The organism is Paracidovorax sp. (assembly GCF_057642795.1).
The window spans coordinates 55,828-106,421 of sequence record NZ_JBXYZY010000011.1 but is presented as its reverse complement, the minus strand read 5'-3'; the positions used below and the strand labels follow the sequence as shown (position 1 = coordinate 106,421).

At 67.4% G+C, this 50,594-nt stretch carries 57 protein-coding genes, 4 tRNA genes and 1 pseudogene (1 of these 62 running past the window's edge); 16 read left to right on the top strand and 46 right to left on the bottom strand.

All coding sequences use genetic code 11. The features are described 5' to 3' along the window. From AC3A84_RS06020 to AC3A84_RS06005, 4 genes and pseudogenes are all read right to left on the bottom strand, one after another. A pseudogene (locus AC3A84_RS06020) lies at positions 1-77 on the bottom strand (GTP-binding protein); the annotation flags it as partial. A 72-nt stretch (positions 78-149) separates the two neighbouring features. Beyond that, positions 150-224: transfer RNA gene (locus AC3A84_RS06015), tRNA-Thr, on the bottom strand. Positions 225-264: 40 nt separating this feature from the next. After that, positions 265-338, bottom strand: a tRNA-Gly gene (locus tag AC3A84_RS06010). A 47-nt stretch (positions 339-385) separates the two neighbouring features. Next, a tRNA-Tyr gene (locus tag AC3A84_RS06005) sits at positions 386-471 on the bottom strand. Positions 472-1,108: 637 nt separating this feature from the next. Here AC3A84_RS06005 and ltaE point away from each other — a divergent pair. Next, complete coding sequence (ltaE, locus tag AC3A84_RS06000; RefSeq protein WP_487968724.1) at positions 1,109-2,173, top strand: low-specificity L-threonine aldolase; 1,065 nt, start codon at positions 1,109-1,111, stop codon at positions 2,171-2,173. A 90-nt stretch (positions 2,174-2,263) separates the two neighbouring features. Here ltaE and AC3A84_RS05995 read toward each other — a convergent pair whose 3' ends face one another. Continuing rightward, positions 2,264-2,986 (bottom strand): YggS family pyridoxal phosphate-dependent enzyme, encoded by a 723-nt coding sequence (locus tag AC3A84_RS05995; RefSeq protein ID WP_487968723.1) that lies wholly within the window; start codon positions 2,984-2,986, stop codon positions 2,264-2,266. Between the two features lie 65 nt (positions 2,987-3,051). Between AC3A84_RS05995 and AC3A84_RS05990 the strand changes: the two genes are divergently transcribed. From AC3A84_RS05990 to AC3A84_RS05975, 4 genes are all read left to right on the top strand, one after another. Then, positions 3,052-4,095, top strand: coding sequence for a type IV pilus twitching motility protein PilT (locus AC3A84_RS05990; RefSeq protein ID WP_487968722.1), 1,044 nt, complete (start codon positions 3,052-3,054; stop codon positions 4,093-4,095). A 70-nt stretch (positions 4,096-4,165) separates the two neighbouring features. Beyond that, entirely contained in the window at positions 4,166-4,825 is a 660-nt protein-coding gene (locus AC3A84_RS05985) for a cyclic nucleotide-binding domain-containing protein (protein ID WP_487968721.1), read from the top strand. Positions 4,826-4,898: 73 nt separating this feature from the next. Continuing rightward, entirely contained in the window at positions 4,899-6,035 is a 1,137-nt protein-coding gene (locus tag AC3A84_RS05980; protein ID WP_487968720.1) for a PilT/PilU family type 4a pilus ATPase, read from the top strand. Between the two features lie 100 nt (positions 6,036-6,135). Continuing rightward, the gene (locus AC3A84_RS05975; protein ID WP_487968719.1) at positions 6,136-7,077 is read left to right on the top strand and encodes an NAD(P)-dependent oxidoreductase; all 942 of its coding nucleotides are present in this window, start codon (positions 6,136-6,138) and stop codon (positions 7,075-7,077) included. Positions 7,078-7,141: 64 nt separating this feature from the next. Here the strand turns inward: AC3A84_RS05975 and AC3A84_RS05970 are convergent, their stop codons facing one another. The 3 genes from AC3A84_RS05970 to AC3A84_RS05960 form a co-directional block, all read right to left on the bottom strand. Continuing rightward, on the bottom strand, positions 7,142-7,930 hold the full coding sequence (locus AC3A84_RS05970; RefSeq protein ID WP_487968718.1) for a BON domain-containing protein: 789 nt from the start codon (positions 7,928-7,930) through the stop codon (positions 7,142-7,144). After that, the gene (locus AC3A84_RS05965; RefSeq protein ID WP_487968717.1) at positions 7,927-8,532 is read right to left on the bottom strand and encodes an SIS domain-containing protein; all 606 of its coding nucleotides are present in this window, start codon (positions 8,530-8,532) and stop codon (positions 7,927-7,929) included. Before AC3A84_RS05965 ends, AC3A84_RS05970 begins: the two co-directional genes overlap by 4 nt. A gap of 93 nt (positions 8,533-8,625) precedes the next feature. Beyond that, positions 8,626-9,084, bottom strand: coding sequence for a YraN family protein (locus tag AC3A84_RS05960; protein ID WP_487968716.1), 459 nt, complete (start codon positions 9,082-9,084; stop codon positions 8,626-8,628). Between AC3A84_RS05960 and rsmI the strand changes: the two genes are divergently transcribed. Further along, a complete protein-coding gene (rsmI, locus tag AC3A84_RS05955; protein ID WP_487968714.1) occupies positions 9,084-10,070 on the top strand; it encodes a 16S rRNA (cytidine(1402)-2'-O)-methyltransferase in 987 nt (328 codons plus the stop codon). The genes AC3A84_RS05960 and rsmI overlap by 1 nt on opposite strands. A gap of 128 nt (positions 10,071-10,198) precedes the next feature. Here rsmI and AC3A84_RS05950 read toward each other — a convergent pair whose 3' ends face one another. The 26 genes from AC3A84_RS05950 to AC3A84_RS05825 form a co-directional block, all read right to left on the bottom strand. Continuing rightward, positions 10,199-11,464, bottom strand: a complete 1,266-nt coding sequence (locus AC3A84_RS05950) for an Hsp70 family protein (protein ID WP_487968713.1) — start codon at positions 11,462-11,464, stop codon at positions 10,199-10,201. A 320-nt stretch (positions 11,465-11,784) separates the two neighbouring features. Continuing rightward, a tRNA-Met gene (locus AC3A84_RS05945) sits at positions 11,785-11,861 on the bottom strand. An 18-nt stretch (positions 11,862-11,879) separates the two neighbouring features. Then, positions 11,880-12,278: a 50S ribosomal protein L17 gene (gene rplQ / locus AC3A84_RS05940; protein WP_487968712.1), complete on the bottom strand. Its 399-nt coding sequence runs from the start codon at positions 12,276-12,278 to the stop codon at positions 11,880-11,882. 93 nt (positions 12,279-12,371) lie between these two features. Beyond that, positions 12,372-13,364, bottom strand: a complete 993-nt coding sequence (locus tag AC3A84_RS05935) for a DNA-directed RNA polymerase subunit alpha (RefSeq protein WP_092941674.1) — start codon at positions 13,362-13,364, stop codon at positions 12,372-12,374. Between the two features lie 114 nt (positions 13,365-13,478). Beyond that, on the bottom strand, positions 13,479-14,102 hold the full coding sequence (gene rpsD / locus AC3A84_RS05930; protein WP_092941676.1) for a 30S ribosomal protein S4: 624 nt from the start codon (positions 14,100-14,102) through the stop codon (positions 13,479-13,481). 88 nt (positions 14,103-14,190) lie between these two features. Continuing rightward, the gene (gene rpsK / locus AC3A84_RS05925; RefSeq protein WP_011793799.1) at positions 14,191-14,595 is read right to left on the bottom strand and encodes a 30S ribosomal protein S11; all 405 of its coding nucleotides are present in this window, start codon (positions 14,593-14,595) and stop codon (positions 14,191-14,193) included. Between the two features lie 16 nt (positions 14,596-14,611). Continuing rightward, positions 14,612-14,977 (bottom strand): 30S ribosomal protein S13, encoded by a 366-nt coding sequence (gene rpsM / locus AC3A84_RS05920; protein ID WP_091457140.1) that lies wholly within the window; start codon positions 14,975-14,977, stop codon positions 14,612-14,614. 23 nt (positions 14,978-15,000) lie between these two features. Further along, positions 15,001-15,114 carry a 50S ribosomal protein L36 gene (rpmJ, locus tag AC3A84_RS05915; RefSeq protein ID WP_005793651.1) on the bottom strand — a complete coding sequence of 38 codons (114 nt, stop codon included), beginning with the start codon at positions 15,112-15,114 and terminating at the stop codon, positions 15,001-15,003. A gap of 143 nt (positions 15,115-15,257) precedes the next feature. Then, positions 15,258-16,577, bottom strand: a complete 1,320-nt coding sequence (gene secY, locus AC3A84_RS05910) for a preprotein translocase subunit SecY (RefSeq protein WP_343590856.1) — start codon at positions 16,575-16,577, stop codon at positions 15,258-15,260. A 23-nt stretch (positions 16,578-16,600) separates the two neighbouring features. Beyond that, positions 16,601-17,032 carry a 50S ribosomal protein L15 gene (gene rplO / locus AC3A84_RS05905; RefSeq protein ID WP_092941745.1) on the bottom strand — a complete coding sequence of 144 codons (432 nt, stop codon included), beginning with the start codon at positions 17,030-17,032 and terminating at the stop codon, positions 16,601-16,603. A gap of 10 nt (positions 17,033-17,042) precedes the next feature. Next, on the bottom strand, positions 17,043-17,225 hold the full coding sequence (gene rpmD / locus AC3A84_RS05900; RefSeq protein ID WP_013593076.1) for a 50S ribosomal protein L30: 183 nt from the start codon (positions 17,223-17,225) through the stop codon (positions 17,043-17,045). A 14-nt stretch (positions 17,226-17,239) separates the two neighbouring features. Continuing rightward, positions 17,240-17,758 carry a 30S ribosomal protein S5 gene (gene rpsE, locus AC3A84_RS05895; protein WP_343590860.1) on the bottom strand — a complete coding sequence of 173 codons (519 nt, stop codon included), beginning with the start codon at positions 17,756-17,758 and terminating at the stop codon, positions 17,240-17,242. A gap of 17 nt (positions 17,759-17,775) precedes the next feature. Continuing rightward, entirely contained in the window at positions 17,776-18,141 is a 366-nt protein-coding gene (rplR, locus tag AC3A84_RS05890) for a 50S ribosomal protein L18 (RefSeq protein ID WP_092941682.1), read from the bottom strand. Positions 18,142-18,152: 11 nt separating this feature from the next. Further along, positions 18,153-18,686 (bottom strand): 50S ribosomal protein L6, encoded by a 534-nt coding sequence (gene rplF, locus AC3A84_RS05885; protein WP_487968711.1) that lies wholly within the window; start codon positions 18,684-18,686, stop codon positions 18,153-18,155. Positions 18,687-18,710: 24 nt separating this feature from the next. Then, positions 18,711-19,106 (bottom strand): 30S ribosomal protein S8, encoded by a 396-nt coding sequence (gene rpsH, locus AC3A84_RS05880; RefSeq protein ID WP_005793636.1) that lies wholly within the window; start codon positions 19,104-19,106, stop codon positions 18,711-18,713. A 20-nt stretch (positions 19,107-19,126) separates the two neighbouring features. Beyond that, complete coding sequence (rpsN, locus tag AC3A84_RS05875) at positions 19,127-19,432, bottom strand: 30S ribosomal protein S14 (protein WP_005793633.1); 306 nt, start codon at positions 19,430-19,432, stop codon at positions 19,127-19,129. Between the two features lie 8 nt (positions 19,433-19,440). Next, positions 19,441-19,980, bottom strand: a complete 540-nt coding sequence (gene rplE, locus AC3A84_RS05870; RefSeq protein ID WP_092941685.1) for a 50S ribosomal protein L5 — start codon at positions 19,978-19,980, stop codon at positions 19,441-19,443. A gap of 9 nt (positions 19,981-19,989) precedes the next feature. Next, complete coding sequence (rplX, locus tag AC3A84_RS05865; RefSeq protein WP_092941687.1) at positions 19,990-20,310, bottom strand: 50S ribosomal protein L24; 321 nt, start codon at positions 20,308-20,310, stop codon at positions 19,990-19,992. A gap of 9 nt (positions 20,311-20,319) precedes the next feature. Continuing rightward, complete coding sequence (gene rplN / locus AC3A84_RS05860) at positions 20,320-20,688, bottom strand: 50S ribosomal protein L14 (protein WP_092941747.1); 369 nt, start codon at positions 20,686-20,688, stop codon at positions 20,320-20,322. Positions 20,689-20,884: 196 nt separating this feature from the next. Then, a complete protein-coding gene (locus tag AC3A84_RS05855) occupies positions 20,885-22,477 on the bottom strand; it encodes a glycerol-3-phosphate dehydrogenase/oxidase (RefSeq protein WP_487968710.1) in 1,593 nt (530 codons plus the stop codon). A 153-nt stretch (positions 22,478-22,630) separates the two neighbouring features. Beyond that, the gene (locus AC3A84_RS05850) at positions 22,631-24,364 is read right to left on the bottom strand and encodes an ABC transporter substrate-binding protein (RefSeq protein WP_487968709.1); all 1,734 of its coding nucleotides are present in this window, start codon (positions 24,362-24,364) and stop codon (positions 22,631-22,633) included. Between the two features lie 96 nt (positions 24,365-24,460). After that, positions 24,461-24,769 (bottom strand): DUF2160 domain-containing protein, encoded by a 309-nt coding sequence (locus AC3A84_RS05845; protein ID WP_487968708.1) that lies wholly within the window; start codon positions 24,767-24,769, stop codon positions 24,461-24,463. A gap of 12 nt (positions 24,770-24,781) precedes the next feature. Beyond that, on the bottom strand, positions 24,782-25,594 hold the full coding sequence (locus tag AC3A84_RS05840) for a carbohydrate ABC transporter permease (RefSeq protein WP_487968707.1): 813 nt from the start codon (positions 25,592-25,594) through the stop codon (positions 24,782-24,784). A gap of 73 nt (positions 25,595-25,667) precedes the next feature. Further along, complete coding sequence (locus AC3A84_RS05835) at positions 25,668-26,558, bottom strand: carbohydrate ABC transporter permease (protein WP_487968706.1); 891 nt, start codon at positions 26,556-26,558, stop codon at positions 25,668-25,670. Between the two features lie 61 nt (positions 26,559-26,619). Beyond that, positions 26,620-27,693 (bottom strand): ABC transporter ATP-binding protein, encoded by a 1,074-nt coding sequence (locus AC3A84_RS05830; RefSeq protein WP_487968705.1) that lies wholly within the window; start codon positions 27,691-27,693, stop codon positions 26,620-26,622. Positions 27,694-27,698: 5 nt separating this feature from the next. Next, positions 27,699-28,775, bottom strand: a complete 1,077-nt coding sequence (locus AC3A84_RS05825; RefSeq protein WP_487968703.1) for an ABC transporter ATP-binding protein — start codon at positions 28,773-28,775, stop codon at positions 27,699-27,701. Between the two features lie 237 nt (positions 28,776-29,012). Here AC3A84_RS05825 and AC3A84_RS05820 point away from each other — a divergent pair, with 237 nt between their 5' ends. From AC3A84_RS05820 to proC, 3 genes are all read left to right on the top strand, one after another. Then, complete coding sequence (locus AC3A84_RS05820) at positions 29,013-29,777, top strand: DeoR/GlpR family DNA-binding transcription regulator (RefSeq protein ID WP_487968702.1); 765 nt, start codon at positions 29,013-29,015, stop codon at positions 29,775-29,777. Positions 29,778-29,966: 189 nt separating this feature from the next. Then, positions 29,967-31,460, top strand: coding sequence for a glycerol kinase GlpK (gene glpK / locus AC3A84_RS05815; RefSeq protein WP_487968701.1), 1,494 nt, complete (start codon positions 29,967-29,969; stop codon positions 31,458-31,460). A gap of 81 nt (positions 31,461-31,541) precedes the next feature. Further along, complete coding sequence (proC, locus tag AC3A84_RS05810) at positions 31,542-32,390, top strand: pyrroline-5-carboxylate reductase (RefSeq protein ID WP_487968700.1); 849 nt, start codon at positions 31,542-31,544, stop codon at positions 32,388-32,390. 29 nt (positions 32,391-32,419) lie between these two features. Here the strand turns inward: proC and AC3A84_RS05805 are convergent, their stop codons facing one another. Together AC3A84_RS05805 and AC3A84_RS05800 are read right to left on the bottom strand one after the other, a co-directional pair. Then, complete coding sequence (locus tag AC3A84_RS05805; protein WP_487968699.1) at positions 32,420-32,920, bottom strand: CinA family protein; 501 nt, start codon at positions 32,918-32,920, stop codon at positions 32,420-32,422. A gap of 35 nt (positions 32,921-32,955) precedes the next feature. Continuing rightward, a complete protein-coding gene (locus AC3A84_RS05800; protein WP_487968698.1) occupies positions 32,956-33,498 on the bottom strand; it encodes a phosphatidylglycerophosphatase A family protein in 543 nt (180 codons plus the stop codon). 115 nt (positions 33,499-33,613) lie between these two features. On the opposite strand from AC3A84_RS05800, the gene AC3A84_RS05795 reads away from it, so the two are divergent. Next, the gene (locus AC3A84_RS05795; RefSeq protein WP_487968697.1) at positions 33,614-35,695 is read left to right on the top strand and encodes an esterase/lipase family protein; all 2,082 of its coding nucleotides are present in this window, start codon (positions 33,614-33,616) and stop codon (positions 35,693-35,695) included. Between the two features lie 10 nt (positions 35,696-35,705). On the opposite strand, the gene AC3A84_RS05790 is transcribed toward AC3A84_RS05795, so the two are convergent. From AC3A84_RS05790 to apaG, 8 genes are all read right to left on the bottom strand, one after another. Then, positions 35,706-36,509, bottom strand: a complete 804-nt coding sequence (locus AC3A84_RS05790; RefSeq protein WP_487968696.1) for an ABC transporter permease — start codon at positions 36,507-36,509, stop codon at positions 35,706-35,708. A gap of 2 nt (positions 36,510-36,511) precedes the next feature. After that, positions 36,512-37,372 carry an ABC transporter permease gene (locus AC3A84_RS05785; RefSeq protein WP_487968695.1) on the bottom strand — a complete coding sequence of 287 codons (861 nt, stop codon included), beginning with the start codon at positions 37,370-37,372 and terminating at the stop codon, positions 36,512-36,514. After that, entirely contained in the window at positions 37,369-38,367 is a 999-nt protein-coding gene (locus AC3A84_RS05780; protein WP_487968694.1) for an ABC transporter ATP-binding protein, read from the bottom strand. The genes AC3A84_RS05785 and AC3A84_RS05780 overlap by 4 nt, the downstream gene beginning before the upstream one ends. Before the next feature lie 56 nt (positions 38,368-38,423). After that, a complete protein-coding gene (thiL, locus tag AC3A84_RS05775; RefSeq protein ID WP_487968693.1) occupies positions 38,424-39,401 on the bottom strand; it encodes a thiamine-phosphate kinase in 978 nt (325 codons plus the stop codon). A gap of 212 nt (positions 39,402-39,613) precedes the next feature. Next, complete coding sequence (locus AC3A84_RS05770) at positions 39,614-40,738, bottom strand: YbdK family carboxylate-amine ligase (RefSeq protein ID WP_487968692.1); 1,125 nt, start codon at positions 40,736-40,738, stop codon at positions 39,614-39,616. Further along, positions 40,728-42,005 (bottom strand): cation:proton antiporter, encoded by a 1,278-nt coding sequence (locus AC3A84_RS05765; RefSeq protein ID WP_487968691.1) that lies wholly within the window; start codon positions 42,003-42,005, stop codon positions 40,728-40,730. The genes AC3A84_RS05770 and AC3A84_RS05765 overlap by 11 nt, the downstream gene beginning before the upstream one ends. A gap of 192 nt (positions 42,006-42,197) precedes the next feature. After that, entirely contained in the window at positions 42,198-44,225 is a 2,028-nt protein-coding gene (locus AC3A84_RS05760) for a site-specific recombinase (RefSeq protein ID WP_487968690.1), read from the bottom strand. Next, the gene (gene apaG, locus AC3A84_RS05755) at positions 44,222-44,629 is read right to left on the bottom strand and encodes a Co2+/Mg2+ efflux protein ApaG (protein WP_487968689.1); all 408 of its coding nucleotides are present in this window, start codon (positions 44,627-44,629) and stop codon (positions 44,222-44,224) included. Before apaG ends, AC3A84_RS05760 begins: the two co-directional genes overlap by 4 nt. Positions 44,630-44,726: 97 nt before the next feature. Between apaG and rpe the strand changes: the two genes are divergently transcribed. Continuing rightward, a complete protein-coding gene (gene rpe / locus AC3A84_RS05750; RefSeq protein ID WP_487968688.1) occupies positions 44,727-45,410 on the top strand; it encodes a ribulose-phosphate 3-epimerase in 684 nt (227 codons plus the stop codon). An 89-nt stretch (positions 45,411-45,499) separates the two neighbouring features. Here rpe and AC3A84_RS05745 read toward each other — a convergent pair whose 3' ends face one another. Next, the gene (locus AC3A84_RS05745; protein ID WP_487968687.1) at positions 45,500-46,036 is read right to left on the bottom strand and encodes a hypothetical protein; all 537 of its coding nucleotides are present in this window, start codon (positions 46,034-46,036) and stop codon (positions 45,500-45,502) included. Between the two features lie 257 nt (positions 46,037-46,293). Between AC3A84_RS05745 and gph the strand changes: the two genes are divergently transcribed. Then, positions 46,294-46,989, top strand: a complete 696-nt coding sequence (gene gph, locus AC3A84_RS05740) for a phosphoglycolate phosphatase (protein ID WP_487968686.1) — start codon at positions 46,294-46,296, stop codon at positions 46,987-46,989. A gap of 15 nt (positions 46,990-47,004) precedes the next feature. Here gph and AC3A84_RS05735 read toward each other — a convergent pair whose 3' ends face one another. Further along, on the bottom strand, positions 47,005-47,610 hold the full coding sequence (locus AC3A84_RS05735) for a chalcone isomerase family protein (RefSeq protein WP_487968685.1): 606 nt from the start codon (positions 47,608-47,610) through the stop codon (positions 47,005-47,007). A gap of 348 nt (positions 47,611-47,958) precedes the next feature. Here AC3A84_RS05735 and trpE point away from each other — a divergent pair, with 348 nt between their 5' ends. The 4 genes in view from trpE to AC3A84_RS05715 are tightly spaced (at most 14 nt apart) and all read left to right on the top strand, a layout consistent with a single transcriptional unit that may run on beyond the window. Further along, positions 47,959-49,458 (top strand): anthranilate synthase component I, encoded by a 1,500-nt coding sequence (gene trpE, locus AC3A84_RS05730; RefSeq protein ID WP_487968684.1) that lies wholly within the window; start codon positions 47,959-47,961, stop codon positions 49,456-49,458. 14 nt (positions 49,459-49,472) lie between these two features. Beyond that, positions 49,473-49,826: a chorismate mutase gene (locus AC3A84_RS05725; protein WP_487968726.1), complete on the top strand. Its 354-nt coding sequence runs from the start codon at positions 49,473-49,475 to the stop codon at positions 49,824-49,826. Then, complete coding sequence (locus tag AC3A84_RS05720) at positions 49,823-50,431, top strand: anthranilate synthase component II (RefSeq protein ID WP_487968683.1); 609 nt, start codon at positions 49,823-49,825, stop codon at positions 50,429-50,431. Before AC3A84_RS05725 ends, AC3A84_RS05720 begins: the two co-directional genes overlap by 4 nt. Further along, positions 50,428-50,594, top strand: partial view of a LysE family translocator gene (locus tag AC3A84_RS05715; RefSeq protein WP_487968682.1) — the 5' end (the start) only. It continues 511 nt past the right edge of the window; the window shows 167 of its 678 coding nt (coding positions 1-167); the start codon lies at positions 50,428-50,430; the stop codon falls past the right edge of the window. The genes AC3A84_RS05720 and AC3A84_RS05715 overlap by 4 nt, the downstream gene beginning before the upstream one ends.

Here is a 50,594-nt window from a genome sequence, read left to right as displayed (position 1 = left end):
GTCTTGCCATGGTCCACGTGGCCGATCGTGCCCACGTTGACGTGGGGCTTGGTACGTTCGAACTTACCTTTTGCCATCTTTCGACTCCGAAAAAACTATACCAACACACTGGATATTGGCGCAATCTCAACCGGACGCACCACAAAATTTGGTGCCCATGGCGGGAATCGGACCCGCGACCTCTCCCTTACCAAGGGAGTGCTCTACCACTGAGCCACATGGGCATTTGCCGGCACTAGGCCACAACTTCTCTCTTTTCCAGATTGGAGCGGGAGACGGGAATCGAACCCGCGTCATTAGCTTGGAAGGCTAGGGTTCTACCATTGAACTACTCCCGCGCAAGCCTTTCGACCAACCACAGCAGCGCTCAGCGCAACCTCAAATCTGGTGGAGGGGACTGGATTCGAACCAGTGTAGGCGTAAGCCAACAGATTTACAGTCTGCCCCCTTTAGCCACTCGGGCACCCCTCCAGAGAGTCTCAGATTGTAGCACCATAATTTTGACCGAGCGACAAGCTTCCAAAAATTTCTCTCTCCAGCGGGCAGCAGCCGCGGTCAGCGTCCTCCGCACCCTTTTTCGATGCCAAGGCCAGCGCGCCAGCCAGGACTATCTGTCGGCGAAGCGCCGCGCCAACGGACTAAGGACTCATCCATCACAGCACGGGCATATGCCGGGCCGCACCGTTCCTAGATACATCGTCAAGCCATCTCCGTTCGTGGCGCAGCGCGAGCGCCCGGGCCTGATCTTGCCTCCCTATCCCTGCCCCGCCCACTCGCTATCAAGCGGCCGCCAGCCCCTGCGACCTACTGCCGCCTGAACGACCGAGTCGGAAACGCGGTCATGCCGCAGGCTGCCGGCACCGCCTCCCAGGAGCCGATCCGGCGCTTGGGCCTCTAGACCGTTCCGGCTCGACGGGCAATGACTTCACGCCCGCCGCAGTCCTTCATGACCGCAAGCGACCGAACGGAGCCCGTGAATCAGAGCCCATCGCTAAAGATCATCCTCTGGCGCTTCTGGACCGCACACCGCCCGCCCCCTGTCCAACGCGGCACAGCCTTGCGCTCGTCTTAGGATGTGCTCCTTGCATCCCCCCCTTCCATCGCCCCCATGCCTGACTTCCGCAGCGACACAGTCACCCAGCCTACCGCGGCCATGCGCGCCGCCATGCTTGCCGCCCCGCTGGGCGACGACGTATTCGGAGACGACCCCTCCGTGAACGCGCTGCAAGCCCATGCCGCGCACCTGCTGGGCTTCGAGGCCGCCCTGTTCGCGCCTACGGGCACGCAGACCAACCTGATCGCGCTGATGGGCCACTGCCAGCGCGGCGACGAGGCCATCGTCGGCCAGAGCTGGCACACCTACCGCTGGGAAGGCGGCGGCATGGCGGTGCTGGGCTCGATCCAGCCGCAGCCCGTGGAACACCAGCCCGACGGCACGCTCGCACTGGAGGACATTGCCGCCGCCATCAAGCCGGACGACCCGCACTTCGCCCGCACCCGTCTGGTGGTGCTGGAAAACACCACCGGCGGCCGCGTGCTGCCCACGCCCTACGTCGCCCAGGTGGCACAGCTGGCGCGCTCGCGCGGCCTGGGCATGCACCTGGACGGCGCCCGCCTCTTCAACGCCGCGATGGCGAACGCCGAGGCCAACGGCACCCGCGTGTACGACGAGGCGCGCGCTCTCTGCGGTCATTTCGACACCGTCTCGCTCTGCCTCAGCAAGGGCCTGGGCGCGCCCGTGGGCTCACTGCTGCTCGGCTCGCACGACTTCATCGCCCGCGCCCGCCGCACCCGCAAGATGCTGGGCGGCGGCATGCGCCAGGCCGGCATGCTGGCTGCCGCGGGCCAGCACGCGCTGGAACACCACGTCGAACGGCTGGCGGAAGACCACACGCTGCTGCGCCGCCTGGCCGAAGGCCTGGCGCAAGCCGGCCGGAGCCACCCTGTGCTGAGCGGCCGGCTGACGGTGGCCTCGGCCCATACCAACATCCTTTTTGCCGACGTGCAGGCCGAGGTCGCGCCCGCCTTCACCGCCTGGCTGGCCGCACACGGCGTGCGCGTGACCAGCGGACTCTACGCCGGCCAGACGCGCCTGCGCTGGGTGACGCACCTGGACGTGTCGGCGGCCGACGTGGAGGCGGCGCTGGACTGCGTGCAGCGCTTCGCCGGCTGATCCATCGCTCCGCTTTTGATAGCTTCAAGCGCTTGATCGACAAGCGCTGCAGCCACAAAAGGCTGTAAAGAGGGCGCTGAAGCAAGCGCCTCAGGCCGCGGGGTAGTGCCGCCCGCCGAAGATGCCGCTGCCCACGCGGACCATGGTGCTGCCGGCGCGCACGGCGGCGTCCAGATCGGCCGTCATGCCCAATGACAGGGTATCGACGCCGCCGACGCCGTTGTCGGCCAGCGCGTCGCGCACGGCCACCCACACCGCATGGGCGCGCGCATGCACGGCGCACTGCGCGTCGAAGCCTTCCACGGCGTCGGGAATGCTCATCACCCCGCGCAGCGCCAGGCGGGGCAGCCGCGCCACTGCGCGGGCCAGCGCCACGGCATCCTCCGGCGCCACGCCGGCCTTGGTGACGCCACCGTCCACGTTGACCTGGATACAGACCTGCAGTGGCGGCAGGCCTTCGGGCCGCTGGTCCGACAGGCGCTCGGCGATCTTCAGCCGGTCCACCGTGTGCACCCAGTCGAAATGCGTGGCCACCAGCCGCGTCTTGTTGCTCTGCAGCGGGCCGATGCAGTGCCACTCCAGCGCGTGCGGCAGCTGCATGGCGGCTACCAGGGCCATCTTCTCGACGGCCTCCTGCACGTAGTTCTCGCCGAAGCTGCGCTGGCCGGCCAGGGCTGCCTCGCGCACCGCCTCGGGCCCGAAGGTCTTGGAAACGGCGAGCAGCGACACGCTGCCCGCATCGCGCCCGGCCGCCGCGCACGCCGCATCGAGGCGGGTGCGCACTTGTTGGAGGTTGTTACCGATCGTCGTCATAATGTTTGTTCGAGCGTATCAAACGCACTGCGGCACCGTCATCCTCAACGACCGAGAGACCTTTCGTGGACATCACCCAGCTGCTCGCCTTCAGTGTGAAGAACAAGGCATCCGACCTGCATCTCTCGGCCGGCCTGCCGCCCATGATCCGCGTGCACGGCGACGTGCGGCGCATCAACGTCGAGCCGCTGGACCACAAGACGGTCCACGCCATGGTGTACGACATCATGAGCGACGCCCAACGCAAGGTGTATGAAGAGTTCCTCGAAATCGACTTCTCGTTCGAGATCGAGGGCCTGGCGCGCTTCCGGGTGAACGCCTTCAACCAGAACCGGGGCGCAGCCGCCGTGTTCCGCACGATCCCCAGCAAGATCCTCACCCTGGAACAGCTCAACGCGCCCAAAATCTTCGCCGACCTGGCCATGAAGCCGCGCGGCCTGGTGCTGGTGACCGGCCCCACGGGTTCGGGCAAGTCCACCACCCTGGCCGCCATGGTCAACCATCTGAACGAAAACGAGTACGGCCACATCCTGACGGTGGAAGACCCGATCGAATTCGTCCACGAATCCAAGAAGTGCCTCATCAACCAGCGCGAGGTGGGGCCGATGACGCTCTCCTTCGCGGCCGCGCTGAAGTCCGCGCTGCGCGAGGACCCGGACGCGATCCTGGTGGGCGAAATGCGCGACCTCGAAACCATCCGCCTGGCGATGACGGCGGCCGAGACGGGCCACCTGGTCTTCGGCACACTGCACACCTCCAGCGCAGCCAAGACCATCGACCGGATCATCGACGTGTTCCCGGCAGAAGAAAAGGAAATGGTGCGCGCCATGCTGTCCGAATCGCTGCAGGCCGTGATCTCGCAGACCCTGTGCAAGACCAAGGACGGCTCGGGCCGCGTGGCGGCGCACGAGATCATGCTCGGCACCAGCGCCATCCGCAACCTGATCCGCGAGGCCAAGGTGGCGCAGATGTACTCAACCATCCAGACCAGCAGCGGCGTGGGCATGCAGACGCTGGACCAGAACCTCACCGACCTGGTCCGCCGCAACGTGATCAGCCCGGCCGAGGCGCGCGGCAAGGCCAAGATGCCCGAGAACTTCCCGGGATGAGCCGGCCAGGGCGCGCCTGCGCGGCCCGCAGCACAACGGATCGCGCGCCGCGCATACTGCCCTCCGCCCCATGAAAGGCATCCTCGGACTTCTGAAGCCCCGCCCGCACACCGACCCGGCAGGCTCCGCTGGCGCGCCGCAGAACGCAGAGGCCGCGCCGCCTTCCACGCTGTTCACCACCGCCTTCGCCGGCCAGGGCGTGGACAGCGCCATGCTCGTGCCCTGGGAAGCCCGCGCCGTCGAGATCGGTGCCCGGCGCCTGCCAGCGCACCGGGGTGGGCGGCAACTGCAGGCCCTCTGGGCGCAGGACCGGTACATGGCGCTGCTGGGCCCGCAGGCCCTTGAGCGCATGGAGCGTTTCTTCGACTTCGCCGCCGTGCCCGCCCGCCGAGACGTGGTCCGCCAGGACGAATACGGCAACTTCATGGTCGTGCTGCTCTCGGGCGTAATCGCTGTGGACCGCGCGCAGCCCTGGGGCGCGCAGTTGCGCCTGGCCGAAGCGCGGCCTGGCGACATCCTGGGCGAGATGTCGCTGCTCGACGGGGGCAGCCGCTTTTCGGCCTGCACCACGCTCACCGACTGCCAGGTGGCCGTACTGGGCGCCGAGGCGCTGGATGAAATGATGACCGAAGACCCGCCGCTCGCCGCCAGCCTGGTCGCCCTGCTGGCACGCAAACTGTCGCTAAGGCTGCGCCTGGTGAGCGCACGCCTGAGCGAGGGTCCAAAATGAGGGGCCACGCACGCGCACCATCGCACATGCCCGCCCCGACCACCCCGCCAACCCAACCTGTGGAGACCGTTTGATGGAACGCGATCAGGCCAGTAAATTCATCAACGACCTGCTCAAGCTCATGGTGAGCCGTGGCGGGAGCGATCTGTTCATCACGGCGGACTTCCCCCCGGCCATCAAGGTGGACGGCAAGGTCACCAAGGTGTCGCCCCAGCCGCTGACGCCTGCGCACACCATGACTCTGGCGCGCTCGGTGATGAGCGACAAGCAGGTGGCGGACTTCGAGCGCACCAAGGAGTCGAACTTCGCCATCTCACCCGCGGGCATCGGCCGCTTCCGGGTCAACGCCTTCCTGCAGCAGGGCCGCGTGGGCATGGTCTTGCGCACCATCCCCCTGCAGGTGCCCACCATCGACGGACTGAACATGCCGCAGGTGCTCAAGGAAGTCGTCATGACCAAGCGCGGCCTGTGCATCCTGGTGGGGGCCACCGGCTCAGGCAAGTCCACCACGCTGGCGGCCATGGTGGATTGGCGCAACGAGAACTCCTACGGGCACATCGTCACGGTCGAAGACCCGATCGAATTCGTCCATCCGCACAAGAACTGCGTGGTCACGCAGCGCGAGGTGGGCCTGGACACCGACAGCTGGGAGGCCGCGCTCAAGAACACGCTGCGCCAGGCCCCCGACGTGATCCTGATGGGCGAGATCCGCGACCGCGAGACCATGGAGCACGCCATCGCGTTCTCCGAAACCGGCCACTTGTGCCTGGCCACGCTGCACGCCAACAGCGCCAACCAGGCGCTCGACCGCATCGTCAACTTCTTCCCCGAAGACCGGCGCGCCCAGGTGCTGATGGATCTGTCGCTCAACCTGCGGGGCATGGTCTCGCAACGCCTCATCCCCAAGCAGGACGGCAAGGGCCGCGCGGCGGCGGCCGAGATTTTGCTGAACACACCGCTCATCTCCGATCTGATCTTCAAGGGCGAAGTCGCCGAGATCAAGGAGATCATGAAGAAGAGCCGCAACCTGGGCATGCAGACCTTCGACCAGTCCCTGTTCGATTTGTTCGAGGCCAATCAGATCACCTACGAAGACGCATTGCGCAATGCCGACTCGCTCAACGACCTGCGGCTGCAGATCAAGCTGGGCAGCCAGCGTGCGCGCTCGAGCGACCTGGCCTCGGGCACCGAGCACTTCGCCATCGTCTGAGCCCGCGCGCCCCCGCCTCTCCTCCTTTCCCGCCGCCGGCCCACTTTTGCAAGCGCCGGCCTGCCTTGTCCCTGGATTTTCCCTAAAGCATCCACCCGCCATGCCGAGCACGAACCCCCGCAGCTACGAAACCACCTCTCCCGCCAAGGTCGCCTTCCTGGGCCTGGGCGTCATGGGCTACCCCATGGCCGGCCACTTGGCGCTGGCCGGCAACGCTGTCACCGTCTACAACCGCACTGCAGCCAAGTCCATCGCATGGACCGAAGAATTCGCGGCTGCTGGCGCTGGCGCGGTGAAGCACGCCGCCACGCCACGCGAGGCGGCACAAGGAGCCGACATCGTCTTCTGCTGCGTGGGCAACGACGACGACCTGCGTTCGGTGGTGCTGGGTGCGGACGGCGCCTTCGCCGGCATGCAGCCGGGCGCCATCTTCGTGGACCACACCACGGCCTCGGCCGAGGTGGCGCGCGAGCTGTACAAGGCAGCGCGCACGCTGGGCCTGCAGTTCATCGACGCGCCCGTGTCGGGCGGCCAGGCCGGCGCCCAGAACGGCCAGCTCACGGTGATGTGCGGCGGCGATACGGCTGCCTTCGACGCCGTGCGGCCCACGGCCATGGCTTACTCGCGGGCCTGCACCCTCATCGGCGACAGCGGCGCGGGCCAGCTGGCCAAGATGGTCAACCAGATCTGCATTGCCGGCATCGTGCAAGGCCTGTCGGAAGCCGTGGCCTTCGGCCAGCATGCCGGGCTGGACATGCCCCTGGTGCTCGATGTGATCGGCAAGGGTGCAGCCCAGAGCTGGCAGATGGACAACCGCGGCAAGTCCATGGTGGAGGGCCGTTTCGACTTCGGCTTCGCGGTGGACTGGATGCGCAAGGACCTGGGCCTGGTGCTGGACGAGGCCCACCGCAACGGCGCCCGCCTGCCCGTCACGGCGCTGGTGGACCAGTTCTATGCCGACGTGCAGCAGGCCGGCGGCGCCCGCTGGGACACCTCCAGCCTCATCACCCGGCTGGGCGTGAAGAAGAAGTCACAGGCCTGACGGCCAAGCGGGAGGCTTTCCGACAGCGCCCAAGGAGGTCGGCGCGCCGACCGCTTCGCCCGGATCAGCGCACCGGCTGCGTCACCACGCCCGTGGCGGCCGGCGTGGGCAGCGGGGCCAGCGGCGTGGCCTGCACACCCGAGGCGGCAGGGGCGGACGTCGCCGGCGCTGCTGCCGCAGGCGGCGTGCTGGCGGCGGCCGGGTCCTGCACCACGGGTGCGGGCTGGCGCGCATTGAGGGCCGCGTTGCTGCGCGCCAGCTCGTCCTCCGAGACGATCTCGAACACGCGCACCACCTTGCGAACACCGCTCACGCCCCGGGCGATGTCAGTGGCACGGTTGGCTTCGCGCGAGGTCACGCGGCCCATCAGGTAGACCACGTCGCGCTCGGTCACCACCGTGAAGGCATTGGCAATCAGATCCTTGGCATCGACCAGGCTGGCGCGCACCTTTCCGGTGATGAAGGTGTCGTTGGTGCGCTGGCTGATGGACGACGGCGGCATCACGCCCACTTCGTTGACCACGGAACGCACGTTCTCCACGCCCAACGCGATCTGCTCGACGCGCTGCTTGTCCTCGGCGCGCCCGGCCTCGCCCGTCAGCAGCACCTGGCGGTTGAAGCTGGTGACGTTAACGTGGACGCGGTCCCCCAGGGCTTCGCGGATGCGGTTGGCGGTGCGCAGCTCGATGCCCTCGTCCTCCACCTGCGTGCCGGTGGTGCGGCGGTCGGTCGCCACCAGGGCGCCCATCACCGCACCGCCGCCGATCAGGACGGGCGCGCAGGCCGACAGCGCGGCAGCCAGCGCAGCGGTGCTGCAGACGAGGCACATCGTGCGGGACAACGGGAATTTCATAGCGGCATCTCCTGTTCACCAAGTAACTGGGCATCCACGCCGTCGCACAGGCAGTGCAGCACGAGGGCATGGACTTCGCGCACGCGGGCGGCGCGGTCGTGGGGTACGGCGATCTGCACGTCGGTCTCGCGCAGCTGCGGCGCCAGCGCGCCGCCGGTGCGGCCGCACAGCGCCACCACCGTCATATCGCGTTCGTGGGCAGCCTGCACGGCCTGCAGGATCTGGGCATCGTTGCCGCTCACCGTCAGCGCGACCAGCACGTCGCCGGCCTGGCCCAGCGCGCGCACCTGGCGGGCGAGGGACTCCCTGTCGGGGCTGTCCACGTCGTCAGCCAGGCCGCCCATCCAGGCGCCGCCCGGCTGCAGGGCGATGGCCGCAAGCTCAGGCCGCTCACGCTCGAAGCCGCCCACGCACAGCGCGGCGAATAATTGCGCGTCGGCCACGGAAGCGCCGCTGCCGCAGGCCAGCACTTTCGCGCCGCTGGTGACGCAGGCCAGGATCGCCTGGATGGCAGAGCCGATGGGATGACTGAGGGCTTGCGCCGCCTGGTACTTCAGATCGGCGCTGTCGATGAAGTGCTGTTGGATTCGTTGCTCGAGCATGGGGCCCGGATGATAACCAAGGGGGTGGACACGCCTGTTGCAAAAGGTGGAGCACAGCGGAATGGCAAGGCCTACCCAGCGCCGCCAAGCCGCTCAGCCGCCCGCATCGAAGGCGCCGCGCAGCCATTCGACCGAAGTGCCACCGCCTGTGCCGCCACCGTCGCCACGGCCTTCCACCAGCACCACGTCGAACCGGCAGGCCGGTGGCGACGGCCAGCGCATGAGGTAGTGGCGCGCCGCGAAGACGATGCGCTGCTGCTTGACCGCGCCGATGCTGCCGCCCGCCCCGCCGAAGCCTCTGCCGGCACGGCTGCGCACCTCGACGAACACCAGCGTGCCGTCGCGATCGCGCATGATGAGGTCGATCTCGCCGCCGCCCCGGCCGGGCGTCCGATAATTGCGCTCCACCAGCGTCAGCCGGGCGGCCTGCAGATGCGCCAGCGCGCGGTCTTCAGCGGCATTACCCCGCTCGCGCGTCGTGCGCCCGGCAGACGAGGAGTCCGTGTCTGCCCGGCTCCCGCCGCTCCCCCAGTTCTTGCCAAGGAATCCCATTGAGCGCCTCTTTCGCTTCAGCCCTGAGCGCCGCGCGCGATGCGGCGGCCACGCAGCATTATCCGCAGGGCACGCTCTATGTCGTCGCCACGCCCATCGGCAACCTGGCCGACATCACGCTGCGCGCGCTGCATGTGCTGCAGCTGGCCGATGCCATCGCCTGTGAAGACACGCGCCACACGCAGTCGCTGCTGCGCGCCTACGGCATCGACAAGAGCGGGGCACAGCTCCTGGCCGTCCACCAGCACAACGAGGCCGAGGCCGCCGGCAACGTGGTGGACCGCCTGCGCCAAGGCCAGCGCGTGGCCTACGTGAGCGACGCCGGCACGCCAGGCGTGAGCGACCCTGGCGCACGGCTGGCCAGCGCTGTGGCGGCAGCCGGGCTGCGCTGCCTGCCCCTGCCCGGCGCCAGCAGCGTGACCACAGCGCTGAGCGTGGCCGGCGCGGTCGCCCCTGGCCCCGATGCCGGCGGCTTTCTCTTCGCCGGTTTTCTGCCCACCCGGGGCGCAGAGCGCACGGCCGCCGTGCAGCGCCTGGGCGATGAGCCCCGCTGCGTGGTGCTGCTGGAGGCGCCACACCGCATCGAAGAGCTGGCGCGTGCGCTGGCCGTACTGGGCGAGCGCCCCGTCACCCTCGCCCGCGAGCTGACCAAGCAATTTGAAGAAATCAGCACCCATCCGGCGCAGGCCCTCTCCGCCTGGCTGGACGGCAATCCGCAGCGGGCGCGGGGCGAATTCGTCGTGTTGCTGCACCCACTGCCCCCCGCCGCTGCCGATGACGACGCCCAGGGGCGCCGCGTGCTGCAGCTGCTGCTGCCCGAGCTGCCGCTGAAAACGGCCGTCCGCATCGCTGCCGACATCACGGGCAATGCGCGCAACGCGCTCTACCCGCTGGCGCTGGCGCTGAAGCGGGAGATGGATGAGGGCGAAGACGAAGACACGCACAGCGCGACCGATGATGGCGGCGACGAGAGCCATCGCCGCTGAACCGCCGGGCGCGCAGCGGCACAGGCCGCTCGCCTTCGGTATGAGAGGAATTCAGAGGTCAGGAGGCCCCATGCGCGCTTTCCACCTGGGCAATCAGCTATCAAAAAAATAGCAAAATGCCAGGCGACTCAAGCGCGCGAATAGGCGAGACCGGATGCCACGCCGCCGAACAGGTCGCCCTCCACCTGAGGAACGCCCGGGAACACGGCCGTGAGCACATCGCGCAACGGCTTCAGGGCCGAGGAGCCGCCCGTCAGGTAAATCGCGCCGATGTCCTGCTGCTGCAGGCCGGCGGCGGCCAGGCAATCGCCCGCGCAGGCCGCGATCTGCCGCAGCGAGGCATCCAGATGCCGCGCCAGATCGTCCGGGGTGATCTGGGCGGAGAGCCCGCCCTCCAGCCAGTCCAGCGCGATCGTCGCGGGCGCGTGGTGGCGTGATGCCTCGATCTTCGCCGCCTCGACGGTGTTCGCCAGCCGGTGGCCCCAGCGCTCGTTCAGCACGGTCATGAGCCGGTCGTGCAGGCGCACGTCGGCATAGTCGCCGCGCAGCTGCTGCGCCTCGCGCATCGACTTCTGCGCGTATTGCCACTGGATCAGGTGCCAGGTGGACAGGTCGAAGAACACGCGGCTCGGCACTTCGCGGCCCTTGGGACCGACATGGCGGAAGCCCAGCAGGCTCATCACCTGCTCCAGGTTGAGCTTCCGGTCGAAGTCCGTGCCGCCGATGTGCACGCCGGTCGTGGCGAGCACGTCCGACGAGCGGTCGGCCGCTCCGGTGCGGCCCGGACCGAGCCGCACCACGGTGAAGTCCGACGTACCGCCGCCGATGTCCACCACCAGCACCAGCGCCTCCTCGGTCATGCGCTGCTCGTAATCCAGCGCCGCGGCGATCGGCTCCAGCTGGAAGCTGATGTTGGCAAAGCCCGCGTCGAGGGCGGCCTGCCGTAGTGCGTCTTCGGCCATACGGTCCCGCACCGGATCGTCATCGACGAAATGCACAGGCCGGCCCAGCACCACGCGCTCGGGCATGGCGCCGCCCAGCGCCGTGCGCACCCGCGTTGCGATATGCCGCAGGAACATCGCAATGATGTCCTGGTAGCTCACCAGCGATTCGTGGACCGAAGTCTTGTCCTGCAACAGCGCGCTGCCGAGAAGACTCTTGAGCGACCGCATCAGGCGACCTTCCACCCCCTCCAGATACTGCTGGACGGCATCACGGCCGTAGTGGGTCTTGTGGTCTTCGGTATTGAAGAACAGCGCGGTCGGCATGATGGGCGCGTCATTGGCATCGAGCGCCAGCAATCGCGAGGTGCCGCCCGCCTGCTGCAGCAAGGAGGCAGCGGAATTCGACGTGCCGAAATCGATACCAAGGGTGGAGCCGGGAAGGAACGCCATGAGACAGGAAGAACAGAGGAAATGAAACGGGTGAAAGACCTGGCGCTGGCACAAAGCCTTGTCGGCCCGTGCGCATCACTGATACGGCGATGATCCAGGGGCCTGCATCCCGGTGGCGATCAAACGCCACCCGCGAGGTGACAGCACTGCACCCAGCGAGCGGCAGATCAGAGCCTGCCGAGAAGACAAACTCGCCCCAAGGCGCAGCACCGGCAATGCGGCCCTTGCGCCTTCCATTTGACGCACCAGGCAATCCACCGCAGAAACGAAAACGCCCACTAGGTAGTGGGCGTTTTGTTTCAGCATCTGACTGCTGAGATTGGTTGCGCGAGAAGGATTTGAACCTCCGACCTTTGGGTTATGAGCCCAACGAGCTACCAGACTGCTCCATCGCGCGGCAAGAATGAATTATAGCTTACTTTGCAGCGTCTGCGGAAGAATCTGCATTCTTTTCTTCAGCACGCTCCACCAGTTCCACGAAAGCCATAGGTGCGTTGTCGCCCACGCGGAAGCCCATCTTCAGAATGCGGGTGTAGCCGCCAGGACGGGTCTTGAAACGGGGGCCCAGGTCGTTAAACAGCTTGGTGACGCTGTCGCGGTCGCGCAGGCGGTTGAAAGCCAGGCGGCGGTTGGCCACGGTGTCTTCCTTGGCCAGGGTGATCATGGGCTCGATCACGCGACGCAGTTCCTTGGCCTTGGCGACCGTGGTCTTGATGGCCTCGTGCTCGATGAGCGAGTTCATCATGTTCTGCAGCATCGCGAGGCGGTGCGAAGAGGTGCGGTTGAGTTTGCGAAGGCCGTGTCCGTGGCGCATGGTGCTGTTTCCTTGTCTTTAATTAAAAACGGGCAGCCGTATCAGGTACTGCCCGCTGCACTGCTCTTTTTCGAAAGAGCCAAAAATTATAGCTTAACGCTTGTCCAAACCAGCCGGAGGCCAGTTTTCCAGCTTCATGCCCAGAGTCAGGCCGCGCGAAGCCAGGACTTCCTTGATCTCGTTGAGCGACTTGCGACCCAGATTCGGGGTCTTGAGCAATTCGTTCTCGGTACGCTGGATCAGGTCGCCGATGTAGTAGATGTTTTCGGCCTTCAGGCAGTTGGCCGAACGCACCGTCAGTTCCAGCTCGTCCACAGGACGCAGCAGGATCGGGTCGAAGGTCGCATTGCCGCGCGGGCCGGCCGGTGCATCGAATGCAGCCAGTTCGCCGCCTTCCAGCTGGGCGAAAACGGCCAGCTGTTCCACCAGGATCTTGGCCGAGGCGCGCACGGCGTCTTCAGCCGTGATCGCGCCGTTGGTCTCGATCTCGACGACCAGCTTGTCCAGGTCGGTGCGCTGCTCGACGCGGGCGCTCTCGACGGTGTAGCTCACGCGCTTGACCGGAGAGAACGAGGCATCCAGCACGATGCGGCCGATCGACTTCGTCGATTCGTCGGCAAAGCGACGCAGGTTGCCAGGAACGTAGCCACGGCCCTTTTCAACCTTGATCTGCATGTCCAGCTTGCCGCCGGCAGACAGATGGGCAATCACGTGATCCGGGTTGACGATTTCCACGTCGTGCGGCGTCTGGATGTCACGCGCGGTGACGATGCCCTCACCATCCTTGCGCAGGCTCAGCGTCACTTCGTCGCGGTTGTGGAGCTTGAACACCACGCCCTTGAGGTTCAGAAGAATGTTGACCACGTCTTCTTGAACGCCATCAATCGACGAGTACTCGTGCAGCACGCCCGCGATCGTGACTTCCGTTGCTGCGTAACCCACCATGGACGAGAGCAGCACACGGCGAATGGCATTGCCCAGCGTGTGGCCGTAACCCCGCTCGAACGGCTCCAATGCGACCTTGGCACGGTTGTGGCCAAGTTGTTCGACATTGATTGCCTTGGGTTTCAGCAAATTGGTTTGCATGCAGACTTCCTCTCAATACCCCCAGCTCGTTACACCGGTAAGGCTGTGAAGCGCCTGCACCGCGATGCCTCGCGGTACAGGAACGGTTTTCTCGAAAACGTGGATCAGTGCGAATTAACGCGAATACAGTTCGACGATCAGCGATTCGTTGATGTCGGCACCGAATTCATCACGGTCAGGCACCTTCTTGAAGACGCCTTCGGCCTTGTCGGCATTGACTTCCACCCAAGCCGGCATGCCGACTTGCTGGGCCAGTTGCAGGGCCTCGACGACGCGGGCCTGCTTCTTGGACTTTTCGCGCACGGCAACGACGTCACCGGTCTTGACCAGGTAGGACGCGATGTTGACGGACTGGCCGTTCACCGTGATGGCCTTGTGCGACACCAGCTGGCGTGCTTCGGCGCGCGTGGAGCCAAAGCCCATGCGATACACGACGTTGTCCAGGCGGGACTCGAGCAGGAACAGCAGGTTGGCGCCCGTGTTGCCCTTGCGGCGGTCAGCAGCTTCGAAGTAGCGGCGGAATTGCTTTTCCAGCACGCCGTACATGCGCTTGACCTTCTGCTTTTCGCGCAGTTGCAGACCGTAGTCGGACGTACGCTGGCCGGAGGTGCGGCCGTGCTGGCCGGGCTTGGAGTCGAACTTGGCCTTGTCCGCGATGGAGCGGCGTGCGCTCTTCAGGAACAGGTCGGTGCCTTCACGGCGGGAGAGTTTGGCCTTGGGGCCGAGGTAACGTGCCACTTGAGCTTCCTTGTGTCATCTTCCGCAACAGCATTGCGGGAGCCACCGTTGCGCAAGGCAGACGGTGGCGGTGGGCTTCAGAAAAAACTTAGATACGACGGCGCTTTTGAGGGCGGCAGCCGTTGTGGGGAACCGGGGTCACGTCGGAGATGGACGTGATGCGGATACCCAGCGCGCCCAGAGCGCGCACCGACGATTCGCGGCCAGGACCGGGGCCCTTGATCTCGACGTCGAGGTTCTTGATACCTTGTTCGATCGCAGCGCGACCGGCCACTTCGGAAGCCACCTGGGCTGCGAAAGGCGTCGACTTGCGCGAGCCCTTGAAGCCTTGGCCACCGGAGGAAGCCCAGGACAGTGCATTGCCCTGGCGATCGGTGATCGTGATGATGGTGTTGTTGAAGGAGGCATGCACGTGGGCGATGCCGTCCGACACGTTCTTGCGAACCTTTTTGCGAACACGCTGTGCAGCGTTATTGGCAGGGGACTTAGCCATTTTGATCTCTCAATCTTTACTTCTTGAGTGCCGCTGCGCCCTTGCGCGGACCCTTGCGGGTGCGGGCATTGGTGCGCGTGCGCTGGCCGCGCATCGGCAGGCCACGACGGTGACGGAAACCGCGATAGCAGCCGATGTCCATCAGGCGCTTGATGTTCATCGTCGTTTCGCGGCGCAGATCGCCTTCGATGGTGAACTGAGCGATCTGATCGCGAATTTTTTCCAGGTCGCCGTCCGTCAGATCCTTGATCTTCTTGGAATAAGCGATGTCGCATGCTTCGCAGATCTTGCGAGCACGGGTGCGACCAATGCCATAAATGGCGGTCAAGCCGATTTCAGCATGCTGATGCGGCGGGATGTTGATGCCAGCGATACGTGCCATGTGCGTCCTCTAATACTTTCCAGTCAACCTTGGCGCTGCTTGTGACGCAGATCCGTGCAGATCACACGCACCACACCCTTGCGGCGGATGATCTTGCAGTTGCGGCAGATTTTCTTGACCGAAGCCGAAACTCTCATTTCATTCTCCTAAAACTTGCCTACGTTCCGGCCACAGCGCGGAACACAAAATTTCGTGCCCGCGAAGATCGAAGGCATTCATAAACCGTAACTTGCCCAGGCGAACCCGCGACTATAGCGCAGTTACCCGAAACTGCCCAGACTCAAGTTCCGGGCGTCGCTTTGAAGTTCGCCTTTTTGAGGAGCGATTCGTACTGCTGCGACATCATGTAGTTCTGGACCTGGGCCATGAAGTCCATGGTCACCACCACAATGATCAGAAGCGACGTGCCACCGAAATAGAACGGAACGTTGTATTTCAGGATCAGGAACTCCGGCAGCAGACAGACGAACGTGATGTACACGGCGCCCGCCAGCGTGAGGCGAACCAGAATCTTGTCGATGTAGCGGGCGGTCTGCTCACCAGGACGAATCCCGGGAATGAACGCGCCACTCTTCTTCAGGTTGTCGGCAGTCTCGCGGCTGTTGAACACGAGCGCCGTGTAGAAGAAGCAGAAGAACACGATCGCTGCAGCGTAGAACATCACATAGACCGGCTGACCAGGGGTCAACGCGCTCGAAATGTCACGCAGCCAGCGCATGGATTCACCCGCGCTGAACCAGTTCACCACCGTTGCGGGCAGCAGGATGATCGACGAAGCGAAGATCGGCGGGATCACGCCAGCCATGTTCAGCTTCAGCGGCAGATGCGACGACTGACCACCGTACACCTTGTTGCCGACCTGACGCCGCGCATAGTTGACCAGGATCTTGCGCTGACCGCGCTCAACGAACACCACGAAGTACGTCACCAGGCCGACAACGATCACGATGAAGATGGCCGCCAGGATGCTCATGGCACCCGTACGCACCAGCTCCAGCAGTCCACCGATCGAACTGGGCAACCCCGCGGCAATGCCGGCGAAGATCAGGATCGAGATCCCATTGCCCAAGCCACGTTCGGTGATCTGCTCGCCGAGCCACATCAGGAACATCGTCCCTGCCGTCAGGCTCACGACCGCCGTCATACGGAAGCCGAAGCCCGGGCTGAGGACCAGACCGGCGGAGCTTTCCAGCGCCACGGCGATGCCCAGCGACTGGAAGATCGCCAGGCCCAACGTGCCGTAGCGCGTGTACTGCGTGATCTTGCGACGGCCGGCCTCACCTTCCTTCTTCAACTGCTCGAAGCTCGGAATGACGTAGGTCATCAGCTGCATGATGATCGATGCCGAGATGTACGGCATGATCCCCAACGCAAACACCGTGAAGCGCGAGAGCGCCCCACCCGAGAACATGTTGAACAGGTTCAGAATGCCGCCTTGGTGGCCACTGAACAGCTGCTGCAGCTGCGCCGGATCGATGCCCGGCACCGGGATATGAGCCCCGATGCGGTAAACGATGAGCGCGAGCAGCAGAAAAACCAGACGGCGACGCAAATCACCGAACTTGCCGGTTTTCGCAATTTGAGCTGCGTTCGTAGCCACTGATGCTTTCCTTCAGAACCGAATCAGGCCAGGCTGCCGCCGGCGGCTTCGATAGCCGCCTTCGCAGCAGCGGTCGCGCCGATGCCCGTCAGCTTCACAGCCTTGGACAGCGAACCGCTGTTGATCACCTTCACGACCTTGGCGCGTTGACCCACCAGACCAGCGGTCTTCAGAGCCAGCAGGTCGACTTCGGCGAGTTCCAGCTTATCCAGGGCGGTCAGCGTCACTTCTGCATTGAACTTCAGCAGATGCGACTTGAAGCCACGCTTGGGCAGACGGCGCTGCAGAGGCATTTGACCGCCTTCGAAGCCCACCTTGTGGTAGCCACCCGAACGCGATTTCTGACCCTTGTGACCGCGGCCAGCGGTCTTGCCCAGACCGGAGCCGATACCACGGCCGACGCGGCGCTTGGCATGTTTCGCTCCATCTGCGGGCTTGATGCTATTGAGTTCCATCATCAACCTCTCAGAGGACCTTGACCAGATAGCTGATCTTGTTAATCATGCCGCGCACTTCAGGGCTGTCCTTCAGTTCGCTGATGCTGTTCAGCTTGCGAAGGCCCAGGCCGCGCACGGTGGCACGGTGCGATTCCTTGGTGCCGATAGGGCTGCGCACCAGTTGAATCTTGACGGTTTGTTGCGTAGTCATTTGCAAAGCTCCGTTCAGGCGAAGATGTCTTCGACCGACTTGCCGCGCTTGGCTGCCACTTCCGAAGGGGTCGTGGAGTTCGCCAGCGCGTCGAACGTGGCGCGGACCATGTTGTAGGGGTTCGACGAGCCGTGGCTCTTGGCCACGATGTCCGTCACGCCCAGCACTTCGAACACGGCACGCATCGGGCCGCCTGCGATGATGCCGGTACCCTTGGGAGCCGGAGCCATCATCACGACGGCAGCGCCGTGGTGACCCGTCACGTTATGGTGGATCGTGCCGTTCTTGAGCGACACCTTCACCATGTTGCGGCGGGCTTCTTCCATGGCCTTCTGCACGGCAGCAGGCACTTCCTTGGACTTGCCCTTGCCCATGCCCACGCGGCCGTCACCGTCGCCGACCACGGTCAGTGCAGCGAAGCCGAGGATACGGCCGCCCTTCACGACTTTGGTCACGCGGTTGACCGCGATCATTTTTTCGCGCAGACCGTCGTCCTGACCTTCGCTCTGCACTTTGGGTTGAAATTTAGCCATTTTGTATTTCGCTCCGCTTAGAACTGCAGGCCGGCTTCACGAGCGGCGTCGGCCAGAGCCTTGACGCGGCCGTGATAGGCAAAGCCTGCACGATCGAATGCAACCTTCTCGATGCCGGCGGCCTTCGCCTTTTCAGCGATACGCTTGCCGATGGCTTGGGCTGCGGCGGCATTGCCACCCTTGCCGGAGCCGCCGAGTTCCTTGCGCACATCGGCCTCGGCCGTGGAAGCGCTGGCCAGCACCTTGGTGCCGTCGCCGGAAATCACGCTGGCGTAGATGTGGAGGTTCGTACGGTTCACCGTCAGACGCGCCACGCCTTGCTGCGCAATGCGGATACGGGTCTGGCGGGCACGACGAAGACGCTGCTCTTTCTTGGTCAACATGTTGCAGCTCCTTATTTCTTCTTGGTCTCTTTGATCGTTACTTTTTCGTCCGCATAGCGGATGCCCTTGCCCTTGTAGGGCTCGGGAGGACGAACAGCACGGATCTCAGCAGCCAATTGGCCGACGCGCTGGCGGTCGGCACCCTTGATCACGATTTCGGTCGGAGTCGGGGTGGCAACGGTGATGCCAGCAGGCATTTCGAAGTTCACGGGGTGCGAGTAGCCGACGTTGAGGTTCAGCTTGGCGCCCGAAGCCGCCGCCTTGTAACCCACACCGATCAGGCTCAGCTTCTTTTCGAAGCCCTTGCTCACGCCCAGCACCATGTTGTTCACCAACTGACGGATGGTGCCACTCATGGCGTTGGCTTCGCGGGAATCATTGGCAGGCTCGAAGCCGAGCTTGCCTTCGTTGTTGGACACCTTGACCAGGGCGTTCTGGGCCAGCGACAGCGTGCCGCCCGAACCCTTCACACTGATCTGGTCGCCATTGATGGACACATCCACGCCAGCGGGGATGGTCACCGGCATTTTTCCTACGCGGGACATTTCAGTTTCTCCTCGATGCCACGGTTAAGCGACGTAGCAAAGCACTTCGCCGCCGACGCCGGTGGCACGTGCCTTGCGATCCGTCATCACGCCCTTGGGGGTGGTGACGATGGCAACGCCCAGGCCGTTCATGACCTGGGGGATGGAGTCGCGGCCCTTGTACACGCGCAGGCCAGGACGGCTCACGCGCTCGATGCGCTCGATCACCGGACGGCCGGCGTAGTACTTCAGTGCGATTTCAAGTTCGGACTTGCCGGCTTCGGTCTTGACCTGGAAGCCGTCGATATAACCCTCGTCCTTCAGCACTTGCGCGATGGCGATCTTCACTTTGGAAGAAGGCACCAGCACGGTGGCCTTGGACACCATCTGCGCGTTACGGATGCGGGTCAGCAAGTCAGCGATGGGATCACTCATGCTCATGTTGTATCTCTCCTGCCTGCTTACCAGCTGGCCTTGGTGACACCAGGGATGTCGCCGGCAAATGCCAGTTCACGGATCTTCGCGCGAGCCAGACCGAACTGGCGGAACGTACCGCGGGGACGACCGGTGATTTCGCAACGGTTGCGCTGGCGCGTGGGGTTGGCGTTGCGGGGGAGCTTCTGCAGGCCCAGGCGGGCCGCATCACGCTCTTCATCGCTACGCTTGGCGTCGCCGGCGATAGCCTTCAGCTCGGCATACTTGGCGGCGTACTTGGCGGCCAGTTTTTCGCGCTTCAGTTCGCGCTGGATCAAAGCTACTTTAGCCATACGCTGCCTCAGTTCTTGAAGGGGAAACGGAAGCCTGCGAGAAGCGCCTTGGCTTCTTCGTCGGTCTTGGCCGTCGTGGTGATGCTGATATTGAGACCGCGCAAGGCATCAACCTTGTCGTACTCGATTTCAGGGAAGATGATCTGTTCTTTGACGCCGATGTTGTAGTTGCCACGGCCGTCGAAAGCGCGGCCAGAGATACCACGGAAGTCACGGACGCGGGGCAGAGCCACGGTCACGAAACGATCCAGGAACTCATACATCTGAACGCCACGCAGGGTGACCATGCAGCCGATGGCCTGGCCTTCGCGGATCTTGAAACCAGCGATAGCCTTCTTGGCCTTGGTGACCACGGGCTTCTGGCCGGCGATCTTGGTCAGGTCAGCCACGGCGTTGTCCATGACCTTCTTGTCGGAAACAGCTTCGCTCACACCCATGTTCAGGGTGATCTTGGTCAGACGAGGAACTTCCATCGACGACGTGTAGCCGAACTGCTTGGTGAGTTCGGGAACGATCTTTTCGCGGTAGTGTTGTTGCAGTCGTGCCATGTTGACTCCTTACGCCGCCTTGATTTCAGCGCCGCTGGACTTGAACACGCGAACGCGCGAACCATCCGCTTGCACCTTGATGCCAACGCGATCGGCCTTGCCGGTAGCCGCATTGAAGATGGCCACATTCGATTGGTGGATAGGCATGGACTTTTCCACGATGCCGCCAGTGGAACCCTTCATGGGGTTCGGCTTGACGTGCTTCTTGACCGTGTTGATGCCTTCGATGACCACATGGGAATCATCGTGGCGCAGCGTCACAGTGCCGCGCTTGCCCTTGTCGCGCCCGGTGAGCACGATCACTTCATCGCCCTTGCGAATCTTGTTCATGGCGAGTCCTCAGAGAACTTCGGGAGCCAGGGACACGATCTTCATGAACCGCTCGGTACGCAGTTCACGCGTCACGGGGCCAAAGATGCGGGTGCCGATGGGCTCCAGCTTTGCATTCAGCAACACAGCTGCGTTGCCGTCGAATTTGACGAGCGAGCCATCGCCGCGGCGAATGCCCTTCGCCGTGCGAACCACCACTGCGCTGTAAACCTCGCCTTTTTTGACGCGGCCACGGGGAGCGGCTTCTTTCACGCTGACCTTGATGATGTCGCCCACGCTGGCGTAGCGACGCTTGGAGCCCCCCAGCACTTTGATGCACAGGACGGACTTCGCGCCGGTGTTATCGGCGACGTCTAACCGGGTTTCTGTCTGGATCATTTCAATATTCCCAACTTGCACCAGAGGATCGCCAGCCCCAGAGAACTTCTCAAGGGCTGAAATCAGCCAGTCAGTCTTGGGCCCGTCGTCCACACCGCAAACCATTTGCAGCGCTTCCGTCTGGGCAGAAACTCCGCGTCTTTTAACGCGAAGCCCTCGATTGTGGCAAAACGCGGGGAAAGAGTCAAGACCCACGTCAAGCAGGGACGTGGGCGTACTGTTGCGCAAGCGCCAAGAATGCGCCGAGCTGGGGGTCTGCGCCCAGTTCGTCCTGCAGCAGGCCCGCCACGGCGGGCGCCAGCGAGGTAGCCAGCCGGGCATCCAGGAACAGCATGCGCGATCGGCGCGCCAGCACGTCTTCCACCGTGCGGGCGTATTCATGGCGGGCTGCGAAGCGCACCATCGCCTCGGTGAAGCCAGGTGCGAGCTCCACGCCCGCCCCGGGCAGGTCGGCAACGAGGCCCGCCTCGGTGCCATAGGAATGCAGGCCCTGCGCGTCGCAGAGGCGCTGCGGCACCGACGCATCGGGCGCGCCCACTACGGGCAGGTCGCTGGTGCGCGATGCAGCCCGCGGGGCCAGCAAATGCTCTTCGACGCATTTTTGCAACACGTCTTCGGCCATGGCCCGGTAGGTGGTCCATTTGCCGCCGGTGACGGTGACCAGGCCGCTGCGGCCCACGGCCACGGTGTGCTCGCGGCTGATGGCCTTGGTGTTGCCATCGTCGTCCTGAGGTTTGACGAGGGGGCGCAGGCCCACCCAGATGCTGCGCACGTCCGCGGCCTGCGGCGCTCGGCTCAGGTAGCGCGCCGACTCGCCCAGGATGAAGGCGACCTCTTCGTGCAGGGCGACGGGCTCTCGCGCGAGGTCCTGGCGCGGGCTGTCCGTGGTGCCCAAAATGAGCTTGCCCAGCCAGGGCACGGCGAAGAGCACGCGGCCGTCGGCCGTCTTGGGCACCATCAGCGCATGATCGGAGGGCAGGAAGTCCCGGTCGACGACGATGTGCACCCCTTGGCTGGGCGCCACCATGGGCCGCACCGGGTTGCCGGTGGCCTCGCCGTCCTGCTGGCGCAGGCCGTCTACCCACACGCCGGTGGCGTTGACCACGCAGGTGGCGCGGATCTCGAAGCGGCGGCCGGTTTCGGCATCTTCGCAGACCAGACCGGTCACTTTGCCGGCTTCATGGATCAGCTCGCGGGCCGGGCAGTAGTTGACCAGCAGCGCGCCATGGGCGGCGGCCGTGCGCGCCAGAGCAAGCGCCAGGCGCGCATCGTCGAACTGGCCGTCCCAGTATTTGACACCGCCCTTGAGCCCCTCGGGTCGTGCGGTGGGCAGGCAGCGCAGCGCTTCCGCGCGGCCCAGGAATTCGGTGGCACCCAGGCCGGCCTTGCCGGCCAGAGCGTCATACATCTTCAGGCCGACACCGTAGAAAGGCGTCTCCCAGAACTTGTAGGAAGGCATCACGAAGGCGAGCGGCTGCGCCAGATGCGGGGCGTTGTGCAGCAGCGTGGTGCGTTCGTGCAGGGCTTCGCGCACCAGGGAGATATTGCCCTGGGCGAGATAGCGTACCCCTCCGTGAACCAGCTTGGTGGCGCGCGACGAGGTGCCCTTGGCGAAGTCATGCGACTCGACCAGCACCACGCGGTAGCCACGGGTGGCGGCGTCCAGCGCCACCCCCAGCCCGGTCGCCCCGCCGCCGATCACCGCCAGATCGTAGGCGACCGGCTCGGCGAGGCGGGCCAGCAGATCGGCGCGAATGGTCGGCAGCGGAGTGACAGGAGCGTGGTTCATGGGGTGGGATTGTCCATTGGTCGCGTTGAATTTAAGGGTAAACCCTTAATTTTTCTGCCGCCGAGGCAAAGACGATGGGACGGCGGCGCGCCCATCGCAGGCCAGCGGCGGGGTAGAAGGCGCTATGCGCCCCTCTTCCCCGCCCTGCCCCGGTCAACGGGTCTTGCCGTCCTTCCAGGCCTGCAGCAGCTTGTCGTAGGCGATGGTCTGACCCTTGGGCTTCTCGTTGCCCAGCTTGGCCCAGGGGGCCTGCTTGTCGCTCAGCCACTTGGCGGGGTCGCTCTTGGGGTTGAGCTTGGGCGCGCAGTGCGCCATGCCGGCGCGCTGCAGGCGGGCCATGACGTCGTCCATCTCGCCTGCCAGGCTGTCCATGGCGCCCTGCGGTGTCTTCTCACCCGTCACGGCCTGGGCCACGTTCTTCCACCAGAGCTGGGCCAGCTTCGGGTAATCGGGGACGTTGGTGCCGGTGGGCGACCAGGCCACGCGGGCGGGACTGCGATAGAACTCCACCAGTCCGCCCAGCTTGGGCGCGGCATCGGTCATGGCCTTGGACTGGATATCGCTTTCGCGGATCGGCGTCAGGCCCACGAGGGTCTTCTTCAGCGAGGTGGTCTTGGCGGTCACGAACTGGGCATAGAGCCAGGCGGCGGCCGTCTTGTTGGCATCATGGCCCTTGAAGAAGGACCACGATCCCACGTCCTGATAGCCGTTCTGCATGCCCGGCTTCCAGTAGGGGCCGTTGGGACCCGGGGCCATGCGCCACTTGGGCGTGCCGTCGGCGTTCACCACGGGCAGACCGGGCTTGACCATGTCGGCGGTGAAGGCGGTGTACCAGAAGATCTGCTGGGCGATCTGGCCCTGTGCAGGAACGGGGCCAGCTTCGGTGAAGGTCATGCCCAGGGCTTCCTTGGGCGCGTACTTCTTCATCCAATCCACGTACTTGGTCAGCGCATAGACAGCGGCCGGCGAGTTGGTGGCGCCGCCGCGCGACACCGAGGCGCCCACCGGGGTGCATTTGTCGTCCGCGACGCGGATGCCCCACTCGTCGATCGGCAGGCCGTTGGGCGTACCGATGTCGGCGGCGCCAGCCATGGAGAGCCAGGCATCGGTGAAGCGCCAGCCCAGGGACGGGTCCTTCTTGCCGTAGTCCATGTGGCCGTAGATGGGCTTGCCGTCGATCTGCTTGACGTCGTTGGAGAAGAACTCGGCGATGTCCTCGTAGGCGCTCCAGTTGAGTGGCACGCCGAGGTCGTAGCCGTACTTGGCCTTGAACTTGTCCTTGAGATCCTTGCGATCGAACAGGTCGGCGCGGAACCAGTAGAGGTTGGCGAACTGCTGGTCGGGCAGCTGGTAGAGCTTGCCGTCGGGGGCGGTGGTGAACTTGGCGCCGATGAAGTCCTTCAGGTCCAGCCCGGGGTTGGTCCACTCCTTGCCGTCGCCCGCCATGTAGTCGGTCAGGCTCATCATCTTGCCGTAGCGGTAGTGCGTGCCGATCAGGTCGGAGTCGCTGATCCAGCCGTCGTAGATCGACTTGCCCGACTGCATCGAGGTCTGCAGCTTCTCGACGACGTCGCCCTCCTGGATCAGGTCGTGCTTGACCTTGATGCCGGTGATCTCCTCGAACGCCTTGGCCAGCGTCTTGGATTCGTATTCATGCGTGGTGATGGTTTCGGAGACGACCGAGATGTCCTTCACGCCCTTGGCCTGCAGCTTCTTGGCGGCCTCGATGAACCACTTCATCTCGGCCATCTGCTGGTCCTTGCTGAGGGTCGAAGGCTGGAACTCGCTGTCGATCCACTTCTTGGCCTCGGCCTCGCCGGCCCAGGCGCCCTGCCCGATCATCAAGGCCGTGGCGGCGAACGCCAGGGCGGTCAAACGCATCTTCATGACTGTCTCCTCGTTGGATATGTGAATGTCCCCTGCTGCCATTGCGAATCAGCCGACAGCCCCGGGGAACGGGGGGCCGCCGGCCTGCGAAACAAATCAGCCCCGGCGCATGACGAGTGCCAGCACGGCCATGGAGAGCACGAAACTGATCCAGACGGAAGGCTCCTGCTCCAGCTTGAACCACTCGACGAACTTCGCGCCAAGGCCCACGAAGATCAGGTTGATGTAGGCCGCCGAGAGCAGGCCGATGAAGAGCCGGTCGCCACGCGTGGTGGCGATGGGCAGGAAGCCCCGGCGCAGGGTGGTGGGGGACTTGGCCTCCCACACGGCCATCCCGAGGAGCATGAGCACGATGCACACGAAGAAGACCGCGACGGGCGTGGTCCAGGCCATCCAATCAAACATGGCTTATTCCTTTCAGACCCGGCCCATCGCAAAGCCTTTTGCGATGTAGTGCCGCACGAACCAGATGACGATGGCGCCGGGCACGATGGTGAGCACGCCGGCAGCGGCCAGCGTCGCCCAGTCCATGCCCGATGCGCTGACCGTGCGCGTCATGGTTGCCACGATGGGCTTGGCGTTCACGCTCGTGAGGGTGCGCGCCAGCAGCAGTTCCACCCAGCTGAACATGAAGCAGAAGAACGCCGCCACCCCCACGCCGGCCTTGATGAGCGGCAGGAAGATGGTGAGGAAGAAACGCGGGAAGCTGTAGCCGTCGATGTAGGCGGTCTCGTCGATCTCGCGCGGAATGCCGCTCATGAAACCCTCCAGGATCCACACGGCGAGCGGCACGTTGAACAAAAGGTGCGCCAGGGCCACGGCGATGTGCGTGTCCATCAGCCCCACCGTGGTGTAGAGCTGGAAGAAGGGCAGCAGGAACACGGCCGGCGGCGTCATGCGGTTGGTCAGCAGCCAGAAGAAGACGTGCTTGTCGCCCATGAACTGGTAGCGGCTGAAGGCATAGGCCGCTGGCAACGCCACGGTGAGCGAGATCACCGTGTTCATCGCCACGTAGATCAGGCTGTTGATGTAGCCCGAATACCAGGACTCGTCGGTGAAGATGGTCTTGTAGTTGTCCCAGGTGAAGTGCTGGGGCCAGAAGGTGAAAGTGGACAGGATCTCCGCATTGGTCTTGAAACTCATGTTGACCATCCAGTAGATGGGCAGCAGGGCGAAGACCAGATAGGCCAGCAGGAAGATCGTGCGCTTGCGGAAGCGGCGCTCAGACATGGCTACTATCCTTTTCATAGCTATCAGCGCAGCAAATATCAGCGCTGCGGGCGTTTTTGACCATAGACATCATTTACCGCTCCACCTCGGGCTGCTGGGTGCCCACGCGCTGCATCCAGTTGTAGAGCACGAAGCACAGCAGCAGGATGATGAAGAAGTAGATCAGCGAGAAGGCGGCGGCCGGCCCGAGGTCGAACTGGCCCACGGCCTTGGTGGTGAGGTATTGGGAGAGGAAGGTGGTGGCGTTGCCCGGCCCGCCGCCGGTGAGCACGAAGGGCTCGGTGTAGATCATGAAGCTGTCCATGAAGCGCAGCAACACGGCGATCATGAGCACGCCGCGCATCTTGGGCAGCTGGATGTAGCGGAAGACGGCGAACTTGCTGGCGCCGTCGATGCGCGCGGCCTGGTAATAGGCGTCGGGGATGGAGCGCAGGCCGGCGAAGGCCAACAGCGCCACCAGCGGCGTCCAGTGCCACACGTCCATCAGCAGCACGGTGAGCCAGGCTTGGGTCTCGCTGCCGGTGTAGCTGTAGTCGATGCCCAACTGCTGCAGGGCCCGGCCCATGAGGCCGATGTCGGCGCGGCCGTAGATCTGCCAGATGGTGCCCACCACGTTCCAGGGGATGAGCAGCGAGAGGGCCACGGTAACCAGCACGGCCGACGACTTCCAGCCCTGCGCGGGCATGGCGAGGGCCAGGCAGATGCCCAGCGGGATCTCCACCAGCAGCACGGAGAGGGAGAAGCCGATCTGGCGCAGCAGCGCGCCGTGCAGCTCCTCATCGCGCATCACGGCGGCGAACCATTCGGTGCCGACGAACACGCGCCGCTCGGGCGAGATGATGTCCTGCACCGAGTAGTTGACCACCGTCATGAGCGGCAGGATGGCCGAGAAGGCCACGCAGACGATGACGGGCAGGATCAGGAACCAGGCCTTCTGGTTCACGGGCTTGGTGGTGGTGCTCATTCAATAACCTCCGTGCTGCGCACTGCGGCGCGAGCTGGCTTGGGGCGGCCCGGCGCGGCGCTCATGCCAGCAGCTCCTCGTTGCGGTAGTAGCAGGTGTGCGGGCCCAGCACCTGCAGCCAGGCGGTCTGGCCCGGCGCGGGCAGGGCCGCCTCGGGAGCAAAGCGGGCCTTGAGGGTGTGCTCGCCCACCTGCGCGGTGAGCATCTGGTAGGTGCCGATGTCCTGCACCTGGGCCACGGTGGCGGCGAGCGCGCCGCTCTGGTGGGCGTCGGCGAGCGCCAGGTACTCGGGGCGGATGCCGACCTGCAGCGGGCCGTCGGGCACGCTGGCGGGTGCGCCCTGCAGGGCCATGCCGGCCACCTGGAGCTGGCCGCCTGCGGCCTGCGCGGGCAGGAAGTTCATGCCTGGCGAGCCGATGAAGTGGCCCACGAAGACGTGCGCGGGCCGCTCGAAGAGTTCGGCCGCCGTGCCCATCTGCACGGCGCGCCCGCGCGTCATCACCACTACCTGATCAGCGAAGGTGAGCGCCTCCACCTGGTCGTGGGTGACGTAGATCAGCGTGAGCTTGAGCTCGTGGTGGATCTGCTTCAACTTGCGCCGCAGCTGCCACTTCAGGTGCGGGTCGATCACGGTGAGCGGCTCGTCGAAGAGCACGGCAGCCACATCCTCGCGCACCAGGCCGCGGCCCAGCGAGATCTTCTGCTTCTGGTCGGCCGAGAGGCCGGCCGCGCGCATGTCCAGCTGGTGGCTCATCTCCAGCATCTCGGCGATCTGGCCCACGCGCTGGCGGATGCGCGCCTCGGGCACCTTGCGGTTTTGGAGCGGGAAGGCCAGGTTCTGGGCCACGGTCATGGTGTCGTAGATGACCGGAAACTGGAACACCTGCGCGATGTTGCGTTCCTGGGGGCTCGCCCGGGTGACGTCGCGCCCGTCGAACAGCACCCGGCCGTGCGAGGGCACGAGCAGGCCCGACATGATGTTGAGCATGGTGGTCTTGCCACAGCCCGAGGGGCCCAGCAGCGCATAGGCGCCGCCGTCCTCGAACTCCATGCTGAGCGGCAGCAGGGCGTAGTCGCTGTCCTGCTGCGGATTGGGGCGGTACGAATGCGCCAGGTCCAGGTGGATGCGTGCCATGTCAGTCAGTTCCCTTTGCGGCGCTCGGGGGCGCGGGCGAGCTGGCCGCCTTCGCCGAAGACATAGACCTGCTGCGGGTCCAGATACAGCGCCAGGGGAGCTCCGAGTTCGAAGTGGTGTACGCCCGTGAGCTGAGCCACCAGGCTGCCCACGGCGGTGGATGCGTGGACGAAGGTGTCGGAGCCGGAGATCTCGGCCAGCTCCACCGTGCCGTGTACGGCCAGATCGCCCGGGCGGGCTTGCACGCGCAGGGCACTGGCGCGCAGGCCGACGGTGAGCGCGCCCGTTGCCGACTCGGCCGGCAGGTGCACGACCAGCAGCGGGCCGCCCTGCAGTTGCACGCCGCTGGTTGCGGCCTGCGCGGGCAGCAGATTCATGGGCGGATCGCTGAAGGCGCGGGCCACGTCCAGCGAGCAGGGCCGGTGGAAGACCTCGGCCGTGGGGCCGTACTGCAGCAGCCGGCCCTCATCCAGCACGGCGGTGTAGCCGCCCAGCAGCAGGGCTTCGGCCGGCTCCGTGGTGGCATAGACCACGGTGGACTGGCCGGCGGCAAAGAGCTGCGAGAGCTCTTCGCGCAGTTCCTCGCGCAGCTTGTAGTCGAGGTTGACCAGGGGTTCGTCCAGCAGCATCAGCGGCGCGCCCTTGGCCAAGGCGCGCGCCAGCGCCACGCGCTGCTGCTGGCCGCCGGAGAGCTCGGCCGGCAAGCGCTTGAGGAACATGTCGATATGCAGGCGTTCGGCCAGCTCGCGTACCCGGGCGTCGATGTGCTTTTCGCCGCGCAGCTTCAGGGGCGAGGCGATGTTCGCCGCCACCGTCATCGAGGGATAGTTGATGAACTGCTGATAGACCATGGCCACGTTGCGCTCGCGCACGGGCATGCCGGTCACGTCGGCGCCATCGACCAGCACGCGCCCGGCCGTGGGCGTGTCGAGCCCGGCCATGATGCGCATCAGGCTGGTCTTGCCCGCCTGCGTGGCGCCCAGCAGGACCGTGACCGCACCGCTGTGCAACGCCAGGTCCATGTCGTACAGCCAGGTCTGGGCGCCTACCTTTTTGCTGATGTTCTCCAGTGCCAGCTGCATGCAGCGACCCCTTCTTTTTTGTTCGTGCAACCGCCGCGCCATCAACCATGGCGGACGCAGTCAGTCGTCGTTGTTCGATTCCGATCATTTTTGTTCTTTTTTGATCGCATCGAATCAAGGTTTACCCTGAATCAGTTCGTTTTCGTTCGCTTTAGAGTCACGCCCACGGCTTTGCGCTGCACCTGCCGGCTTTGCCTATCCTCTGGCCCCTCCGCTCCTTCCATTGCGTCCTATCCCGTGAACACCAACCCCCGCCAACTGCGCCTGCTTGAAGAGGTGCGGGCCCGCCAGTCCGCTACCGTCGAGCAGTTGGCCGACACGCTGGGCGTGACGCTGCAGACCGTGCGGCGCGACGTGCAGCGGCTATCCGAACTGGGCCTGGTGCGGCGCTTCCACGGTGGCGTGCGGGTGCCGATGTCCACCGTCGAGAACCTGGCCCACACGCAGCGCGAGACGCTGCATGCCGACGGCAAGGTCCGCATCGCGCGTGCCGTGGCCAGCCAGGTGCCCAACGACTGCTCGCTGATCCTCAACATCGGCACCACCACCGAGGCCATCGCCCGGGCACTGCTGCAGCACCGGGGCCTGCGCGTCATCACCAACAACCTGAACGTGGCCGCCATCCTGAGCGGCAACCCCGAATTCGAGGTCATCGTGGCCGGCGGCGTGGTGCGCTCGCGCGACCGCGGCATCGTGGGCGAGGCGGCGGTGGACTTCATCCGCCAGTTCCGCGTGGACATCGCGCTCATCGGCATCTCCGGCATCGAAGCGGACGGCACGCTGCGCGACTTCGACTACCGCGAAGTGAAGGTCGCGCAGACCATCATCGCCCAGGCCCGCGAGGTGTGGCTGGCCGCCGACCACAGCAAGTTCAGCCGCGCCGCCATGGTGCAGGCCGCCACGCTGGCCCAGATCGGGCGCCTCTTCACCGACGCGCCGCCGCCCGAGCCCTTCCCCGCCCTGCTGCGCGAAGCCGGCGTGGACTGCATCGTCGCCGCGTGATGAAGAACATCCCCCTGAGGCGCTGCGCGCCTTCCCCTTTCTCTCGCAGGGCTGCGCCCTGCGGGAAGGGGGACACCGCCGGCGCGGCGGGGCGGCCCTTGCGCAGCGGTTGCTGGGCGGGGCCGCGCCTGCACCCCGCGCAACGCCCCATGCCCGGCGCATGACGCCCCTCCCATACCGGATCTCACCATGACCTACCTGCTCGCACTCGACCAAGGCACCTCCAGCTCCCGCAGCATCGTCTTCGACGAGCACGGCCACATCGTGGCGCAGGCGCAGCAGGAGCTGCCGCAGATCTACCCCCAGCCCGGCTGGGTGGAACACAACCCGCTGGAGATCTGGCACACCCAGTTGGCGACGGCGCGCCAGGCGCTGGCCAGCGCCGGCATCCATGCCCGCGAGGTGCGCGCCCTCGGCATCACCAACCAGCGCGAGACCACGGTGCTCTGGAACCGCCGCACCGGCCAGCCCGTGCACCACGCCATCGTCTGGCAGGACCGCCGCGCCGAGCCCGCCTGCGCCCAGCTGCGGGCGGACGGCCACGAGGCCACCATCCACGCCAAGACCGGCCTGCGGGTGGACGCGTACTTCTCGGCCACCAAGCTGCAATGGTTGCTGGACCACGTGCCCGGCGCGCGCGAACAGGCCGAGCGCGGCGAGCTCGCCTTCGGCACGGTGGACAGCTGGCTGATCTGGCAGCTCACGCACGGCCAGGTGCATGTGACCGACGTGACCAACGCGGCGCGCACCATGCTCTTCAACATCCACACCAACCAGTGGGACGACGAGCTGCTGGCGCTCCTGCGCATTCCGCGCGCGCTCATGCCCGCCGTGCAGCCCTCGGCCAGCCACTTCTGCGACGTGGCCCCGGACCTGCTGGGCCACGCCATCCGCGTGGGCGGCGTGGCGGGCGACCAGCAGAGCGCGCTCTTCGGCCAGGCCTGCTTCACGGCCGGCATGGCCAAGAACACCTACGGCACCGGCTGCTTCCTGCTGATGCATACGGGCGACCGCTTCCAGGCCTCGGCCAACGGGCTCATCACCACCGCCGCAGCACAGCCCACCGCGCGCCCCGAATACGCCATGGAAGGCAGCGTCTTCGTGGGCGGCGCCGTGGTGCAGTGGCTGCGCGACGGGCTGCACGCCATCTCGTCGAGCAGCGAGGTGCAGTCGCTCGCCGAAAGCGTGCCCGATTCGGGCGGCGTGATGATGGTGCCGGCCTTCACCGGCCTGGGCGCGCCCTACTGGAAGCCCGAGGCGCGCGGCACCATCACCGGCCTGACGCGCGGCACCACGCTGGCGCACATCGCCCGCGCCTCGCTGGAGAGCATCGCCTACCAGAGCGCCGCGCTGCTGCTGGCCATGAGCCGCGACGCCGTGGCCGCCGGCGGCGCCCCGGTGAGCGAACTGCGCGTGGACGGCGGCGCCTGCGTGAACGACCTGCTGATGCAGTTCCAGGCCGACCTGCTGGGCATTCCGGTGGTGCGGCCCGCCGTGGTGGAAACCACCGCCCTGGGCGCGGCCTACCTGGCCGGCCTGTCGAGCGGCGTCTATGGCGGCACGGGCGACCTATCGGCCCTGTGGCGCGCCGAGCGGCGCTTCATCCCCACGCTGGCGCCCGCGCGCGCGCAGGAGCTGATGGCGCAGTGGGAGCACGCAGTGCGGCAGGCCACGCTGGATTGATCCCTGCGCGGCCGGGCGCAGGCGCAGGCAGGCGCTACCATCCGGCGCAGCCTTTTCCCACTCGCCTGCAACGACCGCACCATGACCGACGCCTCCGCCCAAGCCCCCACCTCGTCGCAACCCGCCATCGCCTTCATCGGCGGCGGCAACATGGCCAGCGCCATCATCGGCGGGCTGATCCGCCAGGGCGTGCCGGCCCGCCGCATCGAGGTGGTGGAACCCTGGGCCGAGGCCCGTGCCGCCCTGCTGCAGCAGCACGGCGTCACGGCGCAGGAGGCCGCCGGCCCCGCGCTACAGCGCGCCGGCCTGGTGGTCTGGGCCGTCAAGCCGCAGACCTTCAAGGACGCCGCCGCCGCCGTGCGCCCGCACACCGCGCCCGGCGCCGTCCACCTGAGCGTGGCGGCCGGCATCCGCTCGGACAGCATCGCCGCCTGGCTGGGCAGCGACCGCATCGTGCGCACCATGCCCAACACGCCCGCGCTCATCGGCCAGGGCATGACCGCCCTCTTCGCCCGCCCGGCCATCACCGCCGCCGACCGCGCGCTGGTCGATGAGACGCTCGCCAGCACCGGCGAGCTGCTGTGGGTAGAGCAGGAGGCGCAGCTCGACGCCGTCACCGCGCTCTCGGGCTCGGGGCCGGCCTATGTGTTCTTCTTTCTCGAAGCCATGACGCGTGCCGGCGTGGACATGGGCCTTTCGGCCGAGCAGGCGCACCGCCTGGCCGTGGGCACCTTCACCGGCGCTTCGGAACTGGCGCGCCGCGCAGGCGAATCGCCCGCCGTGCTGCGCCAGCGCGTCACCTCCAAGGGCGGCACGACCTATGCGGCCATCACGGCCATGGAGCACAGCGGCATGGCCGAGAGCTTCGCGCGCGCCCTGCAGGCCGCGCGGGACCGCGCCAGGGAACTGGGCGACGAATTCGGCCGCTGAGGCCGCCACCGGCCGCGTCCGCGCCCGGCCTAGGCAGCCGCCAGCAGCAGGTCCGCCAGCCGGCGCCCCGCATGCGCCACCGTCTGCGACCGCACCGCGGCACGGTCCCCGTCGAAGCGGCAGCGCTCGGCAAAGGTCTGCCCGCCCACGCGCCAGCCGAACCACACCGTGCCCACGGGCTTGTCGGCACTGCCGCCGCCAGGGCCCGCCACGCCGGTGACGGCCAGCGCCACCTGGGCCGGCGAATGCGCCGCGGCGCCTTCGGCCATGGCGCGGGCGACGGGCTCGCTCACCGCGCCATGGGCGGCGATGAGCTCGGGCGGCACGCCCAGCAGCTCCGTCTTGGCGGCGTTGGAATAGGTGACGAAGCCGCGCTCGAACCAGGTGCTGGAGCCGGCCAGGTCGGTGCAGGCGGCGGCGATCAGGCCGCCCGTGCAGCTCTCGGCGGTGGCCAGCATCCAGCCGCGCGCGGCCAGCAGGCGCGCGATATGAGCCCAATCGGCCGGCAGCGCAGGCGCAGAGCGCGCCATGCGCTCCTCATTCGATAGCATTTTGCCAGGCACCATCACCAGAACCACCGCCAGATGGCGATGACCATCAGCGCGCAGAAGGCCGCCACCAGATCGTCGAACAGGATGCCGAAGCCGCCGCGCCAGCCGAAGCCCTTGAAGCAGCTGTCGGCCCAGCGCACGGGGCCGGGCTTGGCGGCGTCGAAATAGCGGAACAGTGCGAACGCCGCGAGCTGCCCCCAGAAGCCCATGGGCATGGCCAGCCAGAGCACGATCCAGATGGCGACGATCTCGTCCCAGACGATGCAGCCCGGGTCCGACACCCCCAGGTGCCGCGCCGCCACCGTGCAGGCCCACCAGCCCACCACCAGCGACGCAGCGATCACCAGGCCGATGGCGGCCGGCTGCAGCCAGGCCTGCAGCGCCAGGTAGGCCAGCCAGCCCCAGGCGGTGCCCACGGTGCCGGGGGCCACACGCGCCAGGCCGCTGCCGCAGCCCAGGGCGATGAAATGCGCGGGGTGCATGAACAGGAAGCGCCGCAGCGCCTGGGGCGAGGCGGCGGCGGACGAAGGGGCTGAGGGAGGGAGCGGTGGCGTCATGGAGCGTTCGATGGCCGGCAGGCCCCGGGCGCCGAAGGCGAGAGACCGGGGCAGGAACAGGGCGGTGGCTGCGGCGCGGCAATGCTAGCAGCGGTGGACGGCACAATCGCCCGCCATGCGCCCTGCCGCCCCTCTTCTGCCGCTACTGATCCGCCCGGCGCCGCTCCATGGGCCCTGGCACTGGCTGCTCCACCGGGGCGCGCTCGCCTGCCTGGTCGCCCTGCTGTCCGGCTGTGCGGGCGTGCAGGTGGATTCGATCTCCACGGCCGACTACCTGCGCCAGCGCCGCAGCGACGTGCTGACCACCGGCTCGCTCAGCCCCGCCGCCAACGAGGTGCTGCGCGTGCTAGGCCTGGACGAGAAGCAATGCGGGCGCGACGCCCCCGCCTGCCGCCAGGCCTTGCGCGAATCCACCGGACTGACCGACGAGCAGCGGCTGGCCACGCTGTCGGAGGTCTGGCTGGCCGCCGCCCAGGACGGCGCGCGCGCCCCGGCGGCCGATGCGCCCGCTCTGGACGCCCAGGTGGGCCTGTGGCTGGAGGCCGCCCGCCACGCCTATGCCTACCTGTTCTTCACCGCCCGTTCGCCCGGCGAGCGCGCCTTCGAGGACCGGCAGGCCCAGGTGCGCGACTACTACAACTTCTCGGCGCAGCAGGCGCTCTCTGCGCTCTTCAAGGCCCACGCCTCGCCCGACAACCCCGACCGCGACCGCGAAGAGGCCGCGCAGGCCGCCACCATCGGCCCCTGGCAGCTGGACTTTTCCTCGCTGCGCAGCGCCGGGCTGGAGCCGGACCGTGTGCAGGAGATCATTCCCGCCGCCTCGCTGCGCTTCTCGGGCCTGCGCAACATCTACCGGCGCGACGGCTTCGGGGCCGAACTGGTGCTGGGGCTCAAGCCGCAGGCCCCGCCGCCCCATTCGGAGCCGCAGCCCTTCAGGACCATGCCCTACCCGCCGGTCACCGCGCTGCTCATCTTCGAGGGCCACACCCTGCGCGAGGTGCTGGCCACGCACCGCATCCGCGTGCTGCTGCGCGACCCGTACCGCGCCGCGTCCGAACGCATCGCCCGGCACACCGTGCCGCTGGCCGCCAACTTCAGCGCCGGCTACGGGCTCTGGCTGGCGCGCTCGGGCTTCGCCACGCAGGCGCTGGACACGCTGCTCGGCCTGAACGGCGGCATCGACCACCCGCGCATCCACCTGATGCAGCCCTACGACCCCGACCGGCGCATCGTCATCATGCTGCACGGCCTGGCCAGCAGCCCCGAGGCCTGGATCAACGTCGCCAACGAGGTGCTGGGGGACGAGGCGCTGCGCCGCAACTACCAGATCTGGCAGGTGTACTACCCCACCAACGCGCCGCTGGCCGTGAACCGCGACACCATCGCCACGGCCATCGAAGCCACGCTGCACCACTTCGACCCGGCCGGCACGGCGCGCGCGTCGCAGCGCGTCACGCTGATCGGGCACAGCATGGGCGGCGTGCTGGCGCGCCTGCTCGTGTCATCGACCGGCGACCGGCTCTGGCAGGCGCTGCAGGCCCGCTACGAAGTGCCGGACGAGACAACGCCCGACGACGCGCCGAACGAGTCCGCGGACGCCCCCGGCGCGGCCCACCCGGACGACACCCGCAAGACGCTGGACCGCTACCTGCGCTTTTCGCCGCTGCCGCAGGTGAGCGACGCCATCTTCATCGCCGCACCGCACCGGGGCACGCCCTTCGCCAACCACCGGCTGGCGCGCTGGGCCGCCAACCTCATCACCCTGCCGCTCGGCATGGTGCGGCAGCTGGGCGATGCCACGCGGGTGATGAGCCGGCTGCGGCCGCGCGCCGTGTCGCCCGAGACGGGGGCGGCCGGCCCCATCGGCATTCCCAACAGCATCGACAACCTGAGCGACCGCGACGACTACATCCGCTGGACGGCGGATCTGCCCCTCCGCCCCGGGCTGCGCTATCACTCCATCCTCGGCGACGACACGCCGGACCTGCCGTTCGCGCAGTCTTCCGACGGCATCGTGCCCTACGCCAGCGCGCACCTGCCGGGCGCCGCGTCGGAGCTGGTGCTGCCCTCGTCCCACAGCGTGCAGGAGCATCCGCGCGCGATCCTGGAGATCCGCCGCATCCTGACTGCAGAACTGCAGGAAGGCCCCGGCGCCGCGCCTCCAGCGCCTGCCGCGCCGGCCCCGCAACTCCGCTGATCCAGCGCCTTCAGCTGCCCGTGGAAGCGTGCCGGCGCAGCCCCGCCCGCCAGGCCACGAAGGCCAGCGCCAGAAAAGCGAATCCCGCCAGCGGCGACACCCGGCCGACCCAGGCCGGCGCACCCAGCGGATCGGCCCGTCCGAGGATGGCGAGCGCCGGGTAGTAGCTCACGGCGGCCAGCGGCACGGCGAAGGTCAGCAGCCGCCGGAACCAGCGTGCGTAGATCGCCAGCGGATACTGGCCGGCCTCCACGCCGCCGTAGGTGAAGACGTTGGCGATCTCCAGGCTCTCCACCGTCCAGAACGCCAGCGCGCCCTGCAACACCAGGATGCCCAGGAACAGCGCCACGCCACCGGCCAGCGCGAAGAGGGCCAGCGCGACCTGCGCGGGCGTCCAGGCGATGCCGGCCTGCGCGGTGGCGAAGGCGATCACCAGCGCTGCCTGCAGCAGCCGGCCCAGGCGACTGAAGCGCACGTCCTGCCCGATGAGCTGCAGCGCCAGCGGGCGCGGGCGCAGCAGCAACCGGTCGAACGCGCCGGTGCGCAGCAGCTCGGTGCCCAGCACGTCGAAGCCCCGGCCCAGGCCGTCGGCGATGCCGAACATGGCGTTCACCAGGCCATAGAACAGCGCGACTTCGCCCAGGCTCCAGCCCTGCACGGCGCCGAAGCGGTCGAACAGCGCCCACACGGCGATCACCTCGATGCCGGTGACGAGGAACTGCCCCACGGTCAGCAGCAGGGCCGAGCCCGGATAGCGCATCTGCCCCGAGAGCGACGCGCCGGCAAAGCGTAGAAAGAGCGCGAAGGAGCCCATGGTCAGCCTCCCTGGATGTCGAGCCGCGCCAGCGTGCGCGCCAGCGTCCAGCGGCCCAGCACCACCAGCGCGCTCACCCAGAAGGCCTGCAGCGCCAGGCCGGCCGCCGCCTCCCAGCCCGCCAGCCGGCCGAAATACAGGCGCACCGGAATGTCCATCAGCCCGGCCAGCGGTTGTGCCAGCAGCACGGTCTGCCAGCCGTCGGGCATGAGCGCGAGCGGCAGCAGGTTGCCCGAGAGCACCACCACGACCGGCACGGAGAAGGCGTTGATGCCGCGCGCATCCAGTGCCGCCGTGGCGGCCACGTTGAGCAGCATCACCAGCGCGGCAGACAACAGCAGCGCCAGCCCCAGCGAGACGGCGAAGAGCGCCGCCGCCAGCGGCCCGGCGGGCGGCTGCCAGCCCCAGCCGCCATGGCCGGCCAGCGGCAGCAGCAGCGCCGCGAAGCACAGCATCAAGCCCAGGCGCGGCAGCATGCGGGCAGCGATCCAGCCGGCGGTGCGCGCGAACCAGAAGCCATAGGCATCCACCGGCCGCAGCCGGTCGTACGCGACCGAGCCGGTGCGCACGGCCTGCGCCACCTCCGGGTCGCCCGCCCAGGGCAGCAGCGCCAGCAGGCCCTGCGCGATCCAGGTGTAGGTGATGGCCTGGGCCAGCGGCATGGCGGCTGCGCCGCCTGCGCTGCCCGAAGCGCCCGCATAGAACGCGGCCAGCACCATGACCTTGATGCCGCCCCACCAGCATTGCGTGGCGAAGCCCGCCAGCGCCGCCGCACGGTACTGCAGCATCTGCAGGAAGCGCGAGCTGAACGCCGCCGCGTAGGGCCGCCAGCGGGCGGGCCGGGCCAGGCCGCCGGCACTCATTCGTGGGCCCCGTGCAGGGCGTAGAAGCGGGTGATGACCTCTTCGATCGGCATGGCCTCCAGACGGATGTCCTCCACCTCGTACGCCGCCGCCACCTGGGCGATGAGCGCGGGCGCGGGGATCACGGCGGGGTCGAAGGCCAGCACCAGGCGCTGGGCGTCGCGCTCCTGCACCGTCACGCCGGGCAGGTCCAGGCACTGCGGCACAGGGCCGGCGAAGTCCACCACCAGGCGGCGCTCGGCCAGCACCTGGGCGCGCAGCGCGTCGAGCGGCGCATCGGCCAGCACACGGCCGTGGCCGATGACGATGACGCGGCCGGCCAGCGCCTCGATGTCGTGCATGTCGTGCGTGGTCAGCAGCACGGTGGTGCCGCGCTCGCGGTTGGCGCGCAGCACGAAGTCGCGCACCGCGAGCTTGGAGGGCGCGTCCAGCCCGATGGTGGGCTCGTCCAGGAAGAGGATGGAGGGCTCGTGCAGCAGCGCCGCCGCGATCTCCGCGCGCATGCGCTGGCCCAGCGACAGCTGGCGCACGGGCTGGGCCAGCACGCCTTCGAGCCGCAGCAGCGCCACCAGTTCGTCGCGCGTGGCCTTGAAGCGCACGGGATCGACGCGGTAGATGTCGCGCAGCAGCGCGAAGCCGTCTTCCACGGGCAGGTCCCACCAGAGCTGGCTGCGCTGGCCGAAGACCACGCCGATGCCGGCCACGTGCCGCTCGCGGTCGGCGAACGGGTCGCGCCCATCGACGCGCACGCTGCCGCCGTCGGGCCGCAGGATGCCTGCGAGGATCTTGATGGTGGTGGACTTGCCCGCGCCGTTGGGGCCGACGAAGCCCAGCAGCTCGCCGCGCTCCAGCGCGAAGGACACGCCCGAGAGGGCCTCCACCGTGCGGTGGCGGCGCTGCACCAGGCCGCGCACGGCCCCCCAGAGGCCGGGCGCGCGCTCGGCCACGCGGTAGGTCTTGACGAGGTCTTGGACGACGATGTGTGGCTGCGGCATGGGGGCGCGATGCTATCCGAAGCCGCCGCTGCCGTGCCGGATTCCCGGCCAGGCTTTCAGGCGAAGTGGTCGAACGAGGCCCAGCCCTGCGCCGGCAGCTCGCCCCCCCGGCCATCCAGCAGCCGCAGGCCACTGCCGGCCTCGATACGGCCGATGCGCGTGACCGGCGTGCCGCACTGCCGGCCCGCAGCCTCCACGGCGCTGCGCTGCGCGGGCGGCACGGTGAAGGCCAGCTCGTAGTCGTCGCCGCCGGCCAGCACGCACTGGCGCAGCAAATCTCCATCGAATCCTGCTTCTGCGCTTGATCCGCCTCGGCCAGCAGCTATCAATTGCATAGCAATCGGCCCATCGATGCTGGCGCCCACGCCCGAGGCGGCAAGGATGTGGCCCAGGTCGCCCAGCAGGCCGTCGCTCAGGTCGATGGCGCTGGTCGCCACGCCGCGCAGCGCCATCCCCAGCGCTACGCGCGGCGTGGGCCGCTCCAGCCGCTCGCGGGTGGCGGCGAGCACGTCGGGCGCGAGGGCGATGCGGCCCTGCAGCGCCTCCAGCGCCAGCCGCGCATCGCCCAGCGTGCCGCTCACCCAGAGGTCGTCGCCCGCCTGCGCGCCGCTGCGCAGCAGGGCCTGGCCGGCCGGCACTTCGCCGAACACGGTAATGCAGATGTTGAGCGGCCCGCCCGTGGTGTCGCCGCCCACCAGCTCGCAGCCGTGCGCGTCGGCCAGCGCCAGCAGGCCGGCGGCGAAGGGCTGCAGCCAGCCGGCATCGGCCCGCGGCAGCGCGAGCGCCAGCGTGAAGGCCAGCGGCTTAGCGCCGCAGGCGGCCAGGTCGCTCAGGTTCACGGCCAGCGCCTTGTGGCCCAGGGCCGCGGGGTCCACGTCGGCGAAGAAGTGGCGGCCCTCCACCAGCATGTCGCTGGAAACGGCCAGTTGCATGCCGGGCGCGGGCGCCAGCAGCGCGCAGTCGTCGCCCACGCCCAGCGCAGCGCGGCGCACGGGCCGCTGGAAGAAGCGGCGGATCAGATCGAATTCACCCATGGGCCGAGGATAAGGGGTGGGGCGCACGCTCCCCCCGAACGTCGCGCGACAAGCGCCGCAAGCCGGCAAAGAGCGAAGCCAGGCACATCGCCCCTCGCCCCCGCAGCGGTACGCAGCACCCGAACTCTCGCGCGGAGCGCAGAGCGGGATGGCGGCCGCCACCCCCGCGTCCGACCGGCACGCCCGCAGCGCAGGGGCGCCGGCCCGGCGAATCAGCCCGGCCCGCCGCGGAAACGCTGCGCCGCCTGGCGACTGACCTCAGCCAGCAACTGCTCTTCGCGCTGGCGCTCGCGCAGCCAGCGCGCATCGTTCTGGCCGGCGGCCGCCTCGCTGCGCAGCATGTGCAGCGCGCCCGAGGCGCCGTGCGCGCCGGCATGGCGGGCGATGTGGTCGATGGTGTGCAGGATGTGATCGCGCAGCGGCATGTGATCGCCGGTGGCCGGATCGACATAGACCGCCTCCATGCCGAAGCGGCAGGCCTGGAAGCGGTTGTAGGTATAGACGAGATAGTCGTCCTCGCTGGGCGTGAACGGCTGCTCAGCCAGGAACCAGGCACCCAGCGACTGCACGAAGGCCGAGAGCGCGGCGGCACGCTCGATGGTGAGCGGCGTGTCGAACACGCGGATCTCGATGGTGCCGAACTCGGGCTTGGGCCGGATGTCCCAGTAGAAGTCCTTCATGCTCTTGACCACGCCGGTGCGCGTCATCTTGCCGAAGTACTCCTCGAAGTCCTTCCAGGTCAGCACCATGGGCGCGCGGCCCGAGAGCGGGAACGCAAACACGGAGTTGAGCCGGGCGGAGTCAAAGGCCGTGTCCTGCCCCTGCACGTAGGGGCTGGAGGCCGACAGCGCGATGAAGTGCGGGATGTAGCGCGACATGCGGTGCAGCATCAGCAGCGCCTCGTCGGGGCCCGGGCAGCCGATGTGCACGTGCTGGCCGAAGATGGTGAACTGCTTGGAGAGGTAGCCGTAGAGCTGCGACAGCTCCTGGAAGCGCGGCTTGTCGTAGATGCGGCGCTCGTGCCACTGCTGGAACGGGTGCGTGCCGCCACCGACCACGGCGATGTTGAGCTTGTCGGCGCTCTTGACCAGCGCGTCTCGGATCTGCGTGAGCTGGCCCAGCACCTCGCTGCCCGAATGGCAGATGCCCGTCGAGATCTCGATCATGCTGTTGGTCATCTCGGGCACCACGCTGCCGGGCAGCGGCTGCTTGGCCATGAGGCGCAGCATGTCCTCGGCATAGGGCGCGAGGTCGTAGTCGTGGGTATTGACGAGCTGCAGCTCCAGCTCGACCCCCAGCGTCAGGGGCTCGGAATGGTGAAAGGCTTCAAGATTCACGGGCGTTGTCTCCGGTGGTGGGGGAAGCACCGCTGCCGGTGCGCGTGAGCGCGGCCCACGGCTTGGAGCTTTCGCCCGCGCGGTAGATGGCCACCGTGGCGATCACCGCTCCCAGCACCTCCATCAGCAGGATGGCCGGCAGCGCGACCCGGGCGATGAGCTGGCCGGTCGAGGCCGACGCCATCGCGAACTGCGATGCGATCAGCAAAGCGATGGCGGACATCGGCGTCATCGCGCAGCTGACCCAGAGCGCCTGGCGCCAGCTGGCGCCGCTGCCCACGTTGCCCACCGCCACGCCCAGCGCCTTGGCCACCAGGCGCACGGCGATCAGGGCCAGCACCAGGCCGGCCACCGGCCCACTCCAGTCGGCCTGAGCGGCCACCGTGGAGACGAGCACGAACATCAGCATGGTCAACAGCGACGACGCCGTGCCCAGCTGGCGCGGCCAGGCCCAGGGGCGGGGATTGAGCTGCTTGAGCAGCATGCCCGCCAGCAGCGCCGCGAGCGGGGCCGAGCCGCCCATGAACGAGGCCACCGTGGTCGCCGCAGCGATCAGCGCAAGCAGCAGGATGGAGGTGTTCTCGCTGGTCGGGCTCATGAAGCGCAGGGCCATGCGCAGCGCCAGCGCCAGCACGCCCCCCACGATGACGGAGACGCCCAGCACCACCATCACCGGATAGATGGTGTCGGCGAAGCGCGCGGCCGGGCGGTTGATGAGTTCGGCCTGGGCGCTGCCCAGGGTCAGCGCATAGAGCGTGGACAGGGTGGCCAGCACGATGGCCCGGTCGGTCACGGGGCCGGCAGCGCGCGTGTCGTTGACCACGCGGGTCAGCACGGCGGGCGATGCGGCCATGGCCACCAGCGCCAGCGGGCCGGCCGCGCGCGCGGGCACGTCCAGCCAGATCAGCGCCCAGTACACGGCGAAATAGGCGAAGGCGGATTCGGCCAGGCTCTGCACCAGCACCATGGGGTTATGGCGGAACCAGCGCAGCGGAATGCGCGCCCCCGCCTCGAAAAGCACCAGCGAGATGCCGAGCTCCAGCAGGAAGAGGCCGATGCCCTGCAGCGGCCACACCACGCCGCTGAACCCCAGCAGACCGACCACCGTGCCCACCAGCGTATAGCCCACCACCTTCGGCAGGCCGGTTTGCCGCTGCACCACGTAGCCCGCAACGGCGGCCACGGCCAGCAGCAGCGACCATTGCACCGTGGGCAGTCCGGCCGAGGGTCGCAACCACTGCGCCCAGAAGCTCATCAGCTCGTTCATTTGTTGGTCAATCCTCTTGGTTGTCGCCCGACGCCAGCCCGCGCGCCACCGGGGCGCCCGTTGTCCCCGCCGGCTCGGAAAAGGCACACGGGCCGGGCGTCCATGCGGGGCCCGGCAAAGGCCCGAATCTACCCGCCCCGCATGCCGCGCCCCTGTAGGACACCAACGGCGATGGCAGGGCCAGCGCGCCGTTCAGGCCGCGGAAGGTCCTGGGCCAGGCATGGCGGCCTGCGCCGGATCCGCGCGGCGGCCACGCACCGGCATGAAGAAGCTCAGAGGCGCACTGCGCAGCCGCGCACGTACGGCCCGATAGAGGCGCGAGCGCTCGCCCACCGTGGTGTTCTCTGCCCGCAGCGCCACGCGGAAGGCGAGATAGAAGCTCACCGATACGTTCAACGCGCCGATCAGCGGCAGCGAAGCCACCGCCCACCAGAAGGCCGGCAGGTGCAGCACGCCCAGGCCGAGCGACGTGGCGGCCGCGCCGATCTGCCCCGAAGAGAGCGTGACGTGCCGCACATCGAGCCCCAGACCGAAGAACGCCGCGAACGCGGGCACCAGCCCGAGCATGAAGCCCAGCGAAATGTTGGCGGCAAAGCCGGAGACGTTCTCGCGCATGAAATGGGCCCAGCGCCCCGCACGCGCCTTGCCCAGGACCCGGGTGATGCGCGGGTTGTAGCGCATGGCCGAATCCAGCCGCTGCAGCACGAACCAGTTCTCGGCCCAGCCCGCGATGATGCTGGAGGCGAACAGCAGCACGCCCGTGAAGGCGGCAAAGAAGAGCGAAGGCCCCAACAGATGCTGCGCGTGCAGCACGTGCTGGGCCTGCTTGGCAGTGATGGCCGGCGCTCCGCTGAAATGGGCGATCAGCCAGGTGATGCCGACCACGGCCGGGAACACCACCAGCACGTTGCCGAGCACGGCCGCCACCTGCGAGCGCACCAGGTGCGAAACCTCATCCACGAAGGACTCCACGGCTGCGTCGTCCTGCAGGTCCTTGAGCTTGGCGGCCATGGCGGGGGCCGTCATGGCGGGCTGCTTAGTCGCCACGGTGAAATGCAGCAGCTGGATGAGCACGAAGCTCAACGCGTAGTTGGCGCCCGCCCAGAAGCCGGACCAGAACGCCGACAGCGCCAGTGCGGCGATGCCGAACTTCATCAGCGTGGTGAAGGCCATCACGAAGCCGCCCCCCGCGGCCTTGGCCACCATGGCGCTGTATTCGGCGCCGGTGCGGGTGATGTAGTGCTCGCCGGTCTCGGCGCTGCGCTCGGCCACCTTGGCGGCCAGCAGCGAAGAATTGGTGGCCAGCAGCGCGCGCACGCTGCGGCGTTCGATACCCACATTCACCAGCCGCGCCATGAGCTGCGCCGCCGCGACGGCAGGCGTGGGCGAGAGCAGGCAGTCCAGCAACGCCCGCACGCGCAGGATCCGCTCGCGCAGCTGCCGCAGGCGGAACACCAGGCCCACAGAGATGCCGTTGTCCTCGAAGTGCGAATACACGGTGAAGGCGGCGGCTCGGCAGGCATCGAGCCGCTCGCGCAGCCGCAGCACGGCCTCGTCCAGCCGGTCGCTGGTGCGCAGCTGGTGCAGCACCTCCACACGCAGGCTCTCCACGTCGCGGATCAGCGCATGGAAGGGCTGCGCGTCGCGGGCCGAATCGGTCATGCGCAGGCGCAGCTCCGGGGCGAAGCCGGTGGAGAGGATCTGCCCCGCGCAATAGGTGATGGCATCGAGCAGCGAGCGCTGCCAGCGCGTCGCCCCAGGCCCTTCGGCGGGCGCCAGCACCGCCAGCAGGCGTTCCAGCAGGGGCTCGTCCAGCGCGGCCAGCCAGCGCGCGTCGAATTCGCTGCGCAGGGCGAGCATGAACAGCTCGGAGGCATCGATCGTCTCCGGACTGCCCGGCAGCAGCTTGTAGCGCATGCGCTCGGCGATCTCGCTGAAGAGCGCCGTGCGCGGCGCGAAGCCGAAGTCGGCCAGCAGCGTGGTGATGTCCACGGTCTGGATGAGCGCCAGCCACCAGGCCTGCAGCCGGGCCTGCAGCGCCGCGTCCTTCTCGACGGCCTCCACCATCAGCGCCACGCGCCCCAGGGCGCCTTCGACGGAACGGCTGTCGCCGCGCACCCAGTCCAGCAGCGAAATCAGCAGCAGATGGCGCTGCGCCAGCGGAGCGGCGGGGTCCAGTTCGGCCAGCAGCTGGCCCAGATCGACGGGGGACCGCCTCAATGCAGCACCCGGTCGCTCAGCGGCTGGCCGGCATCGTCTCCACCCACGGCTTCGAGCACGAACAGCGCGATGGGGCATTCGAAGGTCTCGCCGTCGGCCGAAACGCACAGGTAGCTGCCGTGCATGCTGCCGCTGGCCGTGCGCAGGCGGCAGCCGCTGGTGTACTGGAAGGCCTCGCCCGGCTTGAGCAAGGGCTGCTGGCCCACCACGCCAAGGCCCTTGACCTCTTCGGTGTGGCCGCGCGCGTCGCTGATGATCCAGTGGCGCGCGATGAGCTGGGCCGGCACCTCGCCCGTATTGGTGACGGTGATGGTGTAGGCGAAGCTGTAGACGCCCTCCGCCGGGGCGGATTGCTCGGGCAGGTATTCGGGCCGCACTTCGGCCTGGAACTGGTACTTGGGCATGGCGGCAATGGTAAAGGGTAAGTACGGAGCCACCTCAACGGTCCGGGGCACGAAATCCCGACGCAGGCTTTTGCGCCAACTGCGACAATCCGGCGCCATGAGCCGTCCCACCTACCGCATCGCCCCCTCGATCCTGTCCGCCGACTTCGCCCGCCTGGGCGACGAGGTCAGCAACGTCATCGCCGCCGGCGCCGACTGGATCCACTTCGACGTGATGGACAACCATTACGTGCCCAACCTCACCTTCGGGCCCATGATCTGCCAGGCGCTCAAGCCCCACGCCAAGACGGCGGACGGCACAGCCGTGCCCATCGACGTCCACCTCATGATCCAGCCCGTGGACGCGCTGGCTGCCGCCTTCGCCGACGCGGGCGCCGACTACATCAGCTTCCACCCGGACGCCTCGGGCCACGTGCACCGCAGCATCCAGGCCATCCGCTCCAAGGGCGTGAAGGCCGGGCTGGTCTTCAACCCTGCCCAGCCGCTGGACGTGCTGGACTGGGTGATCGACGACATCGACCTGATCCTCATCATGAGCGTGAACCCGGGCTTCGGCGGCCAGAGCTTCATCGACTCCGCTTTGCGCAAGATCGAGGCGGTGCGCCGCCGCATCGACGCCTGCGGCAAGGACATCCGCCTCGAAGTCGATGGCGGCATCAAGGAAGGCAACATCCGCCAGGTGGCGGATGCCGGGGCCGACACCTTCGTGGCGGGCAGCGCCATCTTCGGCAAGCCGGATTACCGGGCCGTCATCGACGCGATGCGCACCGCGCTCGCCTGACGATCCGATCTCCTGATCTGACACCGCTCCCGAAACGGCAAAAGCCCGGCCGCCTGTTCGGCGCCGGGCTTTTGCTCATTTCAGCGTGCTCAAGACTTGGGTTCGGGCATGGGCTGGGGATGCATGGGCTTCTTGGGGCCGGGCTTGCCATCGGGGCCATGCTTCGGACCGTGCTGGGGCATCATCGGCATCGGCTTGTTCATCGCCGGGGGCATCGGTTCGGCCATGGGGCGGGCAGCGGAGCCACCCACCGGCACCGGGGTTTCAGCCTCCAGCAGCACGCCACCGCCGCTCACCGTTCCCGAAGCCGGCCCGTTCTTCACACGGGCGATACAGGCATCGCGATCCACAGGCTCGCGGAACACCGTGCAGCGCTGTTCTGCGTTGCGCTCGTAGTCAGCGGCCGCTCCCGGCGTGAGCTGGCCCGCGCGTGCAGCCTGGCGTGCGGCACCCGCCTCGCGGATGCAGGCTGCGCGGCTGTCCGGCGCGGAGATCTGCGCGCAGGCTGCCCGCTCTTCCTGAAAGGACGTGCCGGTCGCGCCGCTGGGCGGGGCCGCGTTGACGGCCCCGGCCGCCACGAACAGGGCGATGGCAGGGATTGCGCGGATGATGGGTTTGAAGTGCATGTTCGATCCTCTGGTGTCAACAGCAAAAAGCCTCCACCAGCGTAAGGGCGGGAACGGCTCCTGCGTTGTCAGACAGGCCGACCACCGGGAGTCGGCCAACGGCGGGTTGCCGCCTCGCCGACACCCCGCAAGCCCGGATGCGCCAGCAACAGAGCCGCCGGTGCGTGCTCCCTCGGCACCCCAGAGGGGATGCTTTAGCAATGGACCGCCTGCATCGCCGCTAGACTTCACCTTCACCCTTTGCAGACCCGCCTTCCATGCTTTCCACCCCTACTTCGGCGAACCAGCCCCTCTACGACGCCGCCATCGTCGATCTGGATGGCACCATGATCGACACGCTAGGCGACTTCACCGAAGCGCTCAACCGCATGCTGCGCGAACTGGCGCTGCCGGCCATCGGCGCGCACGACATCGAGCGCATGGTGGGCAAGGGCTCGGAACACCTGCTGAATTCGGTGCTGCAGCATGTGCTGGGGCCATCCGACGCGGCGCGCGCCGAGTCGCTCTACCCCGCCGCCTGGGACGCCTACCAGCGGCACTATCTGGCGCTCAACGGCCAGTACGCCCGCACCTACCCCGGCGTCGAAGCCGGCCTGCGCGCGCTGCGCGGCGCCGGGCTGAAGCTGGCCTGCCTCACCAACAAGCCCACCGCTTTCGCCGTGCCGCTGCTGCAGGCCAAGGGGCTCGACGGGTTCTTTGACCACGTCTTTGGTGGGGACGCCTTTGCGCGCAAGAAGCCCGACCCCCTGCCCCTGGTCAAGACCTGCGAGGCGCTGGGTACCGTGCCCGCACGCACGCTGATGATCGGAGACTCCAGCAACGACGCGCAGGCCGCACGCGCCGCCGGCTGCCCCGTGGTGCTGGTCACCTACGGCTACAACCATGGCCAGCCCGCGCGCTCCGTCGACGCCGACGGCTACGTGGATGCGCTGACCGAACTGGCGCCCGGCTGAGACGGCAACGCGCCGTCAGCCGGCCGGTTTGCCCAGCAGCGCGTCCTTCAGGCGCGAGTCGGCGGGATGGGGCCCGAGCCAGACGCCCAGCAGCGCATCGAAGAACTCCGGCTCCTTGAACGGCTCGCCCTGCGGCTGGCCCTTGACGATGATGAGCATGCCGGTGCCGGGCAGCCAGTCGATGGTGAAGTTGTCGCCCGCCAGCAGTTTCTTGTGGGCTGCGAAGATCTGCCCCATGCGGACCATGCCCGGCACCAGGCGCGAGAAGGCGGTCCGGTCCATGTTGCTTTCCACGCCGCGGTAGAAGAGCCTGCCGAGCTCCTCCGAATCGATGTCGCGCAGCATGGTGATGGTGAGCCGCTTGGGGCCCTGCATGGCGGCGATCTCGGCCGCCGTGGAGGCCGGCTGGGGCAGGTAGAGCCCTGCCGCATAGACCTTGAACACCGCCTTGTGGCGGATGCCCGCGCCATTGAGCCTGAGCGACTGCCCCTGCACCGCAACGGAGGGCTCCAGGCGCACGCCGGCCAGATCAACGGCCGCAGCAGGCTGCGCTGCCGCCCAGCCGCCCGCCAGCCCGGCCAGCAGGAACACCACGCATCGAAGCCAGGACGAGAAAGACATCGGATACCTCCGAAAAGAACGGTCGCTTTTTTGATTGTGACCGCCTTGCATGATCCACGCACAACAGCCGTTCGCGCTACCGGGCTTTGCTACACTTTGCCCGATGTTCATTCACCGCGTTTTCATTACAGGTTGCAGCGACCGGGGAGCCTGGCCCTGGCGCAAGCCATCCTCGTCCAACAACGCTTGAAAGCACCTGGGCCACTTCCCAGCGTGCGCCCGCGGTCCCCGCCGATCCCTCGCGCATCGGCAGGCGGCCAGACCTTAGGAATGAACTGCGGCGCTGTGCGTTCACACACGCCGACCTGCCCACCCCCTGCAGGCGCCGCATGAGCTGGGAGCTCCCCCGTGATCACTGAACTCGAATTCAAAAGCCTGGCCGGCGAAGGCTACAACCGCATCCCGCTGATGGCGGAGGCCTTCGCGGACCTGGAAACCCCCCTATCCCTCTACCTCAAGCTGGCCCATGGCGGCGGCAGCGGCAAGCACAGCTTCCTGCTCGAATCGGTGGTGGGTGGCGAGCGCTTCGGGCGCTACAGCTTCATCGGCCTGCCGGCGCGCACCCTGCTGCGCGCCAGCGGCTTCGGCGACGCCGCCCGCACCGAGGTGGTGACCGACGGCCAGGTGGTGGAGACCGCCGCGGGCAATCCGCTGGACTTCATCGCCGCCTACCAGCAGCGCTTCAAGGTCGCACTGCGGCCCGGCCTGCCGCGCTTTTGCGGGGGCCTCGCGGGCTACTTCGGCTACGACGCGGTGCGCTACATCGAGAAGAAGCTCGAGAACTCCTGCCCGCCCGACACCCTCGGCTGCCCCGACATCCTGCTGCTGCAGTGCGAGGAGCTGGCCGTCATCGACAACCTCTCGGGCAAGCTGTACCTCATCGTCTATGCCGACCCGGGCCAGCCCGAGGCCTATGCCCGCGCCAAGAAGCGCCTGCGCGAGCTGAAGGACCAGCTCAAGTATTCGGTCAGCGCCCCCGTGGTGCGCCCGACCGAGAGCCACCCCGCGCAGCGCAGCTTCGCCAAGGCCGACTACCTGGCCGCCGTGGAGCGTGCCAAGGAGCTCATCGCTGCGGGCGACTTCATGCAGGTGCAGGTGGGCCAGCGCATCCACAAGCGCTACACCGAAAGCCCCTTGAGCCTCTACCGCGCGCTGCGCTCGCTGAACCCGTCGCCGTACATGTACTACTACGACTTCGGCGACTTCCAGGTGGTGGGCGCCAGCCCCGAGATCCTGGTGCGGCAGGAAAGCACTCCGGAGGGCCAGAAGGTCACCATCCGCCCGCTGGCCGGCACCCGCCCGCGCGGCGCCACGCCCGAGAAGGACAAGGCCACCGAGGTCGAGCTCATCAACGACCCAAAGGAGCGCGCCGAGCACGTGATGCTGATCGACCTGGCGCGCAACGACATCGGCCGCATCGCCCGGACCGGCACCGTGAAGGTGACCGAGGCCTTCGCCGTGGAGCGCTACAGCCACGTGATGCACATCGTGAGCAACGTGGAAGGCATCCTGCATGAAGGCATGACCAACATGGACGTGCTCAAGGCCACCTTCCCCGCCGGCACGCTGACCGGCGCGCCCAAGGTGCATGCGATGGAACTCATCGACCAGCTCGAACCCAGCAAGCGCGGCCTCTACGGCGGCGCCTGCGGCTACCTGAGCTACGCGGGCGACATGGACGTGGCCATCGCCATCCGCACCGGCATCGTCAAGAACGGCACGCTCTACGTGCAGGCCGCCGCCGGCGTGGTGGCCGACTCGGTGCCCGAGATGGAATGGAAGGAAACCGAGCACAAGGCCCGGGCCCTGTTGCGCGCGGCCGAACTGGTCGAGGAGGGCCTGGAATGAACGCGCCGGCAACCATGACCCGCGCCATCGACCGCACCCGCCCCTGCGCCAGCATGGCCGAGGTGCGCGCCCAGGTGGATACGCTGGACGACCTCCTCGTGCCGCTGCTGGTCGAGCGCGGCGGCTATATGACGCAGGCCGCGATCAACAAGCCGCAGCGGCCGCAGGTGCGTGACGAGGCCCGCATCGAGGCCATCGTGGCCCGCGTGCGCGCCCGCGCCACCGCCGAGGGCGGCGAGCCCGACGTGATCGAGGCCATCTACCGCGCCATGATGGAGGCGTACATCGCCTACGAACACCGCGAATTCGAACGCCTGGCCGCCGCCGGCCAGAAGGCACCGCAGCAGAACCAGGAGCACACGGCATGACCACGAACCCCGCGAAGAACGCCACGGCCCGCCCCCGGCTGCTGATGGTGGACAACTACGACAGCTTCACCTTCAACATCGTCCAGTACTTCGGCGAACTGGGCGCCGAGGTGGAAGTCTTCCGCAACGACGAGATCACGCTCGAAGGCATCGCCGAGCGCCGGCCCGACCGGCTGGTGATCTCACCGGGCCCCTGCTCGCCGGCCGAGGCCGGCATCTCGGTGGCGGCCATCCAGCACTTCGCCGGCAAGCTGCCCATCCTGGGCGTGTGCCTGGGCCACCAGAGCATCGGCGCGGCCTTCGGCGGCCAGATCATCCGCGCGCAGGAGCTGATGCACGGCAAGACCAGCGTCATCACCACCACGCGGCAGGGCGTGTTCGCCGGCCTGCCGGAGCAGTTCACCGTCAACCGCTACCACTCGCTGGCCATCGAGCGCGCCACCTGCCCCGACGTGCTGGCCGTGACGGCCTGGACCGACGACGGCGAGATCATGGGCGTGCGCCACAAGGAGCTGGACATCGAAGGCGTGCAGTTCCACCCGGAAAGCATCCTCACCGAGCACGGCCATGCCATGCTGAAGAACTTCCTGGAGCCGCGCGCGTGACGCTGCTCGGCATCGACGGCCACCAGCTGCTGCTGTTCGTGGCCGCGGGCTGGCTGCTCAACCTCACGCCCGGGCCGGACGTGTTCTACATCGTCACGCACGCGCTGCGCTCCGGCGCCCGCGCGGGCATCGTGGCCGGGCTCGGCATCACGGCCGGCTGCTT

Coding starts and splice junctions, on each gene's coding strand:
- glpK (WP_487968701.1), top strand. CDS start 29,967: ATGACCTACCTGCTCGCACTCGACCAAGGCACCTCCAGCTCCCGCAGC.
- AC3A84_RS05790 (WP_487968696.1), bottom strand. CDS start 36,509: ATGGGCTCCTTCGCGCTCTTTCTACGCTTTGCCGGCGCGTCGCTCTCG.
- apaG (WP_487968689.1), bottom strand. CDS start 44,629: ATGCCCAAGTACCAGTTCCAGGCCGAAGTGCGGCCCGAATACCTGCCC.
- AC3A84_RS05855 (WP_487968710.1), bottom strand. CDS start 22,477: ATGAACCACGCTCCTGTCACTCCGCTGCCGACCATTCGCGCCGATCTG.
- AC3A84_RS05845 (WP_487968708.1), bottom strand. CDS start 24,769: ATGTTTGATTGGATGGCCTGGACCACGCCCGTCGCGGTCTTCTTCGTG.
- AC3A84_RS05960 (WP_487968716.1), bottom strand. CDS start 9,084: ATGGGATTCCTTGGCAAGAACTGGGGGAGCGGCGGGAGCCGGGCAGAC.
- thiL (WP_487968693.1), bottom strand. CDS start 39,401: ATGGGTGAATTCGATCTGATCCGCCGCTTCTTCCAGCGGCCCGTGCGC.
- AC3A84_RS05950 (WP_487968713.1), bottom strand. CDS start 11,464: ATGGCGTTCCTTCCCGGCTCCACCCTTGGTATCGATTTCGGCACGTCG.
- AC3A84_RS05725 (WP_487968726.1), top strand. CDS start 49,473: ATGACCCGCGCCATCGACCGCACCCGCCCCTGCGCCAGCATGGCCGAG.
- AC3A84_RS05965 (WP_487968717.1), bottom strand. CDS start 8,532: ATGCTCGAGCAACGAATCCAACAGCACTTCATCGACAGCGCCGATCTG.
- AC3A84_RS05720 (WP_487968683.1), top strand. CDS start 49,823: ATGACCACGAACCCCGCGAAGAACGCCACGGCCCGCCCCCGGCTGCTG.
- AC3A84_RS05765 (WP_487968691.1), bottom strand. CDS start 42,005: ATGAACGAGCTGATGAGCTTCTGGGCGCAGTGGTTGCGACCCTCGGCC.
- rplX (WP_092941687.1), bottom strand. CDS start 20,310: ATGAACAAGATTCGCAAGGGCGATGAAGTGATCGTGCTCACCGGGCGC.
- rpmD (WP_013593076.1), bottom strand. CDS start 17,225: ATGACTACGCAACAAACCGTCAAGATTCAACTGGTGCGCAGCCCTATC.
- AC3A84_RS05745 (WP_487968687.1), bottom strand. CDS start 46,036: ATGCACTTCAAACCCATCATCCGCGCAATCCCTGCCATCGCCCTGTTC.
- AC3A84_RS05830 (WP_487968705.1), bottom strand. CDS start 27,693: ATGGCACGCATCCACCTGGACCTGGCGCATTCGTACCGCCCCAATCCG.
- AC3A84_RS05975 (WP_487968719.1), top strand. CDS start 6,136: ATGCCGAGCACGAACCCCCGCAGCTACGAAACCACCTCTCCCGCCAAG.
- rpsN (WP_005793633.1), bottom strand. CDS start 19,432: ATGGCTAAAGTAGCTTTGATCCAGCGCGAACTGAAGCGCGAAAAACTG.
- AC3A84_RS05970 (WP_487968718.1), bottom strand. CDS start 7,930: ATGAAATTCCCGTTGTCCCGCACGATGTGCCTCGTCTGCAGCACCGCT.
- AC3A84_RS05785 (WP_487968695.1), bottom strand. CDS start 37,372: ATGAGTGCCGGCGGCCTGGCCCGGCCCGCCCGCTGGCGGCCCTACGCG.
- rpmJ (WP_005793651.1), bottom strand. CDS start 15,114: ATGAGAGTTTCGGCTTCGGTCAAGAAAATCTGCCGCAACTGCAAGATC.
- AC3A84_RS05935 (WP_092941674.1), bottom strand. CDS start 13,364: ATGCAAACCAATTTGCTGAAACCCAAGGCAATCAATGTCGAACAACTT.
- rplO (WP_092941745.1), bottom strand. CDS start 17,032: ATGGAACTCAATAGCATCAAGCCCGCAGATGGAGCGAAACATGCCAAG.
- AC3A84_RS05850 (WP_487968709.1), bottom strand. CDS start 24,364: ATGAAGATGCGTTTGACCGCCCTGGCGTTCGCCGCCACGGCCTTGATG.
- rpsM (WP_091457140.1), bottom strand. CDS start 14,977: ATGGCACGTATCGCTGGCATCAACATCCCGCCGCATCAGCATGCTGAA.
- rpsE (WP_343590860.1), bottom strand. CDS start 17,758: ATGGCTAAATTTCAACCCAAAGTGCAGAGCGAAGGTCAGGACGACGGT.
- AC3A84_RS05995 (WP_487968723.1), bottom strand. CDS start 2,986: ATGACGACGATCGGTAACAACCTCCAACAAGTGCGCACCCGCCTCGAT.
- AC3A84_RS05985 (WP_487968721.1), top strand. CDS start 4,166: ATGAAAGGCATCCTCGGACTTCTGAAGCCCCGCCCGCACACCGACCCG.
- rpsK (WP_011793799.1), bottom strand. CDS start 14,595: ATGGCTAAGTCCCCTGCCAATAACGCTGCACAGCGTGTTCGCAAAAAG.
- AC3A84_RS05795 (WP_487968697.1), top strand. CDS start 33,614: ATGCGCCCTGCCGCCCCTCTTCTGCCGCTACTGATCCGCCCGGCGCCG.
- AC3A84_RS05840 (WP_487968707.1), bottom strand. CDS start 25,594: ATGTCTGAGCGCCGCTTCCGCAAGCGCACGATCTTCCTGCTGGCCTAT.
- AC3A84_RS05805 (WP_487968699.1), bottom strand. CDS start 32,920: ATGGCGCGCTCTGCGCCTGCGCTGCCGGCCGATTGGGCTCATATCGCG.
- rplN (WP_092941747.1), bottom strand. CDS start 20,688: ATGATCCAGACAGAAACCCGGTTAGACGTCGCCGATAACACCGGCGCG.
- AC3A84_RS05780 (WP_487968694.1), bottom strand. CDS start 38,367: ATGCCGCAGCCACACATCGTCGTCCAAGACCTCGTCAAGACCTACCGC.
- AC3A84_RS05835 (WP_487968706.1), bottom strand. CDS start 26,558: ATGAGCACCACCACCAAGCCCGTGAACCAGAAGGCCTGGTTCCTGATC.
- gph (WP_487968686.1), top strand. CDS start 46,294: ATGCTTTCCACCCCTACTTCGGCGAACCAGCCCCTCTACGACGCCGCC.
- rplR (WP_092941682.1), bottom strand. CDS start 18,141: ATGTTGACCAAGAAAGAGCAGCGTCTTCGTCGTGCCCGCCAGACCCGT.
- rplQ (WP_487968712.1), bottom strand. CDS start 12,278: ATGCGCCACGGACACGGCCTTCGCAAACTCAACCGCACCTCTTCGCAC.
- rplE (WP_092941685.1), bottom strand. CDS start 19,980: ATGGCACGACTGCAACAACACTACCGCGAAAAGATCGTTCCCGAACTC.
- AC3A84_RS05800 (WP_487968698.1), bottom strand. CDS start 33,498: ATGACGCCACCGCTCCCTCCCTCAGCCCCTTCGTCCGCCGCCGCCTCG.
- AC3A84_RS05825 (WP_487968703.1), bottom strand. CDS start 28,775: ATGCAGCTGGCACTGGAGAACATCAGCAAAAAGGTAGGCGCCCAGACC.
- rpe (WP_487968688.1), top strand. CDS start 44,727: ATGAGCCGTCCCACCTACCGCATCGCCCCCTCGATCCTGTCCGCCGAC.
- rpsH (WP_005793636.1), bottom strand. CDS start 19,106: ATGAGCATGAGTGATCCCATCGCTGACTTGCTGACCCGCATCCGTAAC.
- proC (WP_487968700.1), top strand. CDS start 31,542: ATGACCGACGCCTCCGCCCAAGCCCCCACCTCGTCGCAACCCGCCATC.
- AC3A84_RS05980 (WP_487968720.1), top strand. CDS start 4,899: ATGGAACGCGATCAGGCCAGTAAATTCATCAACGACCTGCTCAAGCTC.
- AC3A84_RS05735 (WP_487968685.1), bottom strand. CDS start 47,610: ATGTCTTTCTCGTCCTGGCTTCGATGCGTGGTGTTCCTGCTGGCCGGG.
- rplF (WP_487968711.1), bottom strand. CDS start 18,686: ATGTCCCGCGTAGGAAAAATGCCGGTGACCATCCCCGCTGGCGTGGAT.
- ltaE (WP_487968724.1), top strand. CDS start 1,109: ATGCCTGACTTCCGCAGCGACACAGTCACCCAGCCTACCGCGGCCATG.